The 41,657-nt window shown below is 71.3% G+C and carries 38 protein-coding genes and 1 tRNA gene; 19 read left to right on the top strand and 20 right to left on the bottom strand.

The annotated features are described in order from the left end of the window. On the top strand, nt 1–311 hold a 311-nt coding region (locus AB0M99_RS33350; RefSeq protein ID WP_365927173.1), incomplete at its 5' end, for a transglycosylase SLT domain-containing protein. Nucleotides 312–436: 125 nt separating this feature from the next. On the opposite strand, the gene AB0M99_RS33345 is transcribed toward AB0M99_RS33350, so the two are convergent. After that, entirely contained in the window at nt 437–1,606 is a 1,170-nt protein-coding gene (locus tag AB0M99_RS33345; RefSeq protein ID WP_365927171.1) for a steroid 3-ketoacyl-CoA thiolase, read from the bottom strand. Between the two features lie 258 nt (nt 1,607–1,864). On the opposite strand from AB0M99_RS33345, the gene AB0M99_RS33340 reads away from it, so the two are divergent. Further along, complete coding sequence (locus AB0M99_RS33340; protein WP_365927169.1) at nt 1,865–3,109, top strand: cytochrome P450; 1,245 nt, start codon at nt 1,865–1,867, stop codon at nt 3,107–3,109. Between the two features lie 368 nt (nt 3,110–3,477). Here the strand turns inward: AB0M99_RS33340 and AB0M99_RS33335 are convergent, their stop codons facing one another. Further along, nucleotides 3,478–5,583 (bottom strand): hypothetical protein, encoded by a 2,106-nt coding sequence (locus AB0M99_RS33335; RefSeq protein WP_365927167.1) that lies wholly within the window; start codon nt 5,581–5,583, stop codon nt 3,478–3,480. A 142-nt stretch (nt 5,584–5,725) separates the two neighbouring features. Between AB0M99_RS33335 and AB0M99_RS33330 the strand changes: the two genes are divergently transcribed. After that, the gene (locus AB0M99_RS33330) at nt 5,726–7,099 is read left to right on the top strand and encodes an FAD-binding oxidoreductase (RefSeq protein WP_365927165.1); all 1,374 of its coding nucleotides are present in this window, start codon (nt 5,726–5,728) and stop codon (nt 7,097–7,099) included. Between the two features lie 28 nt (nt 7,100–7,127). Here the strand turns inward: AB0M99_RS33330 and AB0M99_RS33325 are convergent, their stop codons facing one another. Then, a complete protein-coding gene (locus AB0M99_RS33325) occupies nt 7,128–9,158 on the bottom strand; it encodes a bifunctional glycosyltransferase 87/phosphatase PAP2 family protein (RefSeq protein WP_365927163.1) in 2,031 nt (676 codons plus the stop codon). Nucleotides 9,159–9,279: 121 nt separating this feature from the next. Here AB0M99_RS33325 and AB0M99_RS33320 point away from each other — a divergent pair, with 121 nt between their 5' ends. After that, complete coding sequence (locus AB0M99_RS33320; RefSeq protein ID WP_365927161.1) at nt 9,280–9,621, top strand: antibiotic biosynthesis monooxygenase; 342 nt, start codon at nt 9,280–9,282, stop codon at nt 9,619–9,621. 114 nt (nt 9,622–9,735) lie between these two features. On the opposite strand, the gene AB0M99_RS33315 is transcribed toward AB0M99_RS33320, so the two are convergent. Next, nucleotides 9,736–10,131, bottom strand: a complete 396-nt coding sequence (locus tag AB0M99_RS33315) for a nuclear transport factor 2 family protein (protein ID WP_365927159.1) — start codon at nt 10,129–10,131, stop codon at nt 9,736–9,738. Nucleotides 10,132–10,238: 107 nt separating this feature from the next. On the opposite strand from AB0M99_RS33315, the gene AB0M99_RS33310 reads away from it, so the two are divergent. Next, nucleotides 10,239–10,805, top strand: coding sequence for a GNAT family N-acetyltransferase (locus AB0M99_RS33310; RefSeq protein ID WP_365927157.1), 567 nt, complete (start codon nt 10,239–10,241; stop codon nt 10,803–10,805). 54 nt (nt 10,806–10,859) lie between these two features. Here the strand turns inward: AB0M99_RS33310 and AB0M99_RS33305 are convergent, their stop codons facing one another. After that, nucleotides 10,860–12,917, bottom strand: coding sequence for an MFS transporter (locus tag AB0M99_RS33305; protein WP_365927155.1), 2,058 nt, complete (start codon nt 12,915–12,917; stop codon nt 10,860–10,862). A gap of 766 nt (nt 12,918–13,683) precedes the next feature. Here AB0M99_RS33305 and AB0M99_RS33300 point away from each other — a divergent pair. Continuing rightward, the gene (locus AB0M99_RS33300; protein WP_365927185.1) at nt 13,684–14,283 is read left to right on the top strand and encodes a peptidoglycan-binding domain-containing protein; all 600 of its coding nucleotides are present in this window, start codon (nt 13,684–13,686) and stop codon (nt 14,281–14,283) included. 133 nt (nt 14,284–14,416) lie between these two features. Further along, the gene (locus tag AB0M99_RS33295; protein ID WP_365927153.1) at nt 14,417–15,094 is read left to right on the top strand and encodes an HAD-IA family hydrolase; all 678 of its coding nucleotides are present in this window, start codon (nt 14,417–14,419) and stop codon (nt 15,092–15,094) included. 122 nt (nt 15,095–15,216) lie between these two features. On the opposite strand, the gene AB0M99_RS33290 is transcribed toward AB0M99_RS33295, so the two are convergent. Together AB0M99_RS33290 and AB0M99_RS33285 are read right to left on the bottom strand one after the other, a co-directional pair. After that, entirely contained in the window at nt 15,217–15,738 is a 522-nt protein-coding gene (locus AB0M99_RS33290) for a DinB family protein (RefSeq protein WP_365927183.1), read from the bottom strand. A gap of 141 nt (nt 15,739–15,879) precedes the next feature. Continuing rightward, on the bottom strand, nt 15,880–16,461 hold the full coding sequence (locus AB0M99_RS33285) for a TMEM165/GDT1 family protein (RefSeq protein WP_365927151.1): 582 nt from the start codon (nt 16,459–16,461) through the stop codon (nt 15,880–15,882). A gap of 494 nt (nt 16,462–16,955) precedes the next feature. On the opposite strand from AB0M99_RS33285, the gene AB0M99_RS33280 reads away from it, so the two are divergent. The 4 genes from AB0M99_RS33280 (at nt 16,956) to AB0M99_RS33265 (ending at nt 20,825) form a co-directional block, all read left to right on the top strand. After that, a complete protein-coding gene (locus AB0M99_RS33280; protein ID WP_365927181.1) occupies nt 16,956–17,600 on the top strand; it encodes an HNH endonuclease family protein in 645 nt (214 codons plus the stop codon). A 110-nt stretch (nt 17,601–17,710) separates the two neighbouring features. Beyond that, nucleotides 17,711–19,384, top strand: a complete 1,674-nt coding sequence (locus tag AB0M99_RS33275; RefSeq protein WP_365927149.1) for an alkaline phosphatase D family protein — start codon at nt 17,711–17,713, stop codon at nt 19,382–19,384. Between the two features lie 171 nt (nt 19,385–19,555). Further along, nucleotides 19,556–20,167, top strand: coding sequence for a VTT domain-containing protein (locus AB0M99_RS33270; protein WP_365927147.1), 612 nt, complete (start codon nt 19,556–19,558; stop codon nt 20,165–20,167). A gap of 151 nt (nt 20,168–20,318) precedes the next feature. Next, nucleotides 20,319–20,825, top strand: a complete 507-nt coding sequence (locus tag AB0M99_RS33265; protein WP_365927145.1) for a hypothetical protein — start codon at nt 20,319–20,321, stop codon at nt 20,823–20,825. A 74-nt stretch (nt 20,826–20,899) separates the two neighbouring features. Here the strand turns inward: AB0M99_RS33265 and AB0M99_RS33260 are convergent, their stop codons facing one another. Together AB0M99_RS33260 and AB0M99_RS33255 are read right to left on the bottom strand one after the other, a co-directional pair. Next, entirely contained in the window at nt 20,900–21,130 is a 231-nt protein-coding gene (locus tag AB0M99_RS33260; RefSeq protein ID WP_365927143.1) for a DUF2277 domain-containing protein, read from the bottom strand. Nucleotides 21,131–21,145: 15 nt separating this feature from the next. Next, nucleotides 21,146–21,778, bottom strand: a complete 633-nt coding sequence (locus tag AB0M99_RS33255; protein ID WP_365927141.1) for a hypothetical protein — start codon at nt 21,776–21,778, stop codon at nt 21,146–21,148. A 588-nt stretch (nt 21,779–22,366) separates the two neighbouring features. Between AB0M99_RS33255 and AB0M99_RS33250 the strand changes: the two genes are divergently transcribed. Further along, nucleotides 22,367–22,870 (top strand): hypothetical protein, encoded by a 504-nt coding sequence (locus AB0M99_RS33250; protein ID WP_365927139.1) that lies wholly within the window; start codon nt 22,367–22,369, stop codon nt 22,868–22,870. Between the two features lie 365 nt (nt 22,871–23,235). On the opposite strand, the gene AB0M99_RS33245 is transcribed toward AB0M99_RS33250, so the two are convergent. Then, nucleotides 23,236–23,310 (bottom strand) — tRNA-Val (locus tag AB0M99_RS33245). A gap of 21 nt (nt 23,311–23,331) precedes the next feature. On the opposite strand from AB0M99_RS33245, the gene AB0M99_RS33240 reads away from it, so the two are divergent. The 5 genes from AB0M99_RS33240 to AB0M99_RS33220 all read left to right on the top strand — a co-directional run bounded on the left by AB0M99_RS33240 (nt 23,332) and on the right by AB0M99_RS33220 (nt 27,678). After that, nucleotides 23,332–24,660 (top strand): hypothetical protein, encoded by a 1,329-nt coding sequence (locus AB0M99_RS33240; RefSeq protein WP_365927137.1) that lies wholly within the window; start codon nt 23,332–23,334, stop codon nt 24,658–24,660. Between the two features lie 300 nt (nt 24,661–24,960). Continuing rightward, nucleotides 24,961–25,512: a DUF4383 domain-containing protein gene (locus AB0M99_RS33235; protein ID WP_365927135.1), complete on the top strand. Its 552-nt coding sequence runs from the start codon at nt 24,961–24,963 to the stop codon at nt 25,510–25,512. A 260-nt stretch (nt 25,513–25,772) separates the two neighbouring features. Further along, on the top strand, nt 25,773–26,390 hold the full coding sequence (locus tag AB0M99_RS33230) for a bifunctional 4-hydroxy-2-oxoglutarate aldolase/2-dehydro-3-deoxy-phosphogluconate aldolase (protein ID WP_365927179.1): 618 nt from the start codon (nt 25,773–25,775) through the stop codon (nt 26,388–26,390). Then, nucleotides 26,387–27,394, top strand: a complete 1,008-nt coding sequence (locus AB0M99_RS33225) for a sugar kinase (protein ID WP_365927133.1) — start codon at nt 26,387–26,389, stop codon at nt 27,392–27,394. The genes AB0M99_RS33230 and AB0M99_RS33225 overlap by 4 nt, the downstream gene beginning before the upstream one ends. A gap of 68 nt (nt 27,395–27,462) precedes the next feature. Beyond that, nucleotides 27,463–27,678, top strand: a complete 216-nt coding sequence (locus tag AB0M99_RS33220; protein WP_365927131.1) for a zinc ribbon domain-containing protein — start codon at nt 27,463–27,465, stop codon at nt 27,676–27,678. 15 nt (nt 27,679–27,693) lie between these two features. Here the strand turns inward: AB0M99_RS33220 and AB0M99_RS33215 are convergent, their stop codons facing one another. The 4 genes from AB0M99_RS33215 to AB0M99_RS33200 form a co-directional block, all read right to left on the bottom strand. After that, nucleotides 27,694–28,353, bottom strand: a complete 660-nt coding sequence (locus AB0M99_RS33215) for an O-methyltransferase (RefSeq protein ID WP_365927129.1) — start codon at nt 28,351–28,353, stop codon at nt 27,694–27,696. Continuing rightward, nucleotides 28,350–29,171: an HAD family hydrolase gene (locus tag AB0M99_RS33210; protein ID WP_365927127.1), complete on the bottom strand. Its 822-nt coding sequence runs from the start codon at nt 29,169–29,171 to the stop codon at nt 28,350–28,352. The genes AB0M99_RS33215 and AB0M99_RS33210 overlap by 4 nt, the downstream gene beginning before the upstream one ends. After that, entirely contained in the window at nt 29,168–31,639 is a 2,472-nt protein-coding gene (locus AB0M99_RS33205; RefSeq protein ID WP_365927177.1) for a phosphoribosyltransferase, read from the bottom strand. Before AB0M99_RS33205 ends, AB0M99_RS33210 begins: the two co-directional genes overlap by 4 nt. 68 nt (nt 31,640–31,707) lie before the next feature. Further along, a complete protein-coding gene (locus tag AB0M99_RS33200; RefSeq protein ID WP_365927125.1) occupies nt 31,708–32,874 on the bottom strand; it encodes an HpcH/HpaI aldolase/citrate lyase family protein in 1,167 nt (388 codons plus the stop codon). A 194-nt stretch (nt 32,875–33,068) separates the two neighbouring features. Here AB0M99_RS33200 and AB0M99_RS33195 point away from each other — a divergent pair, with 194 nt between their 5' ends. Continuing rightward, a complete protein-coding gene (locus tag AB0M99_RS33195) occupies nt 33,069–33,827 on the top strand; it encodes a TerD family protein (RefSeq protein WP_365927175.1) in 759 nt (252 codons plus the stop codon). A gap of 49 nt (nt 33,828–33,876) precedes the next feature. On the opposite strand, the gene AB0M99_RS33190 is transcribed toward AB0M99_RS33195, so the two are convergent. The 6 genes from AB0M99_RS33190 to AB0M99_RS33165 form a co-directional block, all read right to left on the bottom strand. Then, nucleotides 33,877–34,617, bottom strand: a complete 741-nt coding sequence (locus tag AB0M99_RS33190; protein WP_365927123.1) for a Tellurium resistance — start codon at nt 34,615–34,617, stop codon at nt 33,877–33,879. A gap of 129 nt (nt 34,618–34,746) precedes the next feature. Beyond that, nucleotides 34,747–35,883 carry a DUF475 domain-containing protein gene (locus tag AB0M99_RS33185; protein ID WP_365927121.1) on the bottom strand — a complete coding sequence of 379 codons (1,137 nt, stop codon included), beginning with the start codon at nt 35,881–35,883 and terminating at the stop codon, nt 34,747–34,749. Between the two features lie 25 nt (nt 35,884–35,908). Further along, nucleotides 35,909–36,484 (bottom strand): TerD family protein, encoded by a 576-nt coding sequence (locus AB0M99_RS33180; protein ID WP_365927119.1) that lies wholly within the window; start codon nt 36,482–36,484, stop codon nt 35,909–35,911. Nucleotides 36,485–36,665: 181 nt separating this feature from the next. After that, on the bottom strand, nt 36,666–37,241 hold the full coding sequence (locus tag AB0M99_RS33175; protein ID WP_365927117.1) for a TerD family protein: 576 nt from the start codon (nt 37,239–37,241) through the stop codon (nt 36,666–36,668). Between the two features lie 102 nt (nt 37,242–37,343). Further along, a complete protein-coding gene (locus tag AB0M99_RS33170) occupies nt 37,344–37,802 on the bottom strand; it encodes a peroxiredoxin (RefSeq protein ID WP_365927115.1) in 459 nt (152 codons plus the stop codon). A gap of 159 nt (nt 37,803–37,961) precedes the next feature. Next, nucleotides 37,962–38,390 carry a DUF3052 family protein gene (locus AB0M99_RS33165; RefSeq protein ID WP_365927113.1) on the bottom strand — a complete coding sequence of 143 codons (429 nt, stop codon included), beginning with the start codon at nt 38,388–38,390 and terminating at the stop codon, nt 37,962–37,964. A gap of 436 nt (nt 38,391–38,826) precedes the next feature. Between AB0M99_RS33165 and aceE the strand changes: the two genes are divergently transcribed. Continuing rightward, on the top strand, nt 38,827–41,559 hold the full coding sequence (gene aceE, locus AB0M99_RS33160) for a pyruvate dehydrogenase (acetyl-transferring), homodimeric type (protein WP_365927111.1): 2,733 nt from the start codon (nt 38,827–38,829) through the stop codon (nt 41,557–41,559). Nucleotides 41,560–41,657 lie beyond the last annotated feature (98 nt).

Genomic DNA, 41,657 nt, shown 5'->3' with positions numbered 1-41,657 from the left:
CGGTTCCCGCGCAGGCCGCCCCGATGAGCGCCAAGGCGATCGCCCAGCAGATGATCAAGGACCCGGCCCAGTTCGCCGCGTTCAACAACATCGTTACCCGCGAGAGCGGCTGGGACCACACCGCGACGAACTCCTCCTCGGGCGCCTACGGCCTGGTCCAGGCCCTGCCGGCCTCGAAGATGTCCTCCGCGGGCTCGGACTGGAAGACCAACCCGGCCACCCAGATCAAGTGGGGCCTGGACTACATGAACTCCCGCTACGGCAGCCCGGTCGGCGCCTGGAACTTCTGGCAGTCCCACCACTGGTACTGAGCCGACCAGCGGTAGAAGAGCAGGCAGCAGGCATGCGAAGGCCCCGGTGGCCGACCTCCCCAGGTCGGCCACCGGGGCCTTCTGCTTCCCATCCCACAGGGTCCGAGAGCAGCGCCCGTGTCCCGCTACAGGCGCTGGATGATCGTGCCGGTCGCCAGCGCGCCTCCCGCGCACATGGTGATCAGCGCGAATTCCTTGTCGCGCCGCTCCAGCTCGTGCAGCGCGGTGGTGATCAGCCGGGCGCCGGTGGCGCCGACGGGGTGTCCCAGCGCGATGCCGCCGCCGTTGACGTTGACCTTCTCCAGGTCCTGGTCGAAGACCCGGGCCCAGCTGAGGACGACGGAGGCGAAGGCCTCGTTGATCTCGACGAGGTCGATGTCCTTGAGGGACATCCCGGCCTTGCCGAGCACCGCCCGCGTCGCGTCGATCGGGCCGTCCAGGTGGAAGTGCGGGTCGGAGCCGACCAGCGTCTGGGCGACGATCCGGGCGCGCGGCTTCAGCTTCAGCGCGCGGGCCATCTTCCGCGAGGCCCACATCACGGCGGCGGCCCCGTCGGAGATCTGCGAGGAGTTCCCGGCGGTGTGCACGGCGGTCGGCATGACCGGCTTGAGGCGGGCCAGCGCCTCCATGCTGGTGTCGCGCAGGCCCTCGTCGCGGTCGACGAGCCGCCACATGCCCTGCCCGGCGGCCTGCTCCTCCTCCGTGGTGGGGACCTGGACGGCGAAGGTCTCGCGCTTGAACCGCTCCTCCGCCCACGCGGCGGCGGCCCGCTGCTGCGAGAGCACGCCGAGCCTGTCGACGTCCTCGCGGGTCAGGCCCCGGTGGCGGGCGATCCGCTCGGCGGCCTCGAACTGGTTCGGGAGGTCGACGTTCCACTCGTCCGGGAAGGGCTTCCCGGGGCCGTGCTTGGAGCCGGATCCCAGCGGTACCCGGCTCATCGCCTCGACGCCGCAGGCGATGCCGATGTCCATGACGCCGCCGGAGATCATGTTGGCGACCATGTGGTTGGCCTGCTGGGAGCTGCCGCACTGGCAGTCCACGGTGGTCGCGGCGGTCTCGTACGGGAGTCCCATGGCGAGCCAGGCGTTGCGGGCGGGGTTCATCGACTGCTCGCCGGCGTGGGTGACGGTTCCGCCGACGATCTGCTCGACGCAGTCGGGCTGGATCCCCGTACGGGCGAGGAGTTCGCGGTAGGTCTCGCCGAGCAGGTAGGCGGGGTGAAGGTTGGCGAGTGCGCCCCCGCGCTTGCCGATGGGGGTGCGTACGGCTTCGACGATGACGGGTTCCGCGGCCATGAGCTCGTCCTCTCCTGCGTAGCGCGTAGCGCACAGCGCGCCTCGGCTGGCGGGCCGTCCCGGCGCCCCGCCCGAACTAGTACGCGTTCTAGTTCTCCCCGCAGTCTTATGACCAGAAGGCCCGGCACGCAAGGGTCTTGCACGCGGCTTACACGGATTCCACACGCAACAGTTGGCGCGAGGACCCTTGTCACTTCTAGAACTCGTTACTACCTTCAAGCCACCATCTGATGGGCCGTCAGACTTTGGAGTCGCCCGATGCCCTGTCCCGTGCTGCCCGAAGGCTTCGACGCCACCGACCCCGACCTGCTCCAAGACCGGGTCCCCTTCCCGGAGTTCGCGCAGCTTCGGCAGACGGCACCCGTGTGGTGGTGCCCGCAGCGGCGGGGCGTCACCGGTTTCGACGACGAGGGCTACTGGGTCGTCACCCGGCACGCGGACGTCAAGTACGTCTCCACGCACCCGGAGCTGTTCTCCTCCACGACCAACACGGCGATCATCCGCTTCAACGAGCACATCCAGCGTGAGCAGATAGATGCCCAGCGCCTGATCATGCTGAACATGGATCCGCCGGAACACACCCGCGTACGCCAGATCGTGCAGCGGGGCTTCACCCCGCGGGCCATCCGCGGCCTGGAGGACGCCCTGCGCGACCGGGCCCGGAAGATCGTCACGGAGGCGCTGGCCGCCTCGGGCGACGGCAGCTTCGACTTCGTCACGCAGGTGGCGTGCGAACTCCCGCTGCAAGCCATCGCCGAGCTGATCGGCGTACCGCAGAAGGACCGCGCCAAGATCTTCGACTGGTCGAACAAGATGATCGCGTACGACGACCCGGAGTACGCCATCACCGAGGAGGTCGGCTCCGAGGCGGCCATGGAACTCATCGGCTACGCGATGAACCTGTCCGCCGAGCGCAAGGAGTGCCCGGCCAAGGACATCGTCACGCAGCTGGTGGCGGCGGAGGGCCAGGGCAACCTCGGCTCCGACGAGTTCGGCTTCTTCGTGCTGCTGCTGGCGGTCGCCGGCAACGAGACCACGCGCAACGCCATCAGCCACGGCATGCACGCCTTCCTGACCCACCCGGACCAGTGGGAGCTCTACAAGGCGACCCGGCCGGCCACGGCCGCGGAGGAGATCGTGCGCTGGGCCACCCCCGTGGTGTCCTTCCAGCGCACGGCCACCCAGGACACCGAACTGGGCGGCCAGAAGATCAAGGCGGGCGACCGGGTGGGGATGTTCTACTCCTCCGCCAACCACGACCCCGAGGTCTTCGAGAACCCGGACGTCTTCGACGTCACCCGCGACCCCAACCCGCACCTGGGCTTCGGCGGCGGAGGCCCGCACTTCTGCCTCGGCAAGTCGCTGGCCATCATGGAGATCGACCTGATCTTCAACGCGCTGGCCGACGCCCTGCCCGACCTGCGCCTGGCCGGCGAGGCCCCGCGGCGACTGCGCGCGGCCTGGCTCAACGGCATCAAGGAACTCCGGGTCAGCCACGGCTGACCCGCGACCCAGGGCGGCAGGGGCCGCCTTCCTCCCACGCCCCGGCCCCTGCCGCCCGCTGGCCGCATCCAGCCCCGCCGGGCACACTCCGGCCCCACCGGGTGCGCTCCCAGCCCCGTCCGGCACACTCCCGGCCCCGCCGGGCACTCCCAGCCTCGCCGGCGTTTGAGGCGCTCTTTCAGCCTCGCCGGCGTTTGAGGCGCGGGGGTCCGGGGGCGGCGCCCCCGGCCACGGCGCGGCACCCGTTCGAGTGGCGGCCCACCCCGAACCGGGTGATCCTGACAGTCAGCGACGATCCCCCCGAAGGGGCGCCGGGCCACCTGTGCCCGACGCCCCTTCGGCCTGCACGGCCTGCACGGCCTGCACGGCTACTCGAGACACACACCCCGCTCGATCGTGACCCCATGGCCAAGGCTCACGCTGTTCACGATCGCCCGGTCGGTGACCGTGAGCCTGACGACGTACCCGCACGCATCGAGGGCGCTGGTGTCCAGCGAGAAGAGCTCACCGGCCAGGCCGGTCTGAGTGGTCGGGCTGATCGAGACGGTCAGCGGAGTGGGCGGAACCGTGGAGGACGGCCCGCCGTGGACCGAGATGCCCCAGCCGAGGAAGTGCTCGTCGCGCGCCACGAACCGGCCGGTCAGCGTGCCACGAGGCACCCGGCACGCCCCGCCCGTGTCCAGGTGCAGATCACCGGCGTTGAGCGGATCGGCCGGGTCGACCACCCCGCGCACCAGGTTGTCCATCAGGACGTTGCGCGTCTCCACCACCCCGATGCCGATGAGTTCGAGCTGGAGCTGCCACAGGTCGTTTCCGCCCGGTGTGAACCGGCCCAGCTGGCCAAGGGTGTTGTCGGCCCAGGTCGGCCACGGCAACTGGCCGTCGGGGGCCGGGGTGACAATCGTCGCGAAGCCGCCCGCGTCCACCTTGACGAAGGATTCGGTGAGCGGCACGAACGGGGTGCCCAAGGTGACGTTGCGGACCGAGATCCGGTACGAGAACCCCGCCAGCGCCGGGTCGCTCGGACCGTGCAGGTTCACCTGACCGGCGAACGGGCACCCGTCCGGCACGGGACCGCTGTTGAGGTGACCGCCCGGGTCGGTGACACCGGTGGTGGCGTTCACCTTGGCGGCCTCCACACCACCGACGATCGTGAACCGCGCGTTGCCGTCGTAGACGGGCCCGGGCGCCAGCTGCACATGGGTGTCGACACGGTTGCCCCAGACCGGCAGCGCGTCGGGATCGGTGGTCGACGGCGGGGTGCCCCAGGAGAGCACGGCCCGGATCCGCCCGTAGACCGGGATCTCGCACTCCTCACGGAAGTCGGCCAGATCCACCGGCAGGATCGCGGCGTAACGGAGCCCGCCGCGGGGGATCTCCTCGTAATCGTGCGTGCTCACCTGCGCGGTACCGAGATAGCTGTACGTGCAGTCCGTACCGAAGTCGGCCCAGAAGGCGACGTACTCCACGCTGCCCTTGGTGCAGGGCCCGCCGGAGTAGCCGTTGGACTGCTTCACACGGAGGCTGGCGACCAGCTGCCCCGCGTTCCCGTCGAGCCCGACGCAGCGCAGTTCCTCGTAGGTGACGTCGCCGCTGGTCTCCTCCAGCGCGCCGATGATCTTGCCCAGGTCGATGCCGAGGTCCTTGGCGATGACGGCCGGTCCGGTCATGGAGGACGCCGTCAGCACGGGCGACCCGGCCGACGCCAGCAGGTGCGGCAGGGCGAAGCGGTGCTCGGGCACCTTCAGCTGGCGGTACTCCCGGGCCAGCTCGCTCAGGGTGAGCTCGGTGAACGGCCCGGGATCCGGCGTCGGGTCCGGAACCTCGTGCACGACCAGCGGCGGGAGCTTCTTGACGATGTCCTTCGGGAGCTCCGGGATGATGTCCGGCAGGAAGAAGCGGCGCGGGCGGATCTGGACGTGGCAGTCGAGGCGGTTGCCCCAGACCACGGGAAAGTCCGGGTTGCCCGGCTCGGGCACCTGCTCCCAGGACAGGATGGCCCGCACCAGCGGCAGCACCGGCAGCCCGCAGAAGTTCCGGTGCGGCGTGTAGTCCACTCCGACGGTGTACGAGAGCGGGTGCGACGGCTTGTCGCGGCAGTCCGGCTCGACCAGCAGGTCGTGCACGTTCACGGCGGCGAGGCCCGCGTCGGCGAAGGTGGCGCCCTCGTCGTAGCTGACGAAGAACCGGACGTACTCGTAGGAGCCGGGGGTGCACAGCCCGCCCGAGTAGCCGGACGGGCGGCGCAGCTCGAGCGTCGCCTCCAGCCGGTCGCGCTCCGGGCTGTAGGCCACGCAGGACAGCGATTCGTAGGTCGTGTCGCCCTTGAGCGGGAACACCGGCCCGATGCCGATGTCGGGGAAGGTGTCGAAGTAGTTGGGGTTCGCAGCGAGCAGGAGCCGAAAGCCCTTCCGGTGGGCTTCGACCTCTCTCCCGTTGTCGCCCGTCGATTCAGCCTGGTTACTCTGCGCCATCGTCCACCACTCCTGTATGGCCGGGAACCCGAGGTGGCGCCGCGCGCTCCGCTCCACGGCGCACCACCACGGTGGCACAGAGTGATGGACGGTTTCGTGTGCCAGACGAGTGGACCGGCCGTTGCGGCCGTAACCTTAAGGCATGGCCACGGCTTCGCTCGGCCCGTCCTTCCGGGGGCGGCTGGCGCGCCCCGGGGATCCCACGTACGACGAGGACCGGCAGGTCTGGAACGGCTCGATCGACCGCTCCCCCGCCCTCATCGCCTACTGCACGGGCGCCGCGGACGTCATCGACGCCGTGCGCTTCGCCGCGGCCTCCGGCCTCCCCCTCGCCGTCCGCAGCGGCGGCCACAGCTTCCCCGGGCAGTCCGTGTGCGACGGCGGCATCGTCATCGACCTCTCGCCCATGCGCGGCATCCGGGTGGACCCCGGCGCCCGTACGGTCAGGGCCCAGGCGGGCGTGCTGCTCGGCGAGCTGGACCGGGAGACGCAGGCGTTCGGGCTGGCCGTACCGGCCGGGATCGTCACGCACACCGGGCTGGCCGGGCTCACGCTCGGCGGCGGCATCGGCTGGCTGATGCGCAAATACGGGCTCACCATCGACCAGCTCGCCTCCGTGGACCTGGTCACGGCCGACGGGACCCTCGTGAAGGCGAGCGCGGACGAGAACCCGGACCTCTTCTGGGGCGTGCGCGGCGGAGGCGGGAACTTCGGCATCGTCACCGAGTTCGAGTTCCGGCTCAATCCGCTCGGCCCGGTGGTGCTGGCCGGGCCGATCGTGTGGCCGATGGCGGAATCGGCGCGGCTGCTGCGCTTCTACCGCGAGTGGATCACCGACGTACCGGACGAGCTGACGACGGCGGTCGTCCACCGCAAGGCGCCGGCGGTCGCGTACATACCGCCCGAGCTGCACGGGCAGCCGGTCGTGATGGTGGTCTGCTGCTACGCGGGGTCGGTCGAGGGGGGCACGCGGGTGCTCCGGCCGCTGCGCGAGGGCGGGCCGGCGCCGGTGCTGGACCTGTGCGCGCCCAAGCCGTTCACCGAGCACCAGGCGATGTTCGACCCGTCCTTCCCGCACGGCCGCTGGTACTACTTCAAGTCCTGCGACGTGGACCGGCTCAGCGACGAGATCATCGACCGTACGGCCGAGCACGCGGCGCGGATCGTCTCGCCCCTCACCGCCTTCCCGATCTTCCAGCTCGGCGGCGCCATCGCCCGTGTCGGGGAGGACGAGACGGCCTTCGGCGGACGGAGCGCCGGGCACACCTTCAACATCAACGGCACGACCGAGGGCGCCGAGGGCTTCGCGGAGGAGCGCGCCTGGGCGCGGGGCCTGTGGTCGGCGCTCGCGCCCCATCAGACGGGGGTCTACACGAACTTCCTGATGGAGGAGGGCGAGGAGCGCATCGAGCAGGCGTACGGGGCGGAGAAGTACCGGCGCCTGCGGGAGCTGAAACGGCGCTACGACCCCGGCAACCTCTTCCGCCTCAACCAGAACATCCCGCCGGCGGCGTAGCGCGCCTCCCGGGGCGTCCCGCGTTCCCCTACGGCGTCCGGGCGGGGGCCCCGACGAGCTCCTGCTCCCCGTCGCGGCCGGCCGTGCGCTGCGCGGGCAGGCTCAGGCTCAGGCGGCGCGGCCCGGAGAGCACGTGGACGAGCCCGAAACCGGCGCCGATGACGACCGCGCCGCCGACCGCGTCGAGCACCCAGTGGTTGGCGGTGGCCACGATCGCGCACACCGTGATCAGCGGGTGCAGCGCCCCGAGGAGCTTCTGCCACCCCTTCGGCGCGAGCGTCACGATCACGATCCCGCACCACAGCGACCACCCGAAGTGCAGCGAGGGCATCGCCGCGTACTGGTTCGAGATCGCGGTCATGGCCCCGTACTGGGGATTCGCGAGGTCCTGCACCCCGTGCACGGTGTCGACGAACCCGAGATCGGGCATCAGGCGCGGCGGCGCGAGCGGGTAGAGCCAGAAGCCGATGAGCGCGAGGACGGTGGCCAGGCCCAGCGAGGCGCGCGCCCAGCGGTAGTCGCCCGGGCGGCGCCAGTACAGCACCGCCAGGATCGTCAGCGGGACCACGAAGTGGAAGGAGGTGTAGTAGAAGTTGAAGAACCCTTCCAGCCAGGGCGTTCTCACCACGGCGTGGTTCACGGCGCGCTCGATGTCGATGCCGAGCACCTTCTCGATGCCGTGGATCTGGCTGCCGTTGGCCTCGGCGAGGCTGCGGCTGGCGGGGGCGGCGGCCCGGATGTGGGAGTAGAGCGAGTAGCCGACCCGTATCAGCAGCAGTTCCAGCAGCAGGTTGGGGCGCGAGAGCACGCGCCGCCAGAACGGCAGCAGCGGCACCCGCGCCCACCGCGCGGCCGCGGGCCGCCCGTAGGCCGTGGGGACCGGTTCGCGCCAGTACGGCGAGGAGCGCGGCAGGAACGGCACCACGCAGGCGGCTGCCAGCGCGGCGAGCAGCGGCACGTTGTCCCGTACGGGGGCCAGCGCGTCCATGTTGGGCAGCAGTACGGCGCTGGGCAGGGTCATGGCGAGCACCACGGCGACGGGCCACACGGGCCGGTCCGCGGCGCGCTTGCCGACCTTGCCCGCGACGGCGAGCAGCACCCACAGCAGCTGGTGGCGCCACCCGGTCGGGGACACCGCGACGGCGGCGCAGCCGGTGATCGCGACGGCGAGCAGCAGCTGGCCGTCACGGGCGTAGCGGGCGGCCCGGCTGAGGGCGAACCAGGCGACCCCGCCCGCGAGGGCGACGTAGAGCAGGATCTCGCCGGGACCGGTGAGGCCGAGCCGCAGCAGCGCGCCGTGCACGGACTGGTTGGAGAGGCCGTCGGGGGCGCCGCCGAGGCCGGTGCCGGCCAGGTGCTCCACCCAGTACGTCCACGAGTCGCGCGGCAGCGCCGCGAAGGACAGCGCGGTGGCCCCGGCGAAGGTCAGCCCGGCGGTGCGCGCGGCGGGACGGCGCCCGGTCAGCCACATCAGCGGGGCGAAGAGCAGCAGGGCGGGCTGGAGGGCGGCGGCGAGGCCGATCAGGAAGCCCGAGGGCCGCTCGCCGGGCACCCGGAACACCGCCAGCAGCACCAGCAGTACCGGCATGACGGCGGTCTGGCCGGGCGAGGAAGCCTCGCGCACGGGCAGCGAGACCATCATCAGCGCCACCAGCACGGGCGCGGCGAGCAGCGCGGTGCGCCGCGGGACGGGGTCGGGCAGGCTGCGCGCGGCGAGCAGCCCGATGCCGGCGACGAACAGCAGGGTCACGCAGGTCCAGCCCACCTCCAGCGGGGGCGCCGCGAAGCCGACGAGCGGCTTGAGGACCAGCCCCCCGAAGGGGGTGCCGTTGAACTGGCCGGTTTCGTAGAGCGCCCCCGGCAGACCGCCGGGGGCGCCGGGGAGGTGGAAGTCGCTGAGCCACTCCCCGGGTGGCATGCGCAGCACGACGGCCGCCTGTCTCACGGCGAGCACTCCGGCCAGCGCCCAGAGCAGGAGGCGCACGGCCCCCAGCCTGCTCGTACCGCCTATGACCCCGGCATGTCCGTTCGCATCACTGTGCTCCGCCGCGTTAGCCACGCCTCGCCGGCCTCCCGCCGTGTTGACCGCAACCCTGACTTCGCCTGGCTGCCGCGCTTCATGCACCACTCCATTACCTGGGGACGACGATATCCCCCACCGGATCCCTAGGATGGCTGTCATGAGCATCGTGAAGATCAACGCACTGACCGTCCCCGCCGAGCAGCGGGAGGTTCTGGAGCAGCGCTTCGCCTCCCGGGCGGGCGCCGTGGAGAGCTCCGACGGGTTCGAGTGGTTCGAGCTGCTGCGCCCGGTCGAGGGCACGGACCAGTACCTGGTGTACACGCGGTGGCGTTCCGAGCAGGATTTCCAGGCGTGGATGGAGGGCCCGATGAAGGCGGCTCACCAGGGCGGTCCCGCGGCGGGCGGGGAGGGCGGCGGGGAGCGTCCGAAGCCCGCGGCGTCCGGGTCCTCGGTGTGGTCGTTCGAGGTCGTGCAGCAGGCAGCGCCGAAGCAGGCGTGACGCGGGAGGGCCCGGGGCCGTGGCCGGTCCCGGGTCCTCGTGCGGTGTCGGCTGGGCGCGACTCGGTTGGGTTGGGCTCAGCTGGGCCGGGGGTCAGCTGGGCCGCAGCCGGGCTCAGCTCCAGAAGGCGTCGTTCTCGTCGATGTCGGCGGTGCACTCGTCGATGTCGGTGATCTTGTGGCCGACGATCGTGAAGAAGAGGCCCTCGCGGATCTCGATGCCGCGGTCACCGCGGTCACCGCGCACCGTGTGGACGCTCATGGCGTGGCCGCGGCCGTCGACCATGACGGATTCCAGGTGGACCTGAAAGGTGCCTTTCGTCTCCTCTCCGAGCCTGCGGTAGAGGTCGAGGACGGCCTCCCGCCCCTTGTGGTGCCCGGAGAGCGGGTTGCTGCCCGGTACGTGGTGGATGACGTCGGCCGTGAACAGCGAGCCCAGCGTCTCCATGTCGCCCTTGCCGAAGGCCTCGTAGCCACGGCGGATCAGGGCACAGTCGGGATGCTCCGACATGACGGTTCACACCCTCCGTGTGGGCGGATTGTCCTTTTTCCTATCATCGGCCCGCCCCTGTGGATATTCCAACGCAAGGGGTCCGGGTCGGACTCCACAATGACGCCATGAACACGAACTCGATCAAGACGGTCTGCCCGAAGAACCCGACGACCCCGACGACCCCGACGAACTCAGCAGCAGGCCCGACAGGCTCCGCCTGGGAGATCACCCCGGAGCTCGTCACGGCCCCGGATGCCACGCTCCTGCGCCGCGCCTACTACGCCGAGGTCGCCGGCCGGTACTGGAAACGGTCCGTCACCGAGGCCGAGATCGACGAGGGGCTCGAAGACTTCCCGGACGACGGGCTCCTCCCGCCGACGGGTCAGTTCGTGGTCGGCCGCCTGGGCGGCGAGCCCCTGGCCTGCGGCGGGATCCGCCTGCTCGCCCTCGTCACCGCCGAGCTCACCAAGGTGTACGTCGACCCGCGCGCCCGCGGCACCGGCGGCGGGGCGGCGCTGCTGGAGGCCCTGGAGGAGGCGGGTCGCGCGCTCGGCGCCGAGCGGGTGCGCCTGGACACCAGGTCGGACCTGGTGGAGGCGCGAGCGTTGTACGCGCGTCACGGGTATGCCGAAATACCCGCCTACAAGTCCGGCCCCTATGCCGAGCACTGGTTCGAGAAGCCGCTGGTCTGACGCGCGGTCCGGCGGCCGGGGTCCCGGGGGTCCCGGCGGGCACGGCGGCCGGGGTCAGGCGGCCGAGTGGTCCCGGCGCGGAGCCGCGTCGTAGGGCTCCTCGGAGTCGGATCCGCACAGTTCCCGGTTGATCTCCGCGACGAGCTTGGTCAGGTCGGTCGGCCGGTCCGGGCTCCACCAGTCGCCGAGCAGCTCGGCCAGGGACTCCTCCCGGGCGGCGGAGAGCTTCACGGCGCTCTCGTGGCCCTTGTCGGTCAGGACCAGCGCGAGCCCGTCGCGTTCCGCGAGCCCGCGCTCCTCGATCTGGCGGGCGGCGTCCGTGATGGCCCTCAGCGGCACGATGGTGCGCTCGGCGAGCACCGCCGGCTCGGCGGAGCCGTACTTGTTGATCCGCAGCACCAGCCAGCTGGCCGCGGGCAGCAGGTCGAAGCCTGCCTTCTTGGTGATCTTCTCGTAGACGTGGCGGCGGCCCTGGAGGGTGCCCAGCACCGACAGCGCGCGGGCCACCTCGTCGCGGGAGGAGCGCTGGACGGGGTTGGAGGCCAGGGTCTCGGTGACGTCGGGGGCGGTGACCGAGCCGCGGAGCTTGTCCTCCTTGAGGAACCAGGCGACCGCGAAGGCCACCAGGACCACGGGGACGGCATAGAGGAAGACGTCGGTGATGGAGGTGGAGTAGGCGTCGAGCACACGGGGGCGCAGTTCGGCGGGGAGTTCGGCGATGGCCCGCGGGTCCGCCTCCAGCCGCGCGACGTCCGCGCCGGGCGGCAGGGTTACACCGGCGAGGGAGGCTGCCAGCTTGTCGTCGAGCCGGTTGGTGAAGATCGTTCCGAAGATGGCCACGCCGAAGGAGGCGCCGATGGAGCGGAAGAAGGTGGCACCGGAGGTAGCGACGCCGAGGTCCGCATAGCTGACCGCGTTCTGCACCACCAGGACGAGTACCTGCATGACCAGGCCGAGTCCGGCTCCGAAGACGAAGAAGTACGCGCTCATCTCGATCGTGGAGCTGGTGCGGTGCAGCTGGTGCAGGAGCAGCAGCCCGAGCGCGGTCAGGGCCGTGCCGGCGATCGGGAAGACCTTCCAGCGACCGGTGCGGCTGACGATCTGGCCGGAGCCGGTGGAGGTGATCAGCATGCCGAGCACCATCGGCAGCATATGGACCCCGGACATGGTGGGCGAGACGCCCTGGACGATCTGGAGGAAGGTCGGCAGGTAGACCATCGCCCCGAACATCGCGAAGCCGACGATGAAGCTGATCAGTGAGCAGAGGGTGAAGGTGCGGATCCGGAACAGCTTGAGCGGGAGCACCGGTTCGGCGGCCCGCCGCTCGACGAGGAGGAAGGCGACCAGCAGCACCGCGCCGAGCACGGCCAGCCCGATGATCTCGGGCGAGCTCCAGCCCCAGGTGGTGCCGCCGAGGGAGGCGACCAGCACGAGGCAGGTGGCGACGGAGGCGATGAGGAAGGTGCCGAGGTAGTCGATGGTGTGCTTCTCGGAGCGCACCGGGATGTGCAGGAAGGACGCGATGACGACAAGTGCGACGAGGCCGATGGGGAGGTTGATGTAGAAGACCCAGCGCCAGGACAGGTGGTCCACGAACAGCCCGCCCAGCAGCGGACCCAGCACGCTGGTCGCTCCGAAGACGGCGCCGAAGAGGCCCTGGTACTTGCCGCGCTCGCGCGGCGGGACGATGTCGCCGACGATCGCCATGGACAGCACGATCAGACCGCCGCCTCCGAGACCCTGCAGGGCGCGGAATCCGATGAGCTGCGGCATGTTCTGCGCCAGACCGCACAGTGCGGAGCCGACCAGGAAGAGCACGATGGCGTACTGGAACAGCTTCTTGCGCCCGTACTGGTCGCCGAGCTTGCCCCAGAGCGGCGTGGCGGCGGTCGAGGCCAGCATGTAGGCGGTGACGACCCAGGAGAGGTGCGCCATCCCGCCCAGGTCGCTGACGATCGTCGGCAGCGCGGTCGAGACGATCGTCTGGTCGAGCGCGGCGATCAGCAGCCCCAGCAGCAGGGCGCCGATGGAGACGAGCACCTCGCGGCCGGCGTGCTCTGCGGTGGGGCCGGACCGCTGCGGGCCGGGCTCCGTGGTCACGTCCTGCACCATCGGCTCCTCCTCAAGGCCGCATCAACAATCTCCATCCTGAGCGGTGTGTCCGGTTATGGCCTCTCGGGCGGGTTGGGCTGCCCCATACGGGTCTGCATAATGCCTGGCAGTAGCCAGGGAGGGAGGGGTTCCAGTGAGCGCCGAACGCTGTCCGGAATGCCATGCCGTGGGTGCCGATTGCAGGTGTGCGCCGGATGCGGGGTTCGAGCCGCTGCGCGTCCGCCCGTACGTGACACTGTCCGACCCCGGCCATCCACAGACCCCACCACCGCACCCGGTGCGCGACGTGATCTCCCCCCGCACCACCCCGCGCCCGGCGTCCTGGCCGGGCCCGGCAGGCCCGAGCCACCCCGCAGCCCCGGAGCACCCGGCCGACTCCGCCCATCGGGCCGACCGGGCGGGCCCGGGATACCCGGGCGACGCGGCGGGCTTCGAGCACCCCGCAGGCGCGGCCGACGCGGGGCACCCGGGAGACGCGGCTGACCCGGCGAGCCCCGGGCGCCCGGCGGACACCGCTCAGCGGACCAACGCAGCAGGCGCGGGATACCCGGCGCCTGCGGCGTCCCCGGGGCACCCGGCAAGGTCGGCAGGCTGGCCGGACACGGCAGAACCGGACTACCCCGCAGGCGCGGAGCACCCGACGGACCCCGGCCATCGGGCGGACCCGACGGCCGCGGCCGGCTCGGGGTACCCGGCCGACCCGGTGGACTTCGGGCACCCCGCAGGCGCGGCAAGCGCGCGGCACCCGGGAGACGCCGGCGTGACGATGCAGCTCGGGGCCGTCCCGGCAGGGGCTCCGGCAGGGGGTCCGCCCCAGGGGCCCCGCCGGCGGCGCATCGGGCCGGTGCTGGTCGGTGCGATAGTCGTCGCCGCCCTCGGTACGGGCGCGCTGGCGATGACGCTGCTCCCGAGTTCCGACGGGCCCGCCACCGCCCTGCCCGACGCGAAACCCTCGGCCCCGGCGGTGAGCACGGCCGCTCCCTCCGCGCAGTCGGCGACCCCGTCGCCCCCGCGCTCCCCCTCGCCCAGCGCCTCCGCTTCCCGCTCGCCGTCCCCCTCCGCCTCCCCGTCCCCCAGCCGCTCCGCGAGCACACCGCCGCCCAGCCCGTCGCCCACCCCCAGCCGCTCCGCGAGCACACCGCCGCCGCCCGCGCAGACCCCGACCCTTCGGTACGGGGACTCGGGCCCGGAGGTGGAGAAGCTCCAGCGCCTGCTGGCGGCCGAGCACCTGTACCGCGGCAAGTTCGACGGCAAGTTCGGCGACCGTGTCGAGGCGGCGGTCTCCACCTTCCAGTGGGACAACGGGATCGAGGAGGACCCCTGGGGCGTCTACGGCCCCGCCACCCGCGCGGCACTGGAGGGATGAGTCACACCCCCCGGGATGGCGCGAACCCCCTCGGGTTTTGTATCGTGAAGGAACAAAGTGGTTCCGTCCTCACTCCCTGACCGGTGGACGGAACCACTTGTTCTCTTTTCCCGCCCCGTCTGGAGCCACGTCAATGCCGGCCAGCACCACCGCCCCCGTAGTCCTGACCGCCAAGGCCCTGCTCCTGGACATGGACGGCACGATCGTCAACTCCGACGCCGTGGTCGAACGCTGCTGGCGCGACTGGGCCGTCTCCCACGGTCTGGACCCCGAGGAGGCCCTCAAGGTGGTCCACGGCCGCCAGGGCTACGCCACCATGGCCATCCTGCTCCCGGACCGCCCCATGGAGCAGAACCGCGCCGAGAACGCGGTGATGCTCGCCCGCGAGACCGCCGACACCGACGGCGTCGTGCCGGTCGGCGGCGCTCCGGAGTTCATGGCCTCCCTCGCCGCCCTGCCGCACGCCCTGGTCACCTCCGCCGACGCCGCCCTGGCCACGGCCCGGATGACCGCCGCGGCCCTGCCGATGCCCGAGGTCCGCGTCACCGCGGAGTCCGTCCAGGACAGCAAGCCCCACCCCGAGGGCTTCCTGAAGGGCGCCGCCGCCCTCGGCGTGGACCCGGCCGACTGCATCGTCTTCGAGGATTCCGCCGCCGGAATAACGGCCGGCCGCGCCGCGGGCATGCGCGTGATCGGCGTCGGCCCCCGCGCCGCCGCCCACGCCCCCACGGCCCACGTGCTGGACCTGACGTCCGTCGACGTCGCCGCCGCACCGGACGGGTCCATCCGCCTCACGCTCCACGCGGCCTGATCCCGCCGGGCGCGCGCCCACCACGGACACGCCGAAGCTCCCCGCCCGACCGGACGGGGAGCTTCGGCGTTCCGGCGTACCCGCCGCTGCCCGGCTACCGGCTACCGGCTACCGGCTACCGGCTACTGCCCGACGCGGCCGTCGATCCGCTCGCGCAGGAAGTCCGCGTGGCCGTTGTGTCGGGCGTACTCCTCGATCATGTGGACCAGGACCTCACGGAGCTCCATCGGCTCCCCGCCGACGTCACCCGTGACGTCCAGGTCCGGCGCCCCGGCCACGAACCGCTCCGCGAAGGCCACCTCGGCCCGCCACGTCGCCCAGGCCTCGGCGACCACGGCCGGGTCGGCCACCGCTCCGGTGAACTCCCCGTCGGGCTCCTCCTCCGAGCGGTAGTGCCTTCGTATCTCCTCGCCCGCCATCACCGCCCGGAACCACTTCTGCTCCACGCCCGCGAGGTGGCGTACGAGACCGAGCAGGGACAGGTTCGACGGCTCCACCGAACGCCGCGCGAGCGCCTCGGCGTCCAGTCCGGCGCACTTCAGCTCCAGCGTCAGCCGCTGGTCGCGCAGGTAGCCCGCGAGCACGGCGGCCTCGCCCCGGAATCCCCCGTCGGTACGGGTGTCCTCCTCGGGGCTGACGAACATGTTGGCCCAGCCGAAGGCCCGGGTCCCGCCGGATGCGGGCGCGGAGGCGGGCGGGGAAGCGGGCGGGGAAGCGTGCGCGGAGGCGTCGAAGTCGTTCACGCCGCGACCCTGGTCCACCGGCACGCCCCTCGCAACGGAATATCAGCCGACGATCGCCTCGTACAGCGAGAACGCGGCGAGCGCGGCCATCACACCGGCCGCGACCTTGGTGATCAGGCTCAGCGGCACGTACTTCATCAGCGTCCGCCCGCCCAGGATCCCGATGCCCGCGACGGCCCACAGCGCGAGCACCGCGCCGATGCCGACCGAGAGGGGATCGTCGTACCGCGCGGCGAGGTTGGCGGTCATGATCTGCGTGAGGTCGCCGAACTCGGCCACCAGGATCAGCATGAAGCCAGCCCCCGAGACCTTCCAGAAGGACTGGTCGGCGGGCGGCGCCACCTCCTCCTCCCCGTCGCTCTTCTTCAGGAGCAGCATCGCCGCGCCCGCGAGGAACAGGACGCCGACGACGGCCTGGACGAGCCGGTGCGGCAGCAGCGTGAGCACGCTGCCGGCCGCGATGGCGAGCGCGACGTGCACGGCGAAGGCGGCGGCGACGCCCGCGAAGACGTACGAGGCGCGGTAGCGGGTGCCGAGCATCAGGCCGGCGAGGGCCGTCTTGTCGGGGAGTTCGGCGAGGAAGACGACGCCGAAGGCGATGGCCGTAACGGTGAAGCTGAACACGGGGGCGGAACCTCAATCGGTCGGGCAGGACGCCATCGGTACCGAGAGACCTGGGGTGTGTCAGGGGTCGCTTCGGCTCGGCGGCGCCCCGGTTGCGTAAACGCATGGCAGGACACTGCGGCCGAAGGTCTCGCCGGCCGACCGCTTCCGCGGCCTGCCTCCGGGCGCCGGCTGGGGTGACCCAGCAGTATGTCGACGGTCCGGCGAAGAGCTACTCCCCTTCTGCTCCATGAAGGGTACGCGACACCCGCGGCCAGTCGAAATGGGCCGTTGGTCCCGCTTGGACGGTCCGCGCGTCCGGATTCACAACTTCCGCTCAATTCCGGACCGTTGCAGACCTCGCCATGACATGCCCATGTCTCCACACTGTCACCTGGCGCCCATCCCCGCGAAACCCGGCGCCGCCAGCATGACGACGCCCCCATCCGCGGGGCGCCCGGACCCACCCCCACCTCCAGGGAGCCCGCATGTCCCCCACGTCCCCCGCATCCCGCATGCCCGGCGTCTACGCGCGTCGACTTGGCATGCTCACGGCAACGCTTGCCCTCGTCTCCCTCACCACCCTCGCCAACGCCCCCACCGCGGCCGCCGCCCCTCCCACCCCCATGAGCGCCTCGGCCGCCCGCTCGTACCTCGCCACGGTGACGCCCAGGGCCGAGGGCTCCACCAGCGGTTACAGCCGCGACCTGTTCCCGCACTGGAGCACCGTCTCCGGCAGCTGCAACACCCGCGAGACCGTCCTCAAGCGCGACGGAGTGAACGTCGTCCAGGACTCCGCGTGCGCCGCCGTGAGCGGTAGCTGGTACTCCGAGTACGACGGCGCCACCTGGACCGCCGCCTCCGACCTCGACATCGACCACGTCGTCGCCCTCGCCGAGGCCTGGCGCTCGGGCGCCGGCTCCTGGACCACGGCCAAGCGCCAGCAGTTCGCCAACGACCTCACCCGCCCCCAGCTCATAGCGGTCACGGACAACGTCAACCAGGCCAAGGGCGACCTCGACCCCGGCAAGTGGCTGCCGCCGCGCACCGCCTACCGCTGTACGTACGCCCGCATGTGGGTCAACGTGAAGCAGTACTGGGGCCTGAGCATGGACTCCAACGAGAAGACGGCCCTGGTCAACATCCTCAACGCCTGCTGACAGCCCGGGAGCCCACCCCTGGCCATGGATCTTTCCCCCACCAGGGGGAGGCCGAGCGCCCCCTCCCCGTCGTAACGTGATCGAAGCGACAACTGAGGAGGGGGAGTTGCATGGCCGGAATGCGCTTGGGACCACTGCTGCGCTACGTCGACTGGGACACGGGCGGCTCCGCCACCATATGGGTCGAGGCGGACCGCCCGTGCACGGCCGAGGTGCGCTGCGCCGACGGGGCCGGCGGCACTGTGCGCACCTTCCAGATCGCCGGGCACCACTACGCGCTGGTACCGGTGACGGGCCTGACGCCGGGCGCCACCACGGCGTATGAGGTACTGCTCGACGGCGTCCGCGTCTGGCCGCTGCCCGACAGCCCCTTCCCGCCGAGCACGATCACCACCCCCGCCGTCCCCGGCCGCGCGCCCTCGGCCCGCGCCGCCTCCGGTCCGGGGCTGCGCCTGACCTTCGGATCCTGCCGCCAGGCCGCCCCGCCCGCCGACCGGCACGGACCGCACGGACCGGACGCGCTCGACACTCTGGCGGCGCGGCTGGCCGCCGACCCGGAGGCGGTCCGGCCCGATGTCCTCCTGCTGCTCGGCGACCAGGTGTATGCCGACCACCTGTCCCGCGAGACCCGGCAGTGGATCGCGGCGCGGCGGGACCTGCGCGAGGCCCCGGGCGCCCAGGTCGCGGACTACGAGGAGTACACCCGGCTCTATTACGAATCCTGGCTGGACCCCGAGATCCGCTGGCTGCTGTCGACCGTCCCGAGCCTGCAGATATTCGACGACCACGACGTCATCGACGACTGGAACACCAGCGCGGCCTGGGTGGCGGAGATGCGCGCGACCGCCTGGTGGCAGGAGCGGGTGCTCAGCGGGCTGATGTCGTACTGGGTGTACCAGCACCTCGGCAACCTCTCCCCCGCCGAACTGGCGGCCGACGCGCTGTACGCGGCGGTACGGGAAGCCCCCGACGGCACCGACGCGCTACGGGCCTTCGCCGCCGCGGCGGACGCCGATCCGGCCACGGCCCGCTGGAGCTACCGGCGCGACTTCGGCCGGTACCGGCTGCTGATGGTGGACACCCGGGCCGCCCGGGTACTGGCCGAGGACGGCCGGGCCATGCTCGACCCGGCGGAGCACCAGTGGCTCCGGGACAACGCGCTGGAGGGGCACGGCGGTTATGACCACCTGCTCATCGGGGCCTCGCTGCCGTGGCTGATGCCGCCGCTGATCCATGACGCCGAGGTGTGGAATGCCGCGCTGTGCCGCGGGGACCGGGGGCCCCGGTGGGCGCGGATCGGGGAGAACCTGCGGCGGCGCAGCGATCTGGAGCACTGGGCGGCCTTCCCGGCCTCCTTCGCGGCGCTCAGCGATCTGATCGAGGAGGTGGGGACGGGCCCGCGGGCTCCGGCGACGGTGTGCGTCCTGTCGGGGGACGTCCATCACGCGTATGTGGCCGAGCCCCGAATACCCAGCACGGCCCGGGTGTTCCAGCTGACCTGCTCGCCGGTGCACAACTCCATCCACACCGCCGTGAAGTGGGGGTTCCGGCTGGGCTGGTCGCGCCTGGGCCGATGGCTGGGCCGCGGATTCTCCCGGCACGGGCGGACCGGCCGCCCGCCGCTGAGCTGGCGGCGTACGGATGGGCCGTGGTTCGGCAACCAGCTGATGACGCTCGCGCTGTCCGGGCGGACGGCCCGGCTCCGGCTCGACCAGGCACACAGGGAACGGCAGGGCGCCCGGCTGGTCCAGGTGCTCGACCGGGATCTCACCGCTCCGGAGTGACACAGTCCGTTACGGAGGCTTGACACACCGGTGGCCGCTGAGCGCCCCCGGACGTCCGGTGCGCGAACGCCGGGCGTACGCTGTATGGCTGTCAAGCCGCCCCTGCCGCTCCCCGCGACGTCGCGGCGCTTCCACTGTCGAAGCACGTCAACCGGACTGGGGAGTCCCGCTTTGCTTGAGACTCTGGGGTCTCTGACCTCGAGCCCATGGATCTACGCCCTGGTGGCGCTGTCCGTCGTGCTCGACGTCTTCCTGCCGGTGCTGCCGAGCGGGGTACTGGTGATCACCGCGGCGGCGGCCGCTGCCGCCGCCGGGGCGGCCGGACCGGGGGTGCCGGACATCCTGGCGCTGCTGGTCACCGCCGTCACCGCCTCGGTGCTGGGCGACATGGCCGCGTACCGGCTGGCCCTGCGCGGCGGGGCCCGCCTCGACCGCGCCATCGCCCGCTCCCGCCGGCTGACGCGCGCGCACGAACACCTCGGCACCGCCCTGGCCCGCGGCGGCGGCGCCCTGGTGGTGATCGCCCGCTTCGCCCCGGCCGGCCGCTCGGTGGTCTCCCTGGGCGCGGGAAAGATGCAGCGCAAGGTCAAGGAGTTCCTGCCCTGGTCCGTCCTCGCGGGCACGGCCTGGGCGGGGTACAGCGTGTCCCTCGGCTACTTCGGCACCCAGTGGCTCGGCACCACCTGGCTCGGCACCGCGGTCTCACTGATCGCCCTCTTCGCCGCGGGCGCCCTGGCCGCGTTCCTGATCCGCCGCCCCACCCCCACCCCGGCAACCCCCTGACGCCGACCGGCGGCCGTGGGTACCCCGGGTGGAGCAGTGCCTCACCCGTTCACCCGGCACCGATCGCCGTGCCGGGGTCGGGCTCCTAGCGTCCAAAGCACGGAGCGGATCCGAATCCGCGCCGCTTCGAGGAGCCCGAGGAGTTCTCTCCATGCCCGCCACACCGAATCGCACGCCCCGCGCGACCCACCTGCCCCGGCTGATGGCGATCGCCGCCGCGACCCTCGCCGTCGCCGCCGCCGTTCCCGCCACACTCGCCCATGCCGCCCCTTCCGCCACCGTCTCCCCCGGCACCGTCTCCCCCGGCGACCGGGTCACCCTGAACATCGCCGGCTGTGGCACCAACACCGGCAGGGCTTCCTCCCGCGCCTTCGGCGACGTATGGCTGACCCCGGGCAACCAGCAGGCCACCAACCTCATCGGCGCCGCCACCACTTACCGCAACATCAGCGCCGGCTCGCACCCCGTCACCTTCGAGTGCGGCGGCCAGCGCATCACCGTGGCCCTCAACATCAGCCCGGGCGCCGCCCGCGGCGGGCTCGGCGGCAGCGTCGACTCCATGAGCCCGGGTCAGATCGCCATGGGCGGGGCCCTCGCCGCGGGCGGCCTCGGCGCCGGCATCTGGATGCTGCGCCGCCGCTCGGGACGCTCCGCCTGACGGGCATCCGGACCGCACAGCACGGGGAGTGGCCGTTGGTCCCGTACGGCCCCTCCCCACTCCCACCCGGGCGGTCAGCCGGCGGCCACGGCCTGCTGCCCCCGCACGTGCACCCCGTCGAGCAGCGCGGCCGTCGCCTCGGCGATCGCGTCGACGGCGGCCTCGAACACCTCCCGGTTGTGCGCGGCGGGCGCCCGGAAGCCGGACACCTTGCGCACGTACTGGAGCGCGGCGGCGCGGATCTCCTCCTCCGTGGCCTTCTCGGGGATGGCGGGCGGGCGCAGGGTCTTAATGGAACGGCACATACCCCTACTATCCCGCTACCCGGGCAGCTCGGCGCCGGACAGTTTCATGATCAAACCGGCTTGCAGCCGCGCCCGCAGCGCCTGGTCGGCCACCTCGTCCAGCAGGACGATCGCCTGGTGCATCGCCTCGGCGGCCCGCCGGTCCTCCCGTAGCGAGGCGGTCTGGGCGGACATGTGCTTCAGCGCGATGTCCGCCCGCCGGTGGAACAGCTGCCCGACCAGCGTCACCACGAGCCCCACGGAGCTGGTCACCACCCCGAGGTACAGGTCGCCGCTGCTCTCGGCCTTCCACACGGCGATCCCGACCCCGACGAGCAGGATCGCCGCCCCGGCCCCGGCGAACCGCTGGCTGGTCGCGAAGCTGCTCCGCGCCTGGGTCAGCCCGTACGCGTAGTACTCGACGAGGAGCGGCGTGAAGCCGTCCCGCCGGTCACCGTCCTCCGCGGCCGGATGCCGGATCCCCCCGACGTCCGCGAACTTCGGGTCCCCCTCCTCCGCGACCGGCGCGTCCCGCCCGGCCGCCGCGAGCAACCGCTCCCGCTCCGCATCGCGCCGCCGGTCGAACCCCTCCCGCGCGACCCGCTCCAGCACCACCGCCACGACGACCGCGACCACGGCCGCCCCACCCCACGCGAGCCACTCGCCCATCCCCCGACCATCCCACGCCCCACCCCGACCGCCAACCCCCGGCACCAGCCCCCGTCTTCACGCCCCCGGACCGCGGGGCGTCACTTCTTCTTCCGAAGCCTGCGCATCTTCGCCTCGGCTTCCTTCTTCTTCCGCTGCGCCACCGCGTAGCCCGACCACCCTCCCTGGTGCAACTGACACCGGGAACTGTTCACGATCGCGGCCTTGGTGCAAGGCCGCCCCTTCGCCGTCGGCGCCCCACACCTGGGCTGACTCATCTCGACCCCACCTGCTTCCCGACTCGTGGACGCACGTCGGGATGGTCGCTCCCCCAGCACCCGCCGGGAAGGCGCAACGAAGGCGGACGGAAGCACGGTTCGAAGCTCGCCCTGCCCTGCCCTGCTTCCCGCGGCCTTCGCTCCCCGTCGCACCGCTCCAGGCCCCCTCCGGCCGGGCGTAGCCCTTGGCGACCGCTCCGGTCGTTACCAAGGCCGAAGGAGCGAAAACGATGATGTCGGCGTGGAGGAAGCGATGGGAGAAGAGTTAACTGCGACGCGTCCACGGACCATCGGACCACAATCCATAACCCACCGATAATGGGGATGTCGCATGAATCGGAACCTTGGAATCGCCACACTCCTGACGGCTGTACTGGGCGCGTCAGCCATCGGTGCCGGCAGCGCTCACGCACAGGACCCGGTCTCGATTCTTTCCGGTCTTATTTCTCCACTGCTCTGCGGTGCCGTACACCAGAACAACGGCGACAACAACACCGTCAAGGGCAATCAGACCGTCAACTGCAATCAGACCGGTGCATCGAACACACCGCCCCCGAACGGTGGCGGCATCACGGGGTACACCATCGTGCCGGCAGAGCAGCAGTGCAGCCAGGACGTCTTCTTCTGCAGCGTCACAGCCATTTGCCCCGAGGGGACGAGAGTGACGGGAGGCGGTTGGAACTACGCGGCTCCGGGAAACCCCACCCTTGAGGTTCTTGACAACGCACCGAACGCCGATGGGACCGGATGGTTCGTAAGAGTCCAGCGCGTCAACGACCAGCCCGCGGCCACCCTTCAAGCCAGAGCCATTTGCGCTGACGTATCCGGCGCGTGACCGAAAGCCCTACCGACCCCTTTGAAAAGCACCGGCGCTCGGGCACAGCCCGGCCACCATGGCGGCGTGACGTGCGCGCACGTCAATTGGACGACGTGGCAACGCTGGTCGACCCGCGGTACGCCGCCTTCGCGCCGACGACCGCACTCGGCTTCCGACGCGAGGAGATCATGCGTCGGGAGTAGGACCGGCTGCGTGTCCACCCCCCGGACCGGGCGCTGCGCGTCGAGCCGCGGAACGTCTACCGCGTGGCCGAGGACCCCGGGCCCGGGGTGGTGATCGGTGCATGCGCCCATGACCGATGTCATGTGGCGTCGCTGTGGCGTGGAAAAGCCCCCAACCGTGATCGGTTGGGGGCTTTCCGCTGGTGGGCGCGGACGGTTTCGAACCGCCGACATCTGCTTTGTAAGAGCAGCGCTCTACCCCTGAGCTACGCACCCGTGGATGAGTGGACAGCCTACATGGCGGGCACACCCCCCACGCAAACCCGTTCCCGTAGGGGAGAATGGAGCGGGGCATGGCGGACGCGGTACGGGAGAGGGATTGTGACGACGGCATCCCGGCGGTGGTTCGGCGGGCGGGACGAGAGTCGGCGGGCGGATGCGCAGGCGGCGAAGGATGCCGCCGCGGCCGCGTTCTACGAGCTGGACAGTGCGCAGCGGGACCTGCGGATCTCGGTGGAGACCATCGCAGCGGCGGACGGGTCGCCCGCGGCGCGGCAGGCGGGCGCCGGGTTCACCGCGCTCGGGCAGCGCATCGACCAGGTCAGTCAGGTGTACATCGAGGCCGTGGACGCGCACGACCTGGACCGGCCCGAGCTGGACGGTGCCGTCGCCGCGCGGGCGCGCGACGAGCTGACCCGGGCGCGCGACGAGCTCGTACGGGTCAAGGCGGAGCTGGACCGTTTCGCGCAGGGGCTGCAGCCGCTGCTGGACAGGGCCGAGACGCAGCTGGCCCGGGTGGCGCCGGCCCGGGAGCGGGCCAGGGCCGCGCTGCTGGCGGCGAGCACGGCGCTGGACGACGTACGCGGCAAGGGGATGCGGGCCGATGACCTGGCGGCGCGGCTGGCGGCGCTCGGGCCGGAACTGACCAAGCTGAACCAGGGCGCGGCGCAGCACGGCGTACAGGAGACCGTGCAGCGCGCCGACCGGATCCTGCGGGACGCGGAGGCGATACGGGCCGAGGCCGCGCGGCTGCCCGAGCGGGCGGCGGAGATCGACCGGCGGCTGGTGAGCCTGCGGACGCGGGCGCAGGCCCTGCGCAACCGGGCGGACCGGGTGGATCCGGTGCTCAGCGAGCTGCGGCGGCGGTTCAGTGCCGCGTGCTGGCAGGACCTCCAGCAGGTGCCCGACGAGGCGGTACGGGATGTGGCGCGGGCGGAGGAACGGCTGGCGGAGGCCTCTCGGGCGCGGGACGAGCAGCGCTGGGCGGACGTGGCGGCGCTGGTCGAGGCGGTCCGGACGGCGCTGGACGCCACCGACGACGCGGTGTCGGCCGCGCAGGACCGGCTGACGCGGCTGGAGGCGGTGGCGCGGGATCCGCAGGCGGAGGTGCAGCGGACGCGGTTCGCGATCCGGGACGCGCAGCGGCTGGCGATGGAGGGCCGCACCGTGCCCGAGCCGCAGCACGCGCGGCCCCTGGACGAGGCGGTGGCGCGGGTGGAGCGTGCGCTGGCCGGTCTGGAGGGGCGCCACCCCGACTACTGGGCGTTCCTGCTGGAGATGGAGCAGGTCCGCGGGTCGGTGGGCCGGGTCGTGGCCGACATCCGCGGCCGCCGCGCCGCCGGCTGAGGCGAACCCCGTGCCGTCGAGGCCCCGTGGGCTCGGGGTCGGAGTTGTCCCGGGGTGGTCAGCGGCGGATGCTGGAGGGGTCCGAACGGAGTAGAGGAGGCCGGTATGGCTGCCCACACGTTCCACAGGCCTCGCACGCTCCGTGCGTTCCGCACGCCGCAGGCACCTCCCGCCCCCGCACCGCATGAGGCCTACGGTCGTCATGCGCTCTACGGGTGCCACGAACCCCATGAGTCCTACGCGCCGTACGTACCCCACGAGCCCTACGAGTCCCACGAGCCGCAGACCTCCGGGAACGGGATGCTGCGACGCCTCCTGCGCCCCGTCAACGCCCGGCTCGACGAGCACCTGCCCGCCGACCACAAGCTCAGCAAGATCTACCGGGTCGGCGCCGGTCTGACGGGGCTGCTGCTGGTCGTCTTCGGCATCCTGGGGCTCATCGACCGCATCGGGTTCTTCGACACCGGCGGAGACAGGGTGCTCGCCCTGAACACCAACGGTGCGCTGAGCGTCCTGTCGATCTGCATCGGGGGGCTGCTGTTCGCCGGGACGGTGATCGGCGGCACCTTCGCCTCGACCCTCAACATCGTGCTGGGCCTGCTGTTCATCGCGAGCGGCTTCGTGAACCTCGCGCTGCTCGACACCGGCATGAACTTCCTGGCCTTCAGGATCCAGAACGTGCTGTTCAGCTTCGTCGTCGGCGTGATGCTGATGTGGTTCGGGATGTACGGGCGGGTCGGCAGCGCCCTGCCGCACGACAATCCGTACTGGCGCGCCCGTCACCCCGAGCAGGCGGCCATGGAGCAGCGGGCACCGATGGTCAGGAGTCACGGCTGGGCAGGCGAGCCGTAGCACAAATATTTGCCAAATGGTGATTGCTTGTGCAATTCTTTGCCGAAAGAAGGGGAAATCGCGCTTTCGTGCGCCCTCGCGCCGACCGGAACGGGTCGACGCCCCCTTCCACCTACCCGGCGCTGCCGACCACCTCCATCCAGGCCCTGGCCGAGCGCGCCCACCCGCACCACCCGTAGTGCCCCCGCATCCCGGTCCTGCCACCCGACCTGGAGAGGACACGGTCCGCCGTGAAGATCAGAACCGACGACGGCTCCCCCATGGGGTTCGGCGCCGCCCTGCGCACCGAGCGGCTCGTCGCCATCGTCCGCGGCAGGGACGCGGAGGCCTCCTTCCGTACCGTCATGACCCTCGTGGAGGAGGGCGTACCGCTCGTCGAGGTCTCCCTCAGCGGGACCGACGCCCTGCACGTCATCGGACGGGCCCGCAAGGAGCTCGGCGACACGGCGTGGCTGGGGGCCGGTACGGTCCTCACCGCCGAGGACGCCCAGCGGGCCGCCGACGCCGGGGCCAACCTGATGGCCACCCCGGGCCTCGGGGCCGGCGTCGACGAGTCCGTCCGCCAGGGGCTCCCGGTGCTCGCCGGGGTCATCTCCCCGACCGAGGTCATCGCGGCCGACGCGGCGGGCGCGTCCGCGCTCAAGCTGTTCCCCGGCTCGATCGGCGGGCCGGCGTACCTGCGGGCCCTGCGCGCACCCTTCCCCGACCTGCCGTTCGTGCCCGTCGGCGGCGTGGACGCGGCCGCCGCGGGCGAGTACCTGGCCTCCGGGGCGGTGGCGGTGGGCGTCGGCTCCCCGCTCGTCGGCGACGCCGCCGACGGCGGGGACCTGGACGCGCTGCGGCGCCGGGCCGCCGAGTTCAAGGCGGTCTGCGCGTGAGCGTGTTCACGTTCGGGGAGACGGTGCTCGCCCTGCGCGGCAGCGGCCCGCTGCGGCTCGGCGGAACGCTGGAGGTCTCGGTCGCCGGTGCCGAATCGAACGTGGCCGTCGGCCTCGCCCGGCTCGGGCACGAGGTCCGCTGGGCGGGCGCGGTCGGCGACGACGAGGCCGGCGAGCTGGTCCTGCGGACCCTGCGGGCGGAGGGCGTCGACGTGTCCGGCGCCTCCCGGGACGACGGCGGGGCCCCGACCGGGCTGACGCTGACCGCGGCCGGGCCGATGCTGACCGCGGCCGGGCTGCCGGAGCAGACACGCGGCGGTCACTACTACCGCGCGGGGTCGGCCGGTTCGCGGCTCAAGGCGTGCACGGTGGAGCGGGCCTTCACCGCGGCCCCGCCGAGGATCCTGTACCTGACGGGCATCACCCCGGCGCTGTCGCGCACCGCGCGTTCGGCGGCCACCCTCGCCCTGCGCCTCGCGGCCGAGCACTCCGCGCTGGTGTGCCTCGACGTCAACCACCGCGCGCGGCTGTGGGGGGCCGAGGAGGCCGCTTCCGTACTGCGGGAGTGGGCGCCGTCCGTGGACGTGCTGATCGCAACGCAGGACGAGCTCGCGCTGTGCCTGCCGGCCGGCGGTGCGGACGATCCGGGCGTACGGGCCAAGGAGCTCGTGCGGCTCGGGATCGGCGAGGTCGTCGTCGAGCCCGGCGCGGACGGCGCGGACGGCGCATACGGCTCGTACGGCGCGACCGCGTACGGGGAGGACGGCGCCCTCGTGCACGCCCCCGCGCGGCCCGTCCGGGCGGTGGACCCGGCCGGCGCCGGTGACGCCTTCGCCGCCGGCTACCTGTCGGCCCTGCTCGACGGGCTGGACACCGCCGGGCGCCTCGACCGGGCCGTGGCGGCGGGCGCCTTCGCGGCGGCCCCGCGCGGCGACCGGGAGGGCGCGCCGACCCGCTCGGAGCTCGGGCTGCCGGCCGCCCGCGCCGGGGCCGCACCGCACTGAGCTCCGGCGGGGCAGAGCGCCACCCCGGGGATTGACGATCCGGGGTGCGCACTGCGTAGCCTGGCCGCATGCCTCGCTACGAATACCGCTGCCGGACCTGCGAAGACACCTTCGAGGTCAGCCGTCCGATGGCCGAATCCTCCGCGCCCGCCGACTGCCCGGCCGGACACGCCGACACCGTCAAGCTGCTCTCCGCCGTGGCCGTGGGCGGCACCAGCAGCGCCCCCGCGGCCCCGATGGGCGGCGGCGGAGGCGGCTGCTGCGGAGGCGGCGGCTGCGGCTGACCCCCCGAGTCGGCGTCAGCGCTTGCGCGACAGGGTGAGTCCGTCCGAGATCGCCAGCAGGACGGACTCCATGCGGGTGTCCGCCGAGACGTGGTCGTTGAACGCGCGGACGCCCGCCGCCGAGCCCGTGGCCGACTCGTCCAGGACCGTGCCGTGGTACAGCGTGTTGTCCGTGACGATCAGGCCGCCCGGCCGGAGCCTCGGTACGAGCTCCTCCCAGTAGGCGATCTGGCTCTCCTTGTCCGCGTCCACATAGGCCATGTCGATGTGCGGCTCGGCCGGCATGGCGCGCAGCGTGTCCAGCGCCGGGGCGATCCGCAGGTCGATGCGGTCGGCGACGCCCGCCGCCTCCCAGGCCTCGCGGCCGAACGCCGTCCACTCCGTCGAGACGTCGCACGCGATCAGCGTCCCGCCGGGCGGCAGGGCCTGGGCCATCGACAGCGACGAGAAGCCCGTGAAGGTGCCCACCTCCACGATGTGGCGGGCGCCCGTCAGCCGGACGAGGAAGGCCAGCAGCGGCCCCTGCTCCTCCGCCGACTGCATCCCGGCGACGTCCGGGAACTTCTCGTACGTCGTCGCCACGAGCCCCCGCTGGACCGCGTCCAGCGGGGGGTTGTGCGCGAGCATGTACCGGTAGAGCTCATCCGTGATCTTGGTGCTGTTGCCCTTGGTCATGCGCTCAGTCTCTCAACCGCCCCGCCGAACGCGCGCACGATCTCCTCGCCCGCCAGCACCCCGGCCGTGCCGATCGCCGTCACCGTCGGCGCCGTCCAGTCGGCGTCGGCCAGTTCGCCGTGGGCCGGGCGCCATCCCTCGTCCGCCGCCAGCAGCAGGTCCGCGTCCAGCAGCGAGTCACCGGCCGCCAGCGTGGCCGTGGCCCCGGTACGGCGGGCCACCTCGCGCATCGCGGCGCTCTTGGTCAGCGGCCGCGGAACGGCGTAGATCTTCCGGCCCTGGAGCGACACCGACCAGCCGCGCTCCTGCGCCCACTCCGCCAGGGCCTTGAGCCATTCGTCCGGCACCAGCGCCCGCTCGACGACCAGGTACGCGAACAGGTCCTCCGCCACCCGCGCCTTGCGCAGCCACACCGGGTCCGCCGTCGCCAGCAGGTGCCCGTGCACCTCCTCCAGCGGCGCGCACTCCCGCTGCAGCCGCGCCGCGACCTCGCGCCGCCAGTCCTTGTCCGGCACCCCGTCCACCAGCAGCTGACCGCCGTTGGCGCAGATCGCGTACGGGGCCGGACGTCCGGGGAAGCGGATCCGCTGGTACTGCTTGCGGGTACGGGTGGTCGTCGGGACGAAGACCACCCGCGGATCGGCGGTCAGCTCGGCCAGCAGCCCGGCCGCCGTCTCCGTCATGTAGGAGAGCGGCTTGCTCTCGTGCACCTCGACGCACAGCAGCCGCGGGGCCACCGGGTCGGGCATGGTCAGGCCGAGCGCGGCCGACGAGTAGATGAGCGTGCGGTCGAGATCACTGGCTACCAGGACAGTCACTTGGAGGCCACAGCCTTTCCGTCGGCGCCGGTCGCGCCGCGCGTGAAGCGGGGGTGGATGAGTCCCACGCAGGTGTAGGGCAGCCCGTCCACCTCTTCCACGGGCACTCCCCGCTGCTCCGCGAGGAGTCGTACGTGGTCCAGGTCGGCCCCGGCACCGCGCTGGGCGAGGATCTTCCACGGGACGCGGCGCAGCAGTACCCGGGTGGTCTCGCCGACTCCCGGCTTGACCAGGTTCACGTCGTGGATGCCGTACCCCTCGCTGATGCGCTCGACCGCCGCCCAGCCCACCCAGGTGGGGGTGCGGTCCGCCGCGAGCAGTTCCTTGACCTCGTCGTCGACGGCGTCGGCCACCTCGTCGAAGCGGGCGGCGACGGTGTCGACGAAGTCGGCGGAGACGTCGGCGGCGGCGAGCTCCCGGTAGAACTTCGCGCCGTGGAAGTCGGCGGGACCGACCAGGTCGGACCTCAGAACCGTACGCGAGACCAGTCCGGAGACGGTGGAATTGAGACAGGCGGAGGGGATCAGGAAGTCCTCGCGGGTGCCGTAGGTCTCCACGCACGAGCCGGGGTCGGCGAGGACCACGATCTCCGGGTTGAAGCCCTCGAACTCCGCCAGGGCCTCGCGCAGCTCCCGCGTGATGGCGCCCTTGCCGGTCCAGCCGTCCACGAACACCACGTCTGCCGGATCGTGGTGTTCGGCCAGCCAGCGCAGCGCGTTGGCGTCGATGCCCCGGCCGCGCACGATGGAGACGGCGTAGTGCGGCAGGTCCAGGCCGTGCCGCTCGCGGGCCCAGCGGCGCATCAGTACGCCCACCGGGGTCCCGGCGCGGGCCAGGGAGACCAGCACGGGCGACGGGGAACGCTCGGCCAGGACCGTTTCGGTGACGGTGCCCACGGCGCGGGCGACCCGGACGGCGGAGGCGGTCAGCGCGCTCTGGTAGAGCTCCTGGTACTGGGGGGACGGCTGGTACTCGACGGGCAGCGACTCGGCGTAGTGCGCGCCGCCGGCCTGTATCGCCTCCTCGCGCTCCTCGGTCGGGGCCTCCAGCTCGACGTCGGAGAGGTCCTGGAGCAGCCAGCCGACGTCCTCGGGGGCGTACGAGGAGAAGGCGGGGCCGCGCAGGGGCTCGGTCATGATCGGCTCCAGCCGGTCGGGTACGTCGGGTACGTAGGAAGGTATGACGACGGGCAGGACCCGGCCGGTGTGCGGGGCGAGGGCGGCGAGCAGGCCCGTACGCAGCTCCGGGGTGTCTCCGGCCGAGTCGACCACGGCGACGACGGCGTCGAAGCCGGCGCCCGGCGTGCTGCTGCGGACGTTGTAGGCGTACCGGTCGCCGGGTCCGTCGGCGGGGCCGTCGTGGGCCGGGAAGACGAGGCGGGTACGGATGGCGTACCCGGGGTCGTCCACGGCGAGCACGGGCGAGCGGGTGGTGGTGGAGAAGCGGACCTCGTCGGCCGCACCCGCCTCCTCCAGGGCCTTCGCGAGGCGCAGCGGGGCGTACATCAGCTCCTCGTTGCCGAGTACGAGCACCCGCCCGAGCCGCTCGCCCAGCGCGGCGGCGAGCTGCCGGGCCAGGTCCGGCAGGGCCGCGTCGAGCACCGCACGGTGCGCGGGGGTGAACCCGTGCCGTCCCCCGTCGGGGACTCCGGCGGGCCAGTCCAGCTCCAGCTTCGCCGGCGACGGCGAAGGCGACGGCGACGCGGGTGCGGGCGCGGGCGCGGTCATGGCGTCCGGGGCGGCGCCCGTGGCCTCGTACTCCGCGACCAGGGCCTGGCCCTTGGCCAGTACCCCCTCCGGGAGGGAGACGGTGCCGGAGGCGAGCGCGACCAGGTCCACCCGCGCGCCCAGCTCGGCGGCGAAGGCGGTGAGGCGCTCGCGGTCCGCCGGGGAGCGCATGTCGACGAGGGCGACGACCACGTAGTGCGCCCGGGGGTGGCGGGCGTGCAGGTCGCGGATGGTGTTCAGGACGGTGTTGCCGGTGGAGAACTCGTCGTCCACGAGGACCAGCGGGCCGCTGCCCGCCAGCAGCGCGGGGTCCTGCGGCAGCAGCAGGTGCGAGGTGGCGTGCGAGTGCGCCTCCTCGAAGCCGCCCGCGGGCTCCACGCCCGCGACGGGGCGGCGGGTGGAGTGCAGGTACGGGGCGACGCCGAGGCCGTCGGCCACGCAGTGGCCGAGCCCGGTCGCGGTCTCCGCGTACCCGAGGACCACGGCCGACGCGGCCGCCGCCTCGCCGAGCAGCGCCCGGACCCGCTCCCCGAGCCCGTACCCGGCGGCGTACACGACTGCCGGGGACTGCGGGACGTGCTTGCCCAGCACCTGCGAGACCAGCAGGTGCGCCCGCTTGGGGTTGCGCCGCAGCGCCAGCCCGAGCAGCTCGTCGAGCCGCGGCCCGCCCGGTTCGGACCCCTCCTCCAGGCTCACGCCCAGCCGGTCCGCGACCCAGGTTCCCGACCACACCTCGTCGATCGTCTTGCCTTTCCTCGAAACACTCGGAGTACTCGTGTGACTGCCCGTGGCCCCCTGCGACGGCCCGCTCACACCTGGAGCCCGGCCGTGAGGAGATCGACGAAGCCGACCTCCTCCTTCGCGACCCCGAAGACCTCGGCGCGGAGCATGGTGCGCTCGGCCCAGGCCCGGTGGGGCTTCACCTCGTTCATCTTGTTCGTGTAGGCGGAGCGCATGACTCCGCCGCCGCCGCGCTCGGGGCGCAGGATGTCCTGGGCGTCGCTGAACTCCTCGTGGGAGACCACCGACAGCGCGTGGACGGGGGTGACGTGCGCGGGGTGGATACAGGTCTTGCCCAGCAGTCCGTTGGCCCGGTCGAGTTCGATCTCGCGCAGCAGCCCGTCCAGGTCGTGCTCGATCAGCGCGGTGCGCAGCTCCTCCACGCCCTCCTCCAGGAAGGGGCTGCGGCGCAGCTGGGGCTTGAAGAGGCGCTGCTGGCTGCGGAAGTACTCCCACACCGGCCCGGTGACCGTGAAGCCGGTGCCGTCGGCGCGGCTGAGCACGTTGACCACGTCGGCGATCACCCCCGCGACGATCTGGACGTCGTAGGCGGTCATGTCGGGCGTGCGGCGCAGTCCGTACGCCGAGCAGAAGTCGGTCACGCCGAGCCGCAGGGCCAGGACCCTCTCGCGGTACTTGTTGACCGTGCGGGAGATGCCGGCGAGGGCTTCGACGCGGGTCTCCAGGTGCAGGAGCTCCGGGGTCTCCAGGACGGGCATGGCATACAGCCGGGGCTGTCCGCTCTCCGCCTCGGCCTGTGCCACGGCGTCGAGGAAGGCGATTCCTCGGGTTTCGGTGAATTTGGGGAGTACGAATCCGGCCAGGCGCGAGGCGGAGCCGCCGAGGCGGCGCACGAGATCGGGTATCTGCTCGGGCGTGCGGACGCGGATGAAGAGGAGCGGCAGCTCCGCGGGGTCCTCGTCGAGGGCCGCGAACTGCCGGACGAGGTTGTCCTCGCCGTCCGCCACGTCGGCGTCGCTGATGGAATCCTCCAGGCAGAGGACCATGGAGACGACTCCGCGGGAGGCCTGCTTGCGGATGTCACCGGCGAGGTTCGGGCGGGTGGCAGGGCTGTAGAGCGTGGCTCCCAGCGCGGCCGCGAGGGTGCGGGCGGGTGAGGCAGCGGTGAACTCGGCCGGCTCCTGGTGGAAGAGGTCCTTGCGGACGGTGGGCGATATGTGCCCGAAATGACGCATGTGCTTCCCCCGTACTGCCTCGGCGGCCCAACTGGCATGGCCGGTAATAGTACGTACGAATGAGATTCAAGAGTTCCCCAAGCACATGAAATCCAGGTAACCCTCTTGCACCATGCCCAGGTCTTCCGTTCTGGACAAGGCCCTACGGGGGGCCGCATTGTCCCGGTCATGCCCGGGAGGGCAGGATGACCGGCATGACGCACGCGATGCAGAAGGGCTCGAACATCCCGGTGGCCCCCGTGGCCGTCCGGGCGGTGCTGCGCTGGACCGGCGGCGGCGAGGTTCCCGACGTGGACGCGTCCGCGCTGCTCGTGGGCCCGGACGGGCGGGTGCGGTCGGACGAGGACTTCGTCTTCTACAACCAGCCCCGCCACCCCTCCGGAGCCGTATGGCGGCTCGGCAAGAAACAGCTCGGCGACTCGATCACCGACGCCGTCCAGGCGGACCTGCGTGCCGTCACGCCGGCCGTCGACCGGATCCTCGTCGTCGCCTCCGCCGAGGACGTGCCCTTCCAGCGCGTCCACGACCTGCGGATCCTGCTCTACGACGCCACCGCCACCGGCGGCTCCGAGCCGCTGGCCTACTTCGACGTACGGCCCGAGACCGGCGCCGAGACGGCGCTGATCTGCGGCGAGCTGTACCGGCGGGGCGACGGGTGGAAGTTCCGGGCGCTGGGCGAGGGCTACTCGAACGGGCTGGTGGGGCTGGCGACCGACCACGGGATCTCCGTGGACGAGGGATCCCCGGAGGCCTCGGCCTCGGCCTCGGCGCCGGGGCCCACCGCCGAGCAGACCGCCGCGATGCGCCCGCCGGCGCCGCCCACGCAGGCTCCGCCGGCCGCGCAGCCCGCGTACGGGTACCCGCAGCCGGTGTCCCCGGCCCCGCTCCCGGGGCCCGGCGGCGACCCCACCTTCCGGCTTCCGGCGCAGGGCCCGCAGTTCGTCCGCCGCTGACCCCGGACCCGTACCGCGGCCCGGCCGGGCACCAGGGGGCGGCGGGGCCTCAGGCCTTGGTCTTGTAGCCCCGCCCCCACTGCAGGCCCCACCCGTAGAGCCGGTCCAGCTCGGCCTGGAACCCGTACACGAACTTCACCTCGCGCCGCACGATCAGCTCGCCCTTGATGTTCTCCAGGGAGACCACCGCGCAGGAGCGGGCCTGCGGGTGCCGCTCCTCCAGCGGGATCTCGATCCGCGGGCCGGTGATCGGGTAGAGGGTGACCAGGGCGTGCGTCCGGTCGAAGGCCGGGGTCTGGTCGTAGATGTACACGAAGACGAGCAGCCGCTTGATCTTGTCGATGTGGTCGAGGTTGACGAAGACCGTCTCGCCGGAGGGCGCTCCGAACCGGTCGTCGCCGCTGAGCTTCACGTACGGCGGGCTGTTGATGTCCCCGTGGAGGTTGCCCAGCGGCTGTACGACGCCGCGGGTGCCGTCGGTCAGCTCGTAGAGGCAGCCGATGTCGAGGTCGACATTGACCATGCCCTGGGTGTGGGCCTGCACCATGTCGGGCTTGAACAGCTTGAACGGATGCCGGAAGAGCTGACCGCTCGGGCCGACACTGCGGCCGCCGATGTCCGAGGTGCGCATGCGCCAGGAGAGGTTCACGCGCAGATTGCCGTGCACCGCGCCCTGTTTGGTGAGCGACACCGTCGGATGGCGTTTGGTCAGCTCGATCGCGTTCGACGAGGCGCTGCCCGACTGGAACTGCGTGGCGCGCGCGCCCCTGAGCCCGTCGAAGAAACCCATGCCCCAACCCCCCAGGTCGGTCCTGTGCCCGGATGTGCGGCGGGGCGGCCGCGCGGACCCGTGGATCCGCGTGGCCGCCCCGTCACACAGAAATGATTCCGCGTGAAGCGTTCCGCAATCAGGGCCGGGTCACACCCCGGCCTTGACCTCCGCCGACTCGCCGTCCCCGCCCTCGGCCTCGATGCGCTTGTTGCGGCGCACCGAGGACCAGAAGGACCAGGCGATCAGCACGACGCCGACGAGGCCGGTGATGACCTCGTTGATCTCGTACTGGATCGTGACGAGCAGGATGACGGCGAGCGCGCCGATGGCGTAGTGCGCGCCGTGCTCCAGGTAGACGTAGTCGTCCAGGGTGCCCTGGCGGACCAGGTAGACCGTGAGCGACCGGACGTACATGGCACCGATGCCGAGGCCGAGGGCCATGAGCACGATGTCGTTGGTGATGGCGAAGGCGCCGATGACGCCGTCGAAGGAGAAGGACGCGTCGAGGACCTCGAGGTAGAGGAACATGAAGAACGCGGCCTTGCCCGCCATGGCGACGGCCGAGACCGGCTTCCCGGTCTTCTTCGCCGCTTCCTCGGCCTCGTGCTCGGCCTCTTCCTCCTCTTCCAGCTTGTTCTCGAAGTAGCCGGAGAGGCCGCCGACGACCATGTAGGTGATCAGGCCGAGGACGCCGGAGATCAGGACGGTCTGCGCCTTGTCCACATGGGTGCCGCCGTGCTGGTGGGCATTGGCTGCGAAGGTCATGGAGGTGATGACCAGAACGATCAGCGCGATGCACGCCGAGAGCATGTCGATCTTGCCGAGCTTGGCGAGCGGGCGCTCCAGCCACGCGAGCCACTTGATGTCACGGTCCTCGAAGATGAAGTCGAGGAAGATCATCAGGAGGAACATTCCACCGAAGGCAGCGATGGACGGGTGAGCGTCCGTGACCAGCTGCTTGTACATGTCCTTGTCGGTCATGGCCAGGTCGACGGCCTCGATGGGCCCGATCTTGGCACTGATCGCGACGATCACGACGGGGAAGACCAGACGCATGCCGAACACGGCGATGAGGACACCGATGGTGAGGAAGATCTTCTGCCAGAAGGCATTCATCTTCTTCAGGATTCCGGCGTTGACCACCGCGTTGTCGAAAGACAGCGAGATCTCCAGGATGGACAGGATCGCGACGATCCCGAACGCCTGCCACCCCCCGTAGAACACCGCTGCGACCAGACCGAGCGCAGTGACTGCGAACGACCAGCCGAAGGTTTTGAGAACCACAGGCACCCCATCGTCTTGTACGGCTTTACGAAACGTTGACCCCGAAGTCTAGAGCGATGCCCCTGAGCCCCGACGCGTACCCCTGCCCCACCGCACGGAACTTCCATTCGCCCCCGTAGCGGTAGACCTCGCCGAAGATCATCGCCGTCTCGCTGGAGGCGTCCTCGGACAGGTCGTAGCGGGCCAGCTCCTGGCCGTCCGCCTGGTTCACCACGCGGATGAAGGCATTGCTGACCTGACCGAAGCTCTGCCGGCGGGCGTCCGCCTCGTGGATCGAGACCGGAAAGACGATCTTGTCCACCCGCTCCGGCACCTTGGTGAGGTCGATGATGATCGACTCGTCGTCGCCTTCACCCTCGCCGGTGAGGTTGTCCCCGGTGTGTTCGACGGAGCCCTCGGGGCTCTTCAGGTTGTTGTAGAAGACGAAGTACTCGTCCCCGAGCACCCGGCCGTCGCTGCACAGCAGCGCGCTGGCGTCGAGGTCGAAGTCGGCGCCCGTGGTCGAGCGCGCGTCCCATCCGAGGCCGATCAGAACCCGGGTGAGGTTCGGTGCGGCCTTGGAGAGGGAGACATTGCCCCCCTTGGCGAGTGTGACGCCCATGTTGTGGTCCTCCCCGGACGACGGTGTGGCGATGGCGGTACGGCGTGCTGCGGTACGGCGGCGTACGGCTGTGCGGCGGTACGGCTGTGCGGTGATGCGGCGGTGCGGTGATGCGGCGGTAAAGCCCGTCCGGCGCCGTACACACAGTGCACGGCGCCGGACGGTACTACTGCTCTCGGACTCAGACGTTGACGCCGAAGTCCTGCGCGATGCCGCGCAGACCGGAGGCGTAACCCTGGCCGATGGCGCGGAACTTCCACTCCGCGCCATTGCGGTACAGCTCGCCGAAGACCATGGCGGTCTCGGTCGAGGCGTCCTCGGAGAGGTCGTAGCGGGCGAGCTCGGTGTTGTCGGCCTGGTTCACGACGCGGATGTACGCGTTGCGGACCTGGCCGAAGCTCTGCTGGCGGCTCTCGGCCTCGTAGATCGAGACGGGGAAGACGATCTTCTGGACCTCGCCCGGGACGCCGGCCAGGTTGACCTTGATCGCCTCGTCGTCGCCCTCGCCCTCGCCGGTGGTGTTGTCACCGGTGTGCTCGACCGAGCCGTCCGGGCTCTTCAGGTTGTTGAAGAACACGAAGTTCGAGTCGTTGGCGACCTTGCCCTGGTCGTTGGTCAGGATCGCGCTGGCGTCGAGGTCGAAGTCGACACCGGTGGTGGTGCGAGCGTCCCAGCCCAGACCGACGATGACCGCCGTCAGGTTCGGCGCGGCCTTGGTCAGCGAGACGTTTCCGCCCTTGCTGAGGCTGACTCCCACGGGTCCTCCATTGGTGTTGTGTGGGGCTGTGCCCCGCCGTGCGGTTACTACCGGATCAACGCTTCGATCCTAGTGACGGGTTCCCACCCGCACCCGGATTTCTCAGAGGCTGTCGAGGGCCTTGATGTACTCGTTCAGGTCACGCGCGTCGGGCAGCCCGTTGACGACGGTCCACTTCACGATGCCGTCCTTGTCGATGATGAAGGTGCCGCGGACCGCGCAGCCCTTCTCCTCGTCGAAGACTCCGTACGCGCGGGAGGTCTCGCCGTGCGGCCAGAAGTCCGACAGCAGCGGGTACTCCAGCCCCTCCTGCTCGCCGAAGACCCGCAGGGTCGGCACCGAGTCGTTGGAGACCGCGAGGAGCTGCACGTCGGCGTTCTGGAACCGCGGCAGCTGGTCGCGCAGCTCGCACAGCTCACCGGTGCACACACCGGTGAAGGCGAAGGGGTAGAAGAGCAGCACGACCGCCTTCTCCCCCCTGAAGTCGGAGAGCCGCACGGTGGCGCCGTGGTTGTCCTTGAGCTCGAAGTCCGGGGCCTTGGTGCCGACCTCGATCGCCATGTGTCGCATTCCCTTCGTTCCTGCTTGGCCGCACTGGGCCGTTCGGGTGGTGCCACCCTATGGCCACGGGGTCCGTTTTGTGGACCCGCAACGCACGCACCCCGCCGACCGGGGATCAACCTGGTCGACGGGGTGCGTGTCCGCTTGGCTGGGTACGGCTCAGCGCTTCTTTACGGCGGTCTTGGGCGTCACCAGCTTGGTGGCGCCCCATTCCTTGCCGACGGGAAGACCCTTGGCCAGCGAGAGGCCGGCGGTCTCGGCCGCCTCCTTGATGTCGCTGGCCTCGACGTAGCCGGGGCGGCCGGTCTTGGGGGTCAGCAGCAGGATCAGTGCGCCGTCCTCGATCAGCTCGGTGGCATCGACCAGAGCGTCCGCCAGATCGGCGTCGTCGTCCTCCCGGTACCACAGCAGTACGGCGTCGGCGACGTCGTCGTAGTCCTCGTCGACGAGCTCGCCGACGAGTTCCTCGACGACGTCACGGAAATCCTGATCGACGTCGTCGTCGTAGCCGATCTCCTGGACCACCTGTTCGGACTGGAAACCCAGCCGGGCGGCCAGGTTCTCCGCGTGGTCCGCGGTCGCGCTCACGGGGTGCCTCCTGCTCATGTTCGGTGAATGTCTTTCGGCGGCGCGCGTACGCGCAGCATTGGACGTAGTCCACACGGGCGCGGCGGATCGCGCAAGTACCCGGCCGCCGAGACCGTCGAAACGGTGACGATTACGGCCGTCTCGCCGCAACTTTCAGCACCTCGATGTGTACCTCGGGTGATTCATCCCACACCATTCCACCTCATTCGGCATCGGGTCGGGACTTTCCTACCTGTTTGAGGGACGAACGGCCTTACGAAGTCGCTGATCCTCATGGGCGTAAGGTTGCGGTTTGGCCGGTCTCGTCACCCAGTCGTCCCTGATTCGCTGCCGACTCCAGGGATTACCCAGTGGTAAAGGTGACGATTTCGGTCGAGCGTAAGACCATGGGAGGCGGCGACCCAAGGCACGACTCCCCCGACAGCGAAGGAACAGCGTGGCTTCCGCATCCGATCGCAATCCGATCATCATTGGCGGCCTGCCGAGCCAGGTCCCGGACTTCGATCCGGAGGAGACGCAGGAGTGGCTCGACTCCCTGGACGCAGCCGTCGACGAGCGGGGCCGTGAGCGTGCCCGCTACCTGATGCTGAGGCTGATCGAGCGGGCCCGCGAGAAGCGCGTGGCCGTGCCCGAGATGCGCAGCACGGACTACGTCAACACCATCGCCACCAAGGACGAGCCCTACTTCCCCGGCAACGAGGAGATCGAGCGCAAGGTCCTCAACGCCACCCGGTGGAACGCGGCCGTCATGGTCTCGCGCGCCCAGCGTCCCGGGATCGGCGTCGGCGGCCACATCGCCACGTTCGCCTCCTCCGCCTCCCTCTACGACGTGGGCTTCAACCACTTCTTCCGGGGCAAGGACGAGGGTGACGGCGGCGACCAGATCTTCTTCCAGGGCCACGCCTCGCCCGGCATCTACGCGCGCGCCTACCTCCTGGACCGGCTCTCCGAGCAGCAGCTCGACGCGTTCCGGCAGGAGAAGTCGAAGGCCCCGTACGGCCTTTCCAGCTACCCGCACCCGCGGCTGATGCCGGACTTCTGGGAGTTCCCGACCGTCTCGATGGGCCTCGGCCCGCTCGGCGCGATCTACCAGGCCCGGATGAACCGGTACATGCAGGCGCGCGGGATCGCGGACACCTCCAAGTCCCACGTTTGGGCGTATCTCGGCGACGGCGAGATGGACGAGCCGGAGTCGCTCGGCCAGCTGTCCATCGCCGCCCGCGAGGGCCTGGACAACCTGACCTTCGTCGTCAACTGCAACCTCCAGCGCCTCGACGGCCCGGTGCGCGGCAACGGCAAGATCATGCAGGAGCTGGAGTCGCAGTTCCGCGGCGCCGGCTGGAACGTCATCAAGCTGATCTGGGACCGCTCCTGGGACCCGCTGCTGGCGCAGGACCGCGACGGCATCCTGGTCAACAAGCTGAACTCGACCCCGGACGGCCAGTTCCAGACGTACGCGACCGAGTCGGGCTCGTACATCCGCGAGCACTTCTTCGGCGGGGACCAGCGGCTGCGGGCGATGGTCGAGAACATGACCGACCGGCAGATCCAGCACCTGGGCCGCGGCGGTCACGACCACAAGAAGGTCTACGCGGCCTACGCGGCGGCCAAGGCCCACAAGGGCCAGCCGACGGTGATCCTGGCGCAGACCGTCAAGGGCTGGACGCTGGGCCCGAACTTCGAGGGCCGCAACGCGACGCACCAGATGAAGAAGCTGACGGTCGACGACCTCAAGCGCTTCCGCGACCGCCTGCACATCCCGATCCCGGACTCCCAGCTGGAGGACGGCGCGCCGCCGTACTACCACCCGGGCCGCAATTCCCCCGAGATCCAGTACATGCACGACCGCCGCAGCGCGCTGGGGGGCTACGTGCCGACCCGCGTGGTGCGCGCGAAGCCGCTGCAGCTGCCGGACGAGAAGACGTACGCGGCCGCCAAGAAGGGTTCGGGCCAGCAGTCGATCGCCACCACCATGGCCTTCGTCCGCATCCTGAAGGACCTGATGCGGGACAAGGAGATCGGCAAGCGCTTCGTGCTGATCGCGCCCGACGAGTACCGCACCTTCGGCATGGACGCCTTCTTCCCGAGCGCCAAGATCTACAACCCGCTGGGCCAGCAGTACGAGGCGGTCGACCGCGACCTGCTGCTCGCGTACAAGGAGTCGCCGACCGGCCAGATGCTGCACGACGGCATCTCGGAGGCGGGCTGCACGGCCTCGCTGATCGCCGCGGGTTCGGCGTACGCGACGCACGGCGAGCCGCTGATCCCGGTCTACGTCTTCTACTCGATGTTCGGTTTCCAGCGCACGGGTGACCAGTTCTGGCAGATGGCCGACCAGCTTGCGCGCGGTTTCGTCCTCGGTGCGACCGCCGGCCGGACCACCCTGACGGGTGAGGGCCTCCAGCACGCCGACGGTCACTCCCAGCTGCTGGCGTCGACCAACCCGGGCTGCGTGGCGTACGACCCGGCCTACGGCTACGAGATCGCGCACATCGTCAGGGACGGTCTGCGGCGGATGTACGGGCCGGAGGCCGAGGACGTCTTCTACTACCTGACGGTCTACAACGAGCCGATCCAGCACCCGGCCGAGCCGGCCGACGTCGACGTCGACGGCATCCTCAAGGGCATCCACCGGGTCTCGGCGGGTACGGCCGGCAGCATCGGGGCGCAGATCATGGCCTCCGGTGTGGCGGTGCCGTGGGCGCTGGAGGCGCAGCGGATCCTGGCCGCGGAGTGGAACGTCAAGGCGGACGTCTGGTCGGCGACCTCCTGGAACGAGCTGCGCCGCGAGGCCGTCGAGGTCGAGGAGCACAACCTGCTCCACCCGGAGGAGGAGCAGCGCGTCCCGTACGTGACGCGCAAGCTGTCGGGTGCGCAGGGGCCGTTCGTGGCGGTGTCCGACTGGATGCGGGCGGTTCCGGACCAGATCTCGCGGTGGGTGCCCGGCCCGTACACCTCGCTGGGCGCGGACGGCTTCGGCTTCGCGGACACGCGTGGTGCGGCGCGGCGCTTCTTCCACATCGACCCGCAGTCGGTGGTCCTCTCGGTGCTGACCGAGCTGGCCAAGGAGGGCAAGGTCGACCGCTCGGTGCTGAAGCAGGCCGTCGACCGGTACCGGCTGCTGGACGTCGCGGCGGCGGACCCGGGCGCGGCCGGCGGCGACGCGTGACGCACGGCGCTCCCACCGCGTCTGCCTGGAGGTTTCCTTCATGCGGAGCATCGTAAGGAACAAGTAAAGGGAACCGGTAAAGCAGAAGCGGCGGCGGG

It is taken from the genome of Streptomyces sp. NPDC051183, from assembly GCF_040682455.1.
Taxonomy (GTDB): domain Bacteria; phylum Actinomycetota; class Actinomycetes; order Streptomycetales; family Streptomycetaceae; genus Streptomyces.
This window is presented reverse-complemented; position numbering and strand designations above follow the sequence as displayed.

What these genes read in the sequence shown, in the direction of transcription:
- AB0M99_RS33220 (WP_365927131.1), top strand. Translation starts at nt 27,463, where the DNA reads ATGCCTCGCTACGAATACCGCTGCCGGACCTGCGAAGACACCTTCGAG.
- AB0M99_RS33335 (WP_365927167.1), bottom strand. Translation starts at nt 5,583, where the DNA reads ATGGCGCAGAGTAACCAGGCTGAATCGACGGGCGACAACGGGAGAGAG.
- AB0M99_RS33200 (WP_365927125.1), bottom strand. Translation starts at nt 32,874, where the DNA reads ATGCGTCATTTCGGGCACATATCGCCCACCGTCCGCAAGGACCTCTTC.
- AB0M99_RS33290 (WP_365927183.1), bottom strand. Translation starts at nt 15,738, where the DNA reads ATGTTCGTCAGCCCCGAGGAGGACACCCGTACCGACGGGGGATTCCGG.
- AB0M99_RS33170 (WP_365927115.1), bottom strand. Translation starts at nt 37,802, where the DNA reads ATGGCGATCGAGGTCGGCACCAAGGCCCCGGACTTCGAGCTCAAGGAC.
- AB0M99_RS33315 (WP_365927159.1), bottom strand. Translation starts at nt 10,131, where the DNA reads ATGTCGGAGCATCCCGACTGTGCCCTGATCCGCCGTGGCTACGAGGCC.
- AB0M99_RS33310 (WP_365927157.1), top strand. Translation starts at nt 10,239, where the DNA reads ATGAACACGAACTCGATCAAGACGGTCTGCCCGAAGAACCCGACGACC.
- AB0M99_RS33280 (WP_365927181.1), top strand. Translation starts at nt 16,956, where the DNA reads ATGCCCGGCGTCTACGCGCGTCGACTTGGCATGCTCACGGCAACGCTT.
- AB0M99_RS33330 (WP_365927165.1), top strand. Translation starts at nt 5,726, where the DNA reads ATGGCCACGGCTTCGCTCGGCCCGTCCTTCCGGGGGCGGCTGGCGCGC.
- AB0M99_RS33235 (WP_365927135.1), top strand. Translation starts at nt 24,961, where the DNA reads ATGCTGCGACGCCTCCTGCGCCCCGTCAACGCCCGGCTCGACGAGCAC.
- AB0M99_RS33240 (WP_365927137.1), top strand. Translation starts at nt 23,332, where the DNA reads ATGGCGGGCACACCCCCCACGCAAACCCGTTCCCGTAGGGGAGAATGG.
- AB0M99_RS33275 (WP_365927149.1), top strand. Translation starts at nt 17,711, where the DNA reads ATGGCCGGAATGCGCTTGGGACCACTGCTGCGCTACGTCGACTGGGAC.
- AB0M99_RS33230 (WP_365927179.1), top strand. Translation starts at nt 25,773, where the DNA reads ATGGGGTTCGGCGCCGCCCTGCGCACCGAGCGGCTCGTCGCCATCGTC.
- AB0M99_RS33295 (WP_365927153.1), top strand. Translation starts at nt 14,417, where the DNA reads ATGCCGGCCAGCACCACCGCCCCCGTAGTCCTGACCGCCAAGGCCCTG.
- AB0M99_RS33255 (WP_365927141.1), bottom strand. Translation starts at nt 21,778, where the DNA reads ATGGGCGAGTGGCTCGCGTGGGGTGGGGCGGCCGTGGTCGCGGTCGTC.
- AB0M99_RS33320 (WP_365927161.1), top strand. Translation starts at nt 9,280, where the DNA reads ATGAGCATCGTGAAGATCAACGCACTGACCGTCCCCGCCGAGCAGCGG.
- AB0M99_RS33265 (WP_365927145.1), top strand. Translation starts at nt 20,319, where the DNA reads ATGCCCGCCACACCGAATCGCACGCCCCGCGCGACCCACCTGCCCCGG.
- AB0M99_RS33195 (WP_365927175.1), top strand. Translation starts at nt 33,069, where the DNA reads ATGACGCACGCGATGCAGAAGGGCTCGAACATCCCGGTGGCCCCCGTG.
- AB0M99_RS33250 (WP_365927139.1), top strand. Translation starts at nt 22,367, where the DNA reads ATGAATCGGAACCTTGGAATCGCCACACTCCTGACGGCTGTACTGGGC.
- AB0M99_RS33345 (WP_365927171.1), bottom strand. Translation starts at nt 1,606, where the DNA reads ATGGCCGCGGAACCCGTCATCGTCGAAGCCGTACGCACCCCCATCGGC.
- AB0M99_RS33260 (WP_365927143.1), bottom strand. Translation starts at nt 21,130, where the DNA reads ATGTGCCGTTCCATTAAGACCCTGCGCCCGCCCGCCATCCCCGAGAAG.
- AB0M99_RS33340 (WP_365927169.1), top strand. Translation starts at nt 1,865, where the DNA reads ATGCCCTGTCCCGTGCTGCCCGAAGGCTTCGACGCCACCGACCCCGAC.
- AB0M99_RS33180 (WP_365927119.1), bottom strand. Translation starts at nt 36,484, where the DNA reads ATGGGCGTCACACTCGCCAAGGGGGGCAATGTCTCCCTCTCCAAGGCC.
- AB0M99_RS33190 (WP_365927123.1), bottom strand. Translation starts at nt 34,617, where the DNA reads ATGGGTTTCTTCGACGGGCTCAGGGGCGCGCGCGCCACGCAGTTCCAG.
- AB0M99_RS33305 (WP_365927155.1), bottom strand. Translation starts at nt 12,917, where the DNA reads ATGGTGCAGGACGTGACCACGGAGCCCGGCCCGCAGCGGTCCGGCCCC.
- AB0M99_RS33215 (WP_365927129.1), bottom strand. Translation starts at nt 28,353, where the DNA reads ATGACCAAGGGCAACAGCACCAAGATCACGGATGAGCTCTACCGGTAC.
- AB0M99_RS33300 (WP_365927185.1), top strand. Translation starts at nt 13,684, where the DNA reads ATGCAGCTCGGGGCCGTCCCGGCAGGGGCTCCGGCAGGGGGTCCGCCC.